Source organism: Ochrobactrum sp. AN78, assembly GCF_029909885.1.
GTDB lineage: Bacteria > Pseudomonadota > Alphaproteobacteria > Rhizobiales > Rhizobiaceae > Brucella > Brucella quorumnocens.
On record NZ_JASAMU010000009.1, the window covers coordinates 112,903 to 170,573 of the forward strand.

The window sequence follows — 57,671 nt, forward strand, 5'->3', positions numbered from 1 at the left end:
CAGTCGCTCATTAAGGAGATCGGCAATATCGAGTTCCGCATTGCGCGCCACTGCGGCCATGCCACACAAAATCATCTTGAGTTCATCCTGCGCCACATCGGGCAGATGCCCGAACCAGAACTGCAGGGTGAACCCGCCTTGCGAAAATTGTGCGGCCAGGGCCAGACGCAGCCGCGTCATGGCCTCAGAAAGTTCCACAGATCCCTTGATCGATCGACAGCCATCGAGGCGGAACACACTCAGCAACGACCCATCATCGCCGATTAACACAGCATCATCCTGTGCTGACATAATGCGGCAATAGGGGGCAAGGCTTTTACGCAGCAGTGAACCGGCGAGAAAACGCGCCAGACTATCCAAAGTGTCGCGGAGAAGGGCGTTCATTTGATCGACCGTAACGTGCCGTCGACAGAGGCCGTTTCCGCTCCCGAACCAAAGAAAGTCGCCACCCCGACGCCGAGATAGCTCGGAATACCGATCAGGCCGGCTGCAACCACAAAGGACATGATCGCTCTGCCAACGCTGTTATGCGGATCATGCGGATTGCGGCGGTTTTGAAACAGGGTCCACAGACCGAAAATAGCCGCCAACACCCCGCAGAGAAATGCTAGCGCCCCAATCAGATCGGCGATGGGCCCGATTGAATCCCGGCGCAGATTGGTGGCAATCTCGCCGATGCCGCCCTGGCTTTGCTGGGCAAAGGCCGCCCCGCACCAGATGACGGCAGAGACAAGAAATGAGAGCTTTTTGTGCCATGCAATGCTGGTCATCGCCCTGCCCTATTCTCCGAGAAGCAACATTTGGATGAGTTGAAGAAATGCCGGCATATTCATCGCGCATATGCCACCGGTCATATGCGTCAGACCTTTCGACAGCAGCCGCCGATAGGGAAACAGCGCCGAGAGGTTGGCGACATACAGGCCACGGATGAAGGCCAGTAATCCGATAAACTGCAGGATTCGGACAATCGACACCAAAAGGCGGCGTCCCATGTCACTTTGCGCCGGTTTAAGAAGCTGCGGCGCATAGGCAAAGACCTCGCTGGCTGCGTATGTTTGATCCATCCCGAACAGCGTCATCAGACAGGCTGATATCACCTGGGACAGCGAGACGAATGCGAGGGCGAGGATGAGGAGAAATGTCGGGCCCTGCCACCCCGCCTGCGACCAGCCCCGCGGCGCCAGGCGCTGATCATTGACGGCCGCAAAGCCGCGCAACGCGCTGATCGCACAAACAAGGCCGACGCAATAAACGATAGCCACCACAAGCGATTGCAGCGGGGGCATCAATGCAACCGCCCGATCTAAAATCCCAGCCAGTCCCTGCATCGTTCATCCTCCCCGGATCCTGGCCTTGATCGCCGCGCCGTCAACGCCCGCAGCGGCTGAGCGGCTGGAAAAGCGGTTCTGCTGCGCCTGTTGAGGTGCCGGTGTCACCACGGTCAGCACCGCCGGCTTTTCATCCTGGCGGCGAGAGCGGCTTTCGACAGACGGGCCATCCTCAGCCGAAGCCGTGCCAGCAAGGACGGGGAGGGTGCCAGCCTGCAGCGAGGCCAGATGTTGCGAGAGCGCTGCGTTCTCCACTCGGATCGTTTGCAGATGCGCGATCACGCGTCCGATAATCCCGTTCTCTGCGGTTAAGAGCGCGAAGTCATGCTGCAGCTTCGTGGTCACAAGCGTTGTTGTGTGCAGCCGGCTTTCAAGGGCGCTCAGCGCAGTTCTGATCGCCTTGCGCTCAAGCTGTTCCGCATGGTGCTGGGGTTCGCGGTGTTCGCGCAGCGCATAGAGAGTGCAGGCCATCGATACAAGACCTGATACACCTACAGTCATCAGCATCTGCTTTACAACAGAGGAACCCTGTTTCCTTTGCTCCCAAACTATTGTCATTTGTGCCTCGTAAACGGTGAAAAATTGCCAGTTTATATTTAGATAGTGCGGTTTCCTATTTGACATGTACTATTATGGATAGGAAAGCATTCTACTCCTCTATTTTATTTACTCATAGAGATAGAATAAAATGAACAAGAAATTGCTATTTACTTATTACTTGCTATTCCCTATCTTTGGCGGCGCCACTTGTCTTGCCCAGCCGAACGGTTGCTCTGGCGTCAGCAAAGCCTTGTCACCCTATGCCGAAAAACGGCTCCACGCCGACGGCACCCGGTCAAAACATCTGTTCACCCTGGATGGCCTTGATGTCTGGATGACCCAACCCGCTGATCAAAAAGCCATGCTGGTCTTCACCACCCCCAGCGGCCTTTTGGTTGAGGGCACTGTCTTTGGCCCCGACGGCCGGGACCTCACGGCTGCTGTTGGCCCAGATGCGCTTGCAGAAAACAACGCTGCTGTCAGTGTCAACGCCGGCCCCAAGGATGCGGAGCAGAGCGGCCAAACCCGGGCGCCAAAAGACAGGCGGACGCAGGCTGCGCAAACCACTGCCGATCAGCCGAAACCGACAACGCGCGTCGACAACGCCGACGCCGCCTTTCCGGCTTTCACAACGCTGAGCCAATTGCGCAGCCAGGCGGACCACTATCTGATGTGGATCGAGGCCAACCACTCCCTGCCCAACGCGCCCGTGCTTTACATGTTTGTTGATCCGCAATGCGCCTTCTGTTCAAACTCGCTGCTTGTTCTCAAACCCTATCTTGACCGCGGCGCTATCGAATTGCGGCTTGTCCCAACCCCAATTCTCTCGCCACTTTCCTTAGAGCTTGCGGTCAGCTTTGTGCAGGAACGCAATCCCGGCGAGGCCTTTATCCGGCATGCGGCTCGGGCAGGCGATGCAGTGCAACAACAAGCCGTCCTGCCGCGTGATAAAATGGACAAGGCCGTCATCGATGCGATGGCCCGCAATCTTGCATGGTTTCGCGGCAATGGATTGCAGGGCGTTCCCCTTTACCTTTACAGATCCGATGCGGGTGATCAGCTCTTCTACGGTCAGATTGATGACAGTCGGATCGACGAAATTCTGCGCGGCGATAGGAATCGTGAAGGAGATCGGCTTGAACAATGATTACGGTCGGATTGAATCGGTGCTGCTGCGCGCAGAAGCCTATCGTTTTGCTTATTACCGAATGAGCATCATTGCGCTGACGCTGGCCGCGATGACCGTCGTCAGCGTCGCTGCCACCGTGGTGCTGGCCACAAGCCGACCCTCCCCTGTTTATTTCGCGACCAATGGTGAAGGCGGCATCACCCGCCTCATCCCGCTCGAACAGCCTGCCCTGAGCCCTGCCGCGGTTGCCAATTTTGCCACCGAGGCCGCAACGCGGGCACTCACCTATTCCTTTTCCAATTACCGTGCTGAGTTTGAGGATATGAAGCCCTATTTTGCGATCCCAGAAGGTTGGAATTCCTTCGTCGACGCCCTAAACCGCAGCGGCCAGATCGATCTGGTCAAGAAACAACGCCTGAACACCACTGCCATCGCTCAGCGCGCCGTGATCCTGCGCGAAGGGCTTGATTCTGGCGGATCCTATCAGTGGATTGTCCAGCTGCCGTTGCGTGTCACGTATCAATCGGCAAGCCAGGTCACCGGACAGAATTTTATGGTCACCCTCACGCTTCGCCGCATGCCAACCCATTCCTATCCGCGCGGCGTTGCCGTCTTCAACTTCAATGCAGCCCCGGGAGCATGATCATGAGGAAGCAGTTCCTGCCCACGCTTCTGGTTTCAGCAATCCTGCTGCTACCAGCATTGGCGCAAACCGACCGAGCCATTCCCATGGCGACCTTGCCGCCGCAAGACCCACCAGAGGCCGCCGATGAAGCATCTGAGCGGGAGGTGAAACCGGACGCCGCCCGCTTTGGCCAGACAATTGCAGGCCAGACAAGCGCGGGCCAGACAGGCGCGGGCGAGGCAGGTGCGGGCGAGACAGGTGCGGGCGAGACAGGCGCAGATGATCCACAGAGCCAAGTACCAGGCCCGCTGCCGCCGATCATCGGCACAACCCAGCTCCTGCATTCCCTTGCGCAACTTGACCGCCCGCTCTCGCCAGAAGAAATCACTGCTTATGGCGCGGCCCTGCAATCGCTGATGCCCATGACCCCTCAGATGATCCGTGATTTCCGCAAGCGCCTTGATGAGAACCAGAAGGCAGCCTCCGAACCGCCCTCAGGCAAACAGCCACATCTGATCAGTGATGCGATCCGGCTGTCGCTGAAGCCTGGACAAGCCCTGTCGTCTATTGCCACCGCAGCCGACAGAGCCTCGGTCATCAGCTTCTACGATCGCACCGGACAAGCCTGGCCGGTCGCCTCCTTCGTGGTGGGACGGGCGGATATGTTTCAGGTCTACGCTTTGCAGGAGGGCTCCAACAAACTGGCCATCACTGCGCTGCAGCCACATGGCAGTTCAAACCTGATTGTATCGCTTGTGGAGGAGAGCCGTCCCATTGTCTTTCATCTGCAGACAGCGCAACCAACCGTTGTGGAGCGGCGGGATATCACGGTTGACGCCTATGGGCCCAACGCAGTCCGCAACCCGACGACAGTCGCTGTGCAGGCGGCGGCCAGCAATCCTATCATGCTGGCTTTTGTCGAAGGGGCCGCCCTGCCGCAAGGCGCGGTCAGACTGCCGAGCACCGATCCCGACATTGACGCATGGGCCTATGGCGGCGCTTATTATATTCGCAGTCCGCACACCTTGATCTCCCCGTCCTGGCTCTCGGTGCTCAGCGGTCCGGGTGATATCCATGCCTACCGCATCAACAAGACCCCTATTGTGTTGATGTCACGCAACGGCCAGATCGTCAGAGTGAGGGTGGGCAATTGACCGATCAAAGCGCAGAGCCTGACCAGGGCCAAAAATCTGAGCAGCCCGAGGGGGGGCTTCACGCGATGGTGATAAGGGGCCAACGACGAAGACGGCGCCGAACAATTCTTGCTTGTATCTGTGCCGTTGCAATGCTCAGCGCGATCGGTCTGACATTGTTCAAGTCGTGGCACAATGCACAATTGGAAACCTCGCATATATCGCGACCGCCCAGCCTCGATAGCACCCCGGCCGGCCCACAGCTTGTCGAGAGCCCGCGCTACAAGCAAAGTCTTGATATCGTCAACCAGCGCGATGCAAAAGCTGCGGCCAAACAAGGAAAGAGTTTCGTGGCAACGCCTGATGAGGCGTTGCGTGACATTGATGAACAACCCAAACCGCAACCCGCATTCCGCAAACCCATCGCGCCCGCCCCCGCAGCGCCGAACAATGAACCCGCACTGGATCCATTACCACAAATCCGACGGGAACCAGTCGCCACCCCCAGACCTGCAACAGCCGATTATGGCCGGATCCACCAACTGGCGAGCCTGATCGCCAACCAGGCGGCGCTTTATCAAAAAGGCCGGCAAGCCGCTGGATCCAGCAACATCATCATCCTGAAGGAAGAACTATATCACTCTCCCGCACAGCGCCGGCAACAACGCGCGAGCGAGCGGCAGCAGGTCACCAATGCTGCCCTTCGCGCTATTGCCGGCCAGACCGCGATCCATGCGGGTCAGGTGAGTTTTGCGCGGATCATCACCAGCACAGATTCCGACACAGCCGGGCCGGTCGTCGCTGAGATCACACAACAAGGTCCTTTGTATCGTGCACGACTGATCGGTCGTTTCAAAGAAAACGCAACACGCAGCGCATTGATCGTCGAATTTGATCGATTGGTCTTTGCCGATGGAACACAAACATCCGTCTCCGCTTATGCCGTTGACGCATCAAGCGGCGCTCTCGGCGTTAGATCGGATATCGACCATCGCTATTTCTTGCGCTATGCGCCTCTGCTTGCGGCCTCCTTCATCGAGGGGCTGGGATCAACCCTTTCCAACAGCGGTAATCGCGTGTTGTTCGGCCCGCAATATGCCATTGCGACACAGGATGCGCCGCAGTTGCAACAGGGTCTTTATGCCGGTGCGGGCAAGGCCGGTCAACGCATGGCGCAGGATATCGAAGGGCTCGTGCCCAAGGGACCACTTGTCAAACTGGAAGCCGGCAGTCTGATCGGCGTGTTGTTTCTTGAGACCGTGATGCGATCACAATCTGCGCAAGGATCGCAAGAGGAGGCGATGCCATGAACAGGGACGACGATCTTTATGGCCGCACCATCGCGTGGCGAGAAACCATGCGCAATCCCCGCTTTTTCCTGCTCGACGCGCATTGCGTTTTTGTCCTGCCGCTGTTCCTATTCCATATAAGGTGGTGGACATTCGCAGTGTTGCTCATCACATTTCTGTGTTTCGCCGCCATGCGAATGTTTCAATACCGCCCTTCAAGTGCGATGCGCGCACTCAGATCGGCCATTGCCGGTCCTCTACGCAAGCCCTTTGGCAACACCTTCTTGCGTCCTGTTGTGGATTACGGCTTTGAATACCGCATTGAAGGCGACACACAGCGCTTCAGGCATTAAGACGCCCTCGCTGCTTTGTTGCCAACCACCGCTCTGCAACGCTCCGCACCTGAAGCTGGTTGTTGAATGCACACAGCAAGGCAGGAACAAAAGCCATCTTTCGCGGTTGTTATCTTCGTGATCAGACGCCGGGCCAGGCACATGCCATGGGCTGTCAACGGTCAAGATCTCTCCATCTCGTCTCGCGGTAGGAAACGCTGCGGGTAAGGATTGAGCCGTCCGCCAGCGACCGCTCCATAGCGGACGTCTCGATGCGGCACTGAGCGTGATGAGGACAGACATGGCCCGTGATAAACTCGCAGTCTATAAAAAAAAGCGCGACTTTGAGAAGACGCAGGAACCAACAGGCGCAAAACGGCCAAATGCCTCCCAGCAGGCGCGCTTCGTTATTCAGAAACATGCCGCGACGCGACTGCATTACGATCTGCGCCTCGAACTTGACGGCGTCTTCAAGTCCTGGGCCGTGACCAAGGGCCCCTCTCTTAATCCCGGCGACAAGCGTCTGGCGGTCGAGGTGGAAGACCACCCGCTTGATTATGGGGATTTCGAGGGAACAATTCCCAAAGGTCAATATGGCGGCGGCACGGTGATGCTCTGGGATCGTGGTTACTGGACGCCGGAAGGGGAGTTAACTGCTCACGAGGCGCTTGCCAAAGGTGATCTGAAATTCACGCTCGAAGGCAAGCGACTTCATGGCAGTTTTGTGCTGGTGCGTATGAAAGCGGATCGAAACGGCTCCAAGCGCACCAACTGGTTGTTGATCAAGCACCATGATGCGTTTTCCGTGTCAGGCGACGGTGCTGCCGTTTTGGACGACAATCTCACTTCTGTCGCATCCGCTCGCTCCATGGAGATGATTGCAGCCGGCAAAGGCACAAAGCCGCGCCCGTTTATGGTCGCAACTGACGATATCACTGCAGATGCCGTTTGGGATAGCAGTCATGGCCTTGCTGCCAAAAAGCGAGAAAAGAACAAGGGGATGTCAGAAACCGCCAAGTCCAAGCCCGCCACCATGCCGGACTTTATCCCACCCCAATTATGCGAAACCCGCGACAGGCCGCCCGCTTCGAAAAATTGGATTCACGAAATCAAATTCGACGGCTACCGCATCCAGATGCACGTCAATTCTGGCACAGTCACCTTGAGAACCCGCAAGGGTCTCGACTGGACAGAAAAATTTCCGGCCATTGTCAAAAGCGCTGCAGCCCTCCCCGACGGCATCATCGATGGGGAAATCTGCGCGCTGGACGAAAGTGGCGCGCCCGATTTCGCAGCGCTGCAGGCTGCTTTGTCCGAGGGCAACACCGATGCGTTGGTTTATTTTGCGTTTGATCTGCTTTTCGAGGGCAGCAAGGACCTGCGGCAAATTCCGCTGACCGACCGCAAGCAACGGCTCGATCATGTGTTAGAAGGCGTGGCTCAGGATCCGCTGATACGCTATGTGACACATTTTGAAACTGGCGGGGAGGCTGTTCTGCGGTCCGCCTGTCGTCTTTCGCTTGAAGGCATCGTATCCAAACAGGCAGACGCCAGCTACGTCTCGGGGCGTTCCGACAGCTGGGTGAAGTCCAAATGCCGTGCAGGCCATGAAGTGGTGATTGGCGGCTACGCAACAACCAACGGCAAATTCCGTTCGTTGCTTGTCGGTGTCAATCGCGGCAGGCATTTCGTTTATGTTGGTCGTGTCGGCACTGGCTATGGCGCAAAAGTCGTTGCGGGCATTCTACCGAAACTTCGTGCGCTTGAGGCCAAAAAATCACCGTTTACAGGTATCGGTGCTCCCAAGGGCGGCACCGATGTCAAGTGGCTGAAACCGCAACTGGTTGCCGAGATACAATTCGCCGGCTGGACAGCAGACGGCCTCGTTCGCCAAGCGGCATTCAAAGGGTTGCGCGAGGACAAGCCAGCGAAAGAGGTGGTTGCCGAAAAGCCTGCATCGCCAAGCGACGTCGATGTCCCCCAGGACGACACCGCAAAGCCGGGCGATATCCTCACTTCTCAAGCAGGTGGCAAGCCCAATATCATGGGCGTATTGATTTCCAGCCCTGATAAGACACTGTGGCCGGATGCCGGGGATGGAAAGCCGGTCACAAAACTCGATCTCGCCCGCTATTATGAGGCGGTGGGATCTTGGATGATCAACCATGTCAAAGGCCGGCCCTGTTCGGTGGTTCGCGCCCCCGATGGTTTACAGGGCGAGCAGTTCTTCCAGCGTCACGCGATGCCAGGCACCTCGAACCTGATCGAACTCGTGCAGGTGTTTGGTGATAAGAAGCCCTATCTCCAGGTCGATCGGATTGAAGGGCTCGCGGCAGTCGCGCAAATGGGCGGCGTCGAACTACATCCGTGGAATTGTGCCCCGCATGAACCAGAAATCCCTGGTCGGCTGGTCTTTGATCTCGATCCGGGCCCTGACGTTGCCTTTTCGAGCGTTATCGCGGCGGCTCGGGAAATGCGCGATCGCCTGCATGAGCTTGGTCTGGTCAGCTTTTGTAAAACCACGGGTGGCAAGGGACTGCATGTGGTCACGCCGCTTGACGGCGGCAGAGGCAAAAAGCTCAGCTGGGCCGAGGCTAAGGGCTTTGCTCACGACGTCTGCCAGCAAATGGCCAGCGATCATCCCGATCGCTTCCTGATCAAAATGGCCAAAAGCCAGCGCAAGGGCCGTATTTTCCTCGACTATCTCCGCAATGATCGCATGGCAACGGCGGTCGCTCCCCTCTCACCCAGAATGCGCGAAGGCGCAACGGTGTCGATGCCGCTCAGCTGGACCCAGGTCAAAAGTGGCCTTGACCCCAAGCGATTTACAATCCGAACCGTTCCAGCACTGCTTGGAAAGACAAAGGCCTGGCAGGACTATTGCGACGAGCAACGCCCACTGCGAGAGGCGATCAAAAGGCTGGGAAAATCAATGCGCCAATCCGATTGAGACACCCAGAACGCTGTGCGCCCGCCCACGATCAGCACAGGGTTGCGATCCTCATGCTGTAGCCAATGCGTCTGTGACATCCGATTTCTGCGAGAGTTTGCCCCGTGTCTTGTCAAGCGCTGCCGGCCCTCAGCCTGTCCGCATTTTGCAGCCGCGAGGACCGCACTCGCTGATCGGTCGTCAATGACGAGCGTCCGAGATACTATGAAAACAGTCCCTCTGAACAATGCTTCGACAATCCAGAGCGCGGCGCTTGCAGATAGCGGTGAACGCCAAGCGTCGTGGCTATTGTTCATTTTGCCCGCAAGCTGCCCATCGCAACTGGTAGCGGTCCCTGTTAGCCTATTTGAAAAAGGTGGTCCCGGTGCGAACAGCGCCGGGACCAATACTGACCCACCATGACGGGGATGGGTCGGCACAGGGTGGCCTTGGTCTTATCGTTTGGAGTCAACCGACCAAGGCCGCTGATAGGAAGATGTCGCGGCTCCCTATCAGTTTAAGCAACACAGAAACCGTTATCTGTGATGCGTAGTTCATTTGCCTGGAGGGATAAGCCACTGGGTTGATAAGTTCAAACCTCTCTTTGTTGGTCCCAAGAAATAAGCGACCCTGTGCCGGGAGGGGTAGCGAGCCGTCACTGCCACCACTGACGGCTCGCCTCGCACCGGCATTAGGCCGATGCGTCCTGCCGACGTTTACGCGTCGGAAAACAGAACGACATTCACGTGCGGATGATTATTCTACCCATCTTTCCGACGTCACACATCGACCTTTTTGCTCGCAATAAAACCCGTGTTGCAGAATTCCATGTTCCAAGTAATACTGATCGGCTGAAGCAGAAATATTATTTCTATATTGGTTTATAGATATTTTTTACTGACAGAAAAAGGGGCGACATCCTCCCCTTTTTTCTAATCTTATAGCCCATAGTTTTTATAGGCCAATTTATAGGAGGTTTCTTGTATCGTGCACTCGTTGTGGAGGATCAGGATCTCATGCGTCTCGCCCTGATGGCTGAACTTGAAGCCAGTCGGGACGATTGCTGGGCGCTTGGCGCACAAACTTTTGAACTGGCTTGTGAGCTGCTGGCCTGTCAGCATTTCGATCTCATCGTAATCGATCCCGGACTTCCAGGCATCGACCCGACGTCCTCCGCCTCCCGCCTCACCGTTATACGCCAACTTATGGAACGCTCATCCCACGCTGCCCACATCATCATCACAGGTTCTGACAGCGCCTGGGAGGCCCAACAATGTGAAGCACTTGGTGCCGCTTCATATCTTGCAAAAACGGGACTTTGCAAGGGGATGCTTGCCAGCATACTGAGAGGTGACTGCACCTCATCGGACGCGTTCTGCTTCCGCCCGTCGCGACCAGGGATGACGTCCCCAGACTTTCGCTGCTCTCAGCTGACCGAACGCGAACAGGAAGTCATCAACCGCATGCTCGGGAGACAAACAGGCATGAAACGGAAACAGGTCTTCAGTGAAATGGCGGAACGGCACTGCATTGATACAGGCACAGCCGAAAAATACTACAAGCAGGCACGCAAGAAGCTGATCAAACACAACCAATTGCCAAGAGGATTATGACCAATGACAGTTCTGAGAGTCCATGGTGTCAAAGTTGGCATTGCACAACAGGAAGTATCCGATGTTATCTGGCAGGCTCTGCACCAAGGGTCCTATGAAGCCAAGGAAGCGAAATGGGTGTTCAAAGCCATTCGGCGAAATGACCGTGTCCTTGAACTTGGTGCCGGATTGGGGATAGTTTCTTCGCTCATCGCTTCTATTACGGGGGTAAGGCTCTGGGCTTTCGAGGCCAATCCCCATACCTGTCGGCTGGCAAGGCGCGTCATCGACGAAAACCACCACACCAATATCTTCTTAAATCAGGGGATTCTCTCCGCAGGTGATGCGCAGACATTCGATTTTTACGTCCGCGAAGACCTCTGGATGTCCTCCACCGATATCAATCAGGGTCCCTTCAATACGGTATTGCAGATCGTCTCTGCCGATATCGATGACTTCATTGTCACGCACAAGATCAATGTGCTTGTGATGGATATTGAAGGCGCCGAACGCGATCTGCTCGAAAATGCGCAACTTGCTGGTGTCGAACGCATCTTTCTCGAGTTTCATGATCATTTATATGGCCTCGACGGGATTCGCGCGATAACCCTGGCCCTTGCTGCGAAAGGCTTCGCCTATGATCCGCGCGGATCGTGCGGGGCATGCGTGCTATTCGCAAAGGATGATAGTCCGCGCGCTTATGAAGACGAGGATTTCGATGATCCCACGCAACTCTAGACACGCCATCCTGCTGACGCTCGTGATCTCGACTTTCACGGCCAGTTTCGCGCGTGCACAATACCCCGCCCTGGGACTGCTAAAGATAGAAACATCAACCGGAAAGACGCTTGCCACCTATTCGTCGAGGGAGCTGAATTCCGCTTTTCAGACTGAAAGCTATCAGACACTCACGCCTTGGACTGCAAACACAGAGAGAATTACATTTCGCGGACCGGCTTTGGGCGCAGTGCTCGCCCGACATGGACTCGCACAGCGTGCAGCAGTTCAGCTCATCGCTTATGACGATTTCATCACCGAGATCACTCAGGAGGAAATCAGGAAATATTCGCCCATCCTCGCAGTGGAACGCAACTGTACGAAGCAGGATGTCGAGCGCAAAACTTGCGCCCCTGGGCAGCAGTTTCGACCCCTAAGCATGGATGAGTTCGGGCCTGTTTACCTGGTCTGGCCCTTTGAGAAACTGCCCTATAACTATGTGCCAGGCCGGAACAGTATCTGGGTGTGGTTCGTCGTCGCCATTAGGTAAACCCGATGAAACAAAAACGTGACACCCGCACATGCCTTGTTTTTATCAGCATTCTGGTGGCGCTGGGTCTTTGTGGATGGTCTTTTCAACGCTCTGAACAATACCGTAACGAGTCAGCAACTCTCGCCAACCAGACCTATGAAATCCAATGGCGGTCGACCCAAATTCGCGAGAAGCTCATCCGGCTTGACGCTTATATTCGAACTGCTATTTCAGAAATCAAAGCTGATCCAGATCTTGCGCTATCAATCAAACTTGCGGAAATAAACGTCCGGCAAGTATTGGCGCTGAGCTACGTCAATGTTGTTCTGAGCGCAGCGGATGTCGCCTCCCTGAACAGAATCGGCGCCATACTTGAAAACCGCATTGCGCCGCTGATCAATTCAGGCCATGGCTATCAAGAGGCCTACAACTATCTTCAGGAGGCAGAGTATCTCAGCTATCAGGTCACGGGTGCTACGGTTGCGCACAGCGCCACGATCAACCAAGCTGCGCAGATCAATCTCGATGCGTCCCAAAACCGTCTGATTTTTGCGGTGAGCCTGGCTCTGCTGACAATCGGGTACATGGCTATCAAACAAAGCCATTCCTTCGCCTGCAAACGGGATAATCACCTAAGATCATTTTCGTCCCTCTTCGCCCATATGACGCACACCCGCATAGCTGCATTGCGGCTCTTTCTGCAGCAACAGAAGGTGAATGAACCGGTCGATGTTAGAATGCTTGAAGCGGCCAGAAACGCTTCGAGCGAACTCGAAGCGATAAACCGTTGTCTTTTGAATATCGCAGATGTCCGCCGGCAATATGTCACCAATACCGTGGAGCACAGTCTTCGTCACCTCAGGTCTCAGCGAAAAAGCTGCGTTTGCATTGCGATCGACCCAAAAGCTGCACTTCTTCCCGTTCCAGCTATCGAACTCCAGATGATACTCGACGAGCTGATACAAAACGCTGAAACCGCCGTTGAGGGACAGAGCAACGCCAAGATCACAGTCTCCGGGAAAGCCGAGAGAAGCTGGTTGATAGGTCGTGTAAAGCTGACTTTCGAAGTGATCGACAATGGCAAAGGTATGGATGATAAAGCTCTGAATAAAGCGATGTCTCCATTTTTCTCAACAAAGGCCGGCAGTTATCTTGGCCTGGGATTAACCAGTTGCGAGCAAATGATCAAGGCACTCGCAGGTTCGATATCACTCACATCACGGGAACAGAAAGGAACAACGGTGCGAATTTCTTTTCCCGTGCGAAGAACCGACCGCGTTCGACTGGCAATGGGCCGCTTTGGTTTGCGCCCATAAGCAGATTTCGCATACTCAGAGCATCTCGCAGTTTCTGACACGACCCTTGCCTTGGCTTCCGATACTTAAACCATTTGAACGCGCTTGACCTCTGGCCAATCGAGAAACCGAACTATCCCCTGCCATCATCTCCCCGGTTTATAGTCTCAGTTGGCTGGCAAGCCGGATAACCGGCGCAAGAACAAACTTGATCAAACCACGCTCAGGGGTGATCTGCTCCTTGAGAGCGTGGTTCTGCGGTGCAATGCGGGGTCTTCACCGCACCAAAATTAAGGTTATAATACGATTGCCCCACCGCACACCGATAAAACCGAAATAAAGAAAAATCACGCGATGAATTAAATATTAGGAATACACATATCTCAATAATAGTTATTCGAGATAGTCGCTCATCATATACAATTCAATATCAATTATTTTTGAGTGGTGAAGGGTTTTTACTTTATATATATAACGGTTTTATATTTTTAATGGATAGAAATATGTTTAACATATATATGGGCCGACCCTGGGATTCTTGTAATACAGACAATTTCGTTGATCTGGTTTATTACTATGGCGGCTCGTCGCTATTCCTGGTGGGAATCCTGGCGTCATTCGCTGCTGTTATATTTCTGATATTGTCTGTTATAGATTACGATATTCCGACGTTGAGTGAGAGCAGCAAAATCTATTTCTTGAAAGCAGTATTCTTCTCCGTCGTATGCTGGTCACTCTACAATCTCCTACCTTTTTGCTAGGTCTGGGACTCCCATTAGTCAAAGTGTATCAAGCAATGCACCCACCTGGCTTGGCCGTGGCCCGGCATAGCATAAATACATTCCGCAACACGCCTGGTTTATTGGGGGCAATGCGCATTAAAGCGACGTCATGCAAAATAGGATGGCTTTTCGTCATCGCGATCATTCGGCTTTTTGCGTGACCCATTGATGATTGCGCCATTCCGGTAAGTGATAGGGCCAGCCTAAAACGAAGGAGATCGCGCGAGAAGAGGCTGTCTAAGGATCTTCGATAGCTGGGTTGATATGTGTCGAATTGCCAAGACCAAATCTCGGTCGTCTGCTTCACTCCCAAGCTTAGCAACCACCAGGAATTTTCAACGCCAGCCGAAGGTGCAATTCGTAAAAGCCTGGTCAGTGTTGAACACACTCAGACCTTCCCTGCATCTGCACTCGCCCAGGTCCGCATATCCCACGCCAAACATCGTTTACCTTACCCTTGTGAATTTTTACCTGAAAGTTATTGATTTAACTGCTTTCGATTGCGTTTATTTTATTTTTAACAGAGACTGTAGAGTATAGAATCGCTGAAATTCAGAGCGAATAGCTTTTTAACATCGGGGCGAGGAGCAATTCGTTGAGCAATCAACTTTTGAGCGAGGGAGGTTATGCCTCGCGACGCGGTGTATGGGGCTGGATATTCTTCGACTGGGCGGCGCAGCCGTTTTTCACAGTGGTGATCACGTTCATTTTCGGTCCTTACTTCATTTCACGCATGGCCGAGACCGCTGAAGCCGGACAGATTGCCTGGGGTTACGGTTTTGCTGCCGCAGGCTTCGCAATCGCAATTTTGTCTCCCATTCTGGGTTCGATTGCCGATCAGACCGGGTCTCGCAAGCCGTGGATCGGGTTCTTTGCGGTTCTCAAGATCGTCAGTCTGATGACGCTCTGGCTGGCAGTGCCTGGTGCTAACCTGTTCTGGGTTTTGCTTGCCTTCAGCATTGCAATGGTTTCGGCAGAGTTTTCCATCGTCTTCAACGATTCAATGATGCCGCGTCTGGTGCCGCGCGAGGAGATTGGACGCGTCTCCAATCTGGCCTGGGGCCTTGGTTATCTCGGGGGCATGATCGTTTTGGTCTTTGTGGTCTTTTGTCTCGCGGCTTCACCGGAAACCGGCAAAACGATTATCGGTATGAAACCCTTGTTCGGACTGGATCCTCAGCAAGGAGAGGATGCCCGTATCACCGGGCCGATCTCTGCACTCTGGTATCTGATATTTATTCTGCCGATGTTTCTCTTTACGCCCGATCAGGCGCGCGGAAAGCCCTTGCGGCAGGCATTGGGCAAAGGTCTGTCCGAACTGAAAGCAACGTTAAGTGAGGTTCGTAAACGCCCTGGGATCGCCCGCTTTCTCATCGCGCGCATGGTCTATCAGGATGGTGTCACCGCGCTTGTTGCTTTGGGTGCAGGCTATGCAGCCTCCATGTTTCAGTGGTCGATCACCGAGATCGGCCTTTTTGGCATGATCATCAATGTCATGGCTATTTTCAGCTGCCTTGTTGCAAGCCGCATGGATAGACGCTTTGGCTCCAAGACACTCGTCATGATCTCGCTGGTATTGCTGCTTTTCTCCTCTTTTGGGATCATCTCAACCGGACGCGATTATCTGATGTTCGGCATGACGCCGCTTGAATATTCGCCGGCTCAAGGTCTGTTTGCCTCCTCGGCTGAGCATGCTTTTCTGGTTTATGGCATCATATTGGGTGCCGCTTTCGGCCCGGTTCAGGCCTCATCCCGGTCGTGGTTTGCTCGCAGTATCAGCCCTGAAGAATCTGGCCGCTATTTCGGTATCTATGCCTTGGCAGGACGGGCAACGAGCTTTGTCGGCCCTTTCCTCGTGGCAACAGTGACCGCGATCACGCATTCAGCCGCAATGGGTATGTCTGTGCTGGTACTCTTCTTTGCGATTGGCATTCTGCTTGCCGCCAGGACACCTTTTCCAGCGGATCGCTACGGGGCAAACCCAAATCTTTCATCGCCGCAACCGTCCTAGTCGCAACGCCTTGTGGACACTTGCAGGCTGACTTCCATGGCACAACCAGGCCCAAGCATTTCCTGGAAACCGCGCCGCAATACAGTCCCCATGGAGCTTGCCGGATTGCACTCTCGAACATCTGCAAGCGAGGGTTCGGGCGGTGACGGACTCATGCCTATGCGCTGCTGTGGGTTCTCTATTGCCGGCACATGATGGTGACTGGACAGTCCCCGCCTTCATTGCTGGCGTGTTCCAGCGTGCGTGATCTGGCTACTGGTATCAACCGGATCAAGCACAGCCATTCTCCTTGTTGGCGGTTGTCGATCGAAGGGACACTGGTATCGCCCAACCCGGCTGCAACCGGCAATGCGAGAGATTTCCCCCTGCGACAGGCGCATTCCTCGCGCAGCAAAATCTTCGCTTTGCCAGTCCTCCGCCTTCGCTTCGGCCCCAGGGTGCAACCATGGTTTCAGGCGACACCTTTTGGTGTCCGTCGACAACGCCAAAAAGGAGTAAAGGCAATGTACGATCTCGTTAACTTCATCCAGATCAATCCCGAGAACCAACGCATCACCGGCAATATAGCGACACTGTCCTTTGACATCGACGTCACCGGTGATTTGCTCTCAAGCAACAACCCGAAGGCACCCACTTTTCGTCTTTATGGCCTGACTCCGCGCATGCGTCGCATTGACATTGGTGGAATCTGGACAAGGCAGAACACTGAAGGCAAGGATTACTTCACGCTCAGCGTCTGCACCGGTCTGGGTCGGTTTAATGCAAATCTCGGGCGCTATCCAGGGCAGGATGACACAAATCTCTACGCCGTCATCGCCTGGGTATAGCAACAAAAGCTCCTTGCCCCGTTCAGACGGGGCAAGGACACGCTGTTTTAAAGCGGCGGGCATGAGCCGTGCTGATTGCAGTCAACCTGTCTCTGAAGCACGGCAACAATACCACGCTTTTCGAAAGCGAAATGCGTCCTGTTAACTGGAGCGCCAGCGACCGAGCACTGCGGCAAATGGCCGTTCGCCCGCAGCACGTCGTCTGGGTTCAACCGAAGCAATTGGCTGTCTTACTCTTGCCGGGACTGGCTCTGCCTTTGCCGGAGTTTCGAAATATAAGCCGCTATTTCCCGATCATTGTCGAGCGCGCCCTCGATCTTAAAATGCGTCGTCCAACTGGCCGGAACGCTGGCCGCTCTATGCTGCACCCAAACGCGCTTATCGTGTGGCACACAAACCTTGTAAAGGTGATGACCCAGCCCGCTGACAAGACAGCGGACACCTTCGCTGTCGGTTCCCAGCAATGTGCTGAATTCGGTCGATTTGTAAGGCGCTTCTTCATGTCGCTCATCAACCCATTGGTGCTCGCCCCGCGCGCCAAACGGCTTTCGCTTCCAGATGACATAGATGGTTTTCCCGAAATAGCGCTCGAGGGTCAGCGCCGTCTCGCCATGATTGACTTGAACAATCAATGTGGTGCCAACACTGGCCATCAGCGTTTTCAAGGCATCCTGGCCGTATTTCTGTGAAACCTGCGCCGCATCTTGAAGGCCGAGCACAACGCAGACACCCTTCGAGCGCCCGACGGTGATGAATGTCTGGAACTGTTGGATATGTGGCAGTTGCGCCCATTCATCCAGGAAAAACCAGATGCGACGTAATTCATCGTCGCCAAGCGATTTGCTGTCGGTGACGGTATTGATGGCAATGGCATAAAGCGCCGCAATCCATGCGTCGGATAGGGTGGAAAATTGCCCGTCATGGCGAATGATCACCGTCCCGAACCGCGTGGTGTCGCGCAACCAGCCCCGGATTGAAAACAACTGACGCCCTTCATAGCTTGGCCATGCGCTGGCCAACATATTCAGCATTCCCATCTGGGCTTCAAGCGTACCGCGCGTTGACATCATCTGCCGGAAATCAGCCTCCAGAAACAAATTGGTGCCGCGACTGAATTTTAAGGCCGTCGCCAACAACGTATCATTGTCCTGCCGGGTTTCCTGCAGCAGTTCCGCCCATGTCCATTGCTTGGGCTTGGTTGCCATCAGCTTGATAATACAAACCGACAAAACCGCGCGGGCACTGTCTGAGAAAAAGCGATTGGAGGATTCAACGACAAGCCGATTGGCAAGCTCAATGGCTTCCTGGGCCACCTCCAGATCGGCTGCGATATTCCAGACTGCCGAGCGACAATCCTGCGGCGCCAGCAAAAGAGGCTGATGTCGTTCACCTGCAACCAGATTGGGTGGAACGCATTTTGTATAGTCACCCTTCTGGTCAAAGATCAGAACCTTGTCATTGCGCTTTATCGCTGCGTGGATCATCCGGGTCATCAGGATGGTTTTGCCGCCACCAATGGCCCCAATAATGTTAAAATGGCGGGTCTCTCGCCCCAGCGAAAGCTTCCAACCATTGAACATATGCAGCCCGGAAACATTCGGGTATCGACTTTTTTTCTGCTCATAATCCGCAGCCAAAAGCAGATCCCGCATGCCCCCAATGCTAAGACCGCTCAGGATGATACAAGTCCGCCTGCGCAGCAGATGATACCACAATGCAAGGACACCAAGCGCGAGAAAGCCAATCATCGGCATCGCCATCAGCACCTGATAATGAAACATCCGCGCCGGCGGAACGCCACCATGCACAGCGATCAACACACGACACGCAGAGACAAGGAACGGCAGATAACATCGCACACTCTCAATGAAGGTTAGTCTCGCACCGGACTGCGACCAGTCGCGAAACCAGTAGCCGAAGACAAAGGCTACCCCCGCGCAGACGAGCAGAAAACAACCACTCAAAAGATAGGCTCGCCAAGGTGGGTGTGGCTCTTTCTCAATCATGATGAAACCTCCCTTATACAGAAGGGATAGAGGTGATTGTGTGTGGCAGCGCTTTTGATGTCTTGTGATCGGTGCAGATACGTAGGTGCTGCCTGCCCTTTACCGAGGCTGGAAATCGCCTTTTCTCAGCAAGGCAAGCCTGACTTTTTTGCGGATTAGACGATTTTTCAGCTGTGAAACTTTACCGATCGGTTTCAGCGCGAAAGCGCCGCGCCAGCTCATGGAAGGCCGCTTTGAAGTCCGCCAAGGGAAGATCGGCAAGCCCCGCATCCAATGCGAGCTGTCCGATCAATTGTGCCTGCGTCTTCATGCCCACGTCCAGTTCCGCGTTCAGATGCTGAATTTCCGCCTGGATCTCAGCGACAGTTTTACTTGCGCGAACCCGTGACATCCTCTTCCCCTTTTCCTCTTCCATCCATTGAATGGCGCTCATTGTAGACCGAAAGGATCAACGCCACATTCCCTACAAAGTGGAGAGATAACGGTGGGCTCATCGAAGGCGGTGACGCTGATGGGCTTAAAGGCGCACTTTGCAGTTTTGGCTGCTTCAGCCCCGCTTCATATTGGGAAACAATGCTTGCCGTTTCGCCGTTCCACGCCTGGGACTATCTTTTCACATGGCGATTTATCATCTGACGCTCAAAAATATCAGCGCAGGAAAAGGGCAAAGCGCGGTTGCCGCTATTGCCTATCGTCGTGGGGCTGTGATCGTCAATGAAGCAACCGGCGAGCGGAAGGATTTTTCGCGTAAACCCCACATCGCTCATACGGAATTTGTGATTCCTCCCAATGCGCCAGGCTGGGTCAAAGCACTGCGCGCTCTGCCCGATCACCTGCCCTCGCAAAAATTCTGGTCGCAGGTCGAACATGCCAATGGGCGCCTGAACGCGCATTATGCTGATGAAATCGAGATCGCGTTGCCACGTGAATTAGCCATCAAACACAATGTCGAACTGGTCCGTGCTTTTGTCGCAGAGCAACTGTCGACGCGTGGTCTTGTGGCCGACTGGGCCTATCACGACATTCCCGAAAATCCACATGTGCATATACTTGTCCAAACCAGACCTTTGACTGAGACCGGGTTTGGTCCGGTCGCCCAACCGAGCGGGCAGGACGACGGCAGTGTCCACCGAAAGGCTAAGGGCAAGATCGACTACAGACGGTTCGGGCTTGGCAAGTTCGATTTGATCCCGATCCGCGCGGGGTGGGCTACTGTGTTAAACCGCCATCTGGCTCTGCAGGGACTGGATATCCGTATGGATCACCGGTCGTTCAAGGATCAGGGGCTCCCCTTGCTGCCGTCGGATCATATCGGAGTTTCGGCAACGGCAATCGACAGGCTGGGCGGCATATCGGAACGGGTTGCGCGTAACAAGGCCATTGCCCTCATCAATGAACAACGGGTGCTCAACAATCCCGAGCTGATTTTGGAGAAACTGGGCCAACAGCAATCGGTGTTCAGCGACAGGGACATTGCCGGAGAAGTCTTTCGTTACACCGAAAGCCGGGAAGCCTATCAGCAGGTCAAGCTGAGGATTGGAGCCAGCGAGAAATTGATCGCGATCCGCGCACCAATTTATGATTGCGCAAGCAACAAGGAAATCCAACCCGCGCTTTATACCACGCAATCGGTGTTTGAAACGGAGTACAGGCTGCTCGACAGCGTCCGAAAGCTTGCCGGCAAAACCACATTCTATGTGCCCGAAAAACGGTTGCAGCAAGCCCAATCCGCCTTCGAGCGCCAGACGGGCTATTCGCTTTCAGAGCAACAAAAAGCTGTGCTGCGTTATGTGAGCGGAGCGCGCGCCATTGCAGCAGTCGTCGGATTTGCCGGGGCAGGAAAATCCTCCGTCATGCATGTCATCCGCCAAGCCTATCGGGCCAATGGCTGTCAGATTTTTGGGGCAGCACTCGCTGGTGTGGCGGTGGATGAGCTCAGACGGGCAAGCGGCATCGATAGCCGTACAGTGTGCTCATGGATCGTCAGTTGGGCAAAGGGCAAACGCCTGCTCAAACCCGGTGACGTATTTATACTCGATGAGGCGGGCATGGTGTCCAGTCAGCAAATGCTGGCCATTACCGAACAGGTGCGTCGGGCCGATGCAAAACTGATCCTGCTCGGCGACCACCGTCAATTGCAGCCCATCATGTCGGGTGCTGCGTTTCGCGGCATCGCAGAAGAGCTCGGCTATCGCGAACTGACCGGCATTCGCAGGCAACGCAGGAGGCAACATCGCAAGGCTTCTTTGCTGCTTGCCACAGGAAAGACCAACGCCGCCCTCGCGCTTTACCAAAGGCTCGGCAATTTCAGCTATGCCGCCACAAAAACGCTGTCCCAGGACGCTTTGATCCGGGACTGGACCGACTGTTTTCGGCATGGCGAAGACGTGCTGATCCTGTGTCATCGCAACAGCGATGTCGATCGTCTCAACGCAAAGGCACGAGAGGCCCTTAAGGCCCATGGCGCATTGCAGAACGCGTTTAACGTGATCACTGAAAAAGGCAGCAAATTCTTTGCGATCGGAGACAGGGTCGTCTGCCTCAGGAGTGACTGGAAAACCGGCCTGCGCAATGGAACAAATGCCACCATTACCGCATATCAGGCTGCGACGGGTTTGATGACAATCACAACGCAACAGGGATCAAGGGTTCAGTTCTCAGTCGGACGCTATAATGCCTTTGATCACGGTTATGCGCAGACCATCCATAAATCCCAAGGCAAGACGGTGCGTCACACTCTGGTGTATCTGTCGAAATCGATGGATGCCCAGCTGACCTATGTCGCACTTACCCGCCATCGCAGCGGCCTGCATCTTTATGCGGATCGGGAGGAATTTGTCGACAGGGCGGCGTTGCAACAGGCGCTGTCACGGGATCGCCGCAAAGCGGTTTCGTTCCAGCATTGTCATAGCCAGGATTATGGCGACGCCCTGCGCGGCTTCATGCAACGGCGCAATATTGGAACCGAAAATGACTGGCGACTTGCTCTGCAGAAAATCATCACGCACTGGAAAAACCGGCTGCATCTTGCGGGCATAAGGTTGAAGGGTGTGGAGGAAAAGCTACAGGCGTTCATCAGACGGCAGCAATCCTGTTCAACCGCCCAGATAGCGCTCGACAATCATCGACCAATCCAAAGAGAACGGCGTTCCTCCGACGCATCCGCCCCGTCGAGACAAGCCTATCTTCCGATGCCGGATCGGGTTCGTCAGGTTGCAGCACATATTAAACAAGCAATCGACCATGCCGATCGTGTCGATACAAAAACCGCCCAGTTAAGCCTTTGGCAAACATGCCGTCATGCCGTCTCAGACGGTCCACAGGCCCAAAAGGTCAGTTGCTATCTCGACGCATTGGGCGCGTTGTTGTTGCCCTCGGCGGCGGTGGCGAGCGGACCGTGTTTTGACAGATGCAGGTTGAAATCTCTTCTCTCCTGCTTTCACGAACGTGACCGGGCGCAAGTGGAAAGCGACTGGCCCGCCATCTATTATCTGTCGCGGGTTCGCCTGTTGGTCACGCAGGCGGAAATCGCGCATGTGCCGGTTTCTCAACGCGCCGAAAGGCCGCTGATTGAAGCCTGTGACGCAAGCACTGTCCAAAGCCATCAGGCCGAGAGGCCGCTGATTCCAGCGCTGATATTTGAAGAGAGCGTTCGCGACGTGGCATCGCGTCTGACGGTGCAGGATGCCGATCTTGGGGAGTTGGAACAGCTCGCTCGAAAGAACCTTGCGCAATGTTTCCGCAATCCGGTTGCAGTGGCAGATCTCCTCATCAACCACATTCGTGCGCGGGGAACCCTTGCACCGCATCAGCAAGCTTTGCAAAGGCGACCAGCCGATTTTGGCGATCATTTGGCAAGGACCGGAATCCTCGGATGGCCCAGCAGGCAAAGGATTGTCGCACAGGCCTCATTGCGCATCAGTGTCAGCGCCCTTGAAAACTATGCGCAGCGCTTCACGCAACTGATGCAGAGTTTCATGGCATCTGAACTGGAATTCCGTGAAAAAATGCGGCAGCCGATCGCCGATCTTTCGCCTCGCGCACGCGATCTTCTTGCGAGAGTTGAGGTTGAGAACCAGGATCTTTTAGCGCTTGTTATGACCACGAAAGGTGCTTGCGCGCACCGGGAAGCACAAGCGTTCCTCGCGCAGATCGGCGCGCGATTTGGAGCCTGTAACCCCGTTGACGGCGAACGCTTTCAACGGGTGGCGGCAATGCTTGAACCACAGGCGGCAGCAAGATTGGCGTTACGGGTAAAAACCGCGCAATCTCTCCACCATCTTGTTGCGTGGCAATCACGCGCCGAACGGTTGCACGAAGATCACTGCCAGCAAACAGACGCCTGCCAGACAATCGATCTTTGATCCCGTGTAAATGTTTCAGCACCGTCTGTCCGCACGAGCTGATCACGGGCCGCCCAGCGTGTCTTTTTGCCTCTCGCCCAAAACTGATGCTCAATTATCGGAGACCCTGGAAATCCATAGAAGAACGGCATTGGGACGCCTCAGGCAGACAGTCGTCTAACGCCACATACCGCGCATTCTCGCTCCAACATCAATCCTGACCTGCCGCGTGCTGCGCTCCGCGCCTGCGGCTGACAGTTTTGGCCAGCTGGTGAGCTCGAAGAGCGGCAGCAGGTTTTTGGGGATAAAGCGGGTTCTCGAGGCATAGACGTGCCGGTCCCCCTGCGTGTTCTGCCCATAGGTGAAGAAGCGTTGCGGTGTGATGAGGCTCAGGCTGTCGCGCGCGCGTGTCATCCCGACATAGAGCAGGCGCCGCTCCTCTTCGAGTTCGGCCGTCGTTCCGGCGCCGAGATCAGAGGGAATACAACCGTCCACTACATTGAGCATGAAAACCGAACGCCATTCTTGGCCCTTGGATGAATGAATGGTTGAAAGGATGAGGTAATCCTCGTCAAGCAGCGGTACGCCCGCCTGGTCACTGGTGGCATCGGGCGGGTCAAGCGTCAACTCGGTCAGGAACCGCTCCCGATTGGCATAGCCGCCGGCAATCTGCTCAAGCTGGAGAAGATCCGCCTTGCGGGTTTCAGCATCCTCATGAAGACGCTCAAGATGCGGTTCATACCACAGGCGCGCCTGACCAATTTCGCCGGGCCAACCGCTTTCAGCCTTGCGCAGGCCTGTAAGCATCAAGACAAAACCTGGCCAGTCTTCGCTGGCCTTGGGCGGTGGCGGAATTTCGGCGAGGGATAATAATGGCTCGGGGTCAGTGGCAATGGTGTCCAGTATTTTGCCGGCTGTCTGCGGACCGATCCCTGGGAGCATTTGGAGCAGGCGAAAGCCCGCCACACGATCGCGTGGATTCTGCGCAAAGCGGATCACCGCCAGTAAGTCCTTGACATGGGCGCTGTCGAGAAATTTCAATCCCCCGAATTTGACGAAGGGGATATTGCGTCGCGTCAGTTCGATTTCAAGCGCACCGCTATGGCTCGATGTCCTGAACAGCACAGCCTGTTGCTTGAGCGTGATGCCAATCTCGCGATTGGCCAATACCTGCTCAACAATATAGTGGGCTTGGTCACTTTCGTCCCTGACGGTAACGAGCATGGGACGCTGCTCCGACTGACGATCCGTCCATAGGTTCTTGGTGAAGCGCTCGCGTGCAAGGTCGATCACCCCATTGGCCGCAGCCAGGATGGGTTGTGTGGAGCGATAATTGCGATCGAGCGTGATGATGTCTGCCGGCTTTGGCGCGAATGCTTCGGGAAAATCAAGGATGTTGCGCACCGTCGCCGCGCGAAACGAATAAATCGATTGCGCGTCATCGCCGACAACAGTCAGGCCCTGTCCATCGGGCTTAAGTGACAGAAGAATGGAAGCCTGCAGCCGATTGGTATCCTGATACTCATCAACCAGGACATGATCGAAACGCCCGCCGAGATCCTGCGCGAGTTCGGGATCGGACATCATCTGCGCCCAATAAAGCAGGAGGTCGTCGTAATCGAGCACGTTCTGTACCTGCTTGGCATCGACATAGGCGGCAAATAATTGTTTGAGTTCTTCTTCCCAGCCAATTGCCCAGGGATAGGCTGATTTGAGAATCTGGCCGATGGTGCTTTCGGCATTGACTACCCGGGAATAGATGGCGAGGCAGGTCCCCTTGGTGGGAAAAAGGCTTTCGGTTTTTGACAGGCCCAATTCGTGCCGAACCAGATTCATCAGATCCGCACTGTCTTCGCGATCATGAATTGTAAAATCCACATTCAGGCCGATCTGTTCGGCATAAATCCGCAACAGTCGCGCCCCGATGCCGTGAAAGGTCCCGGCCCAGTGCAGCGCATCCCGCATGATGGCTGCGTTCTCACCCAGCACTTGACGACAAATACGCTCCACCCGTCGTCCCATTTCTGCAGCCGCCCGACGCGAAAAAGTCATCAGCAAGATCCGTCTTGGATCCGATCCTTTGACGATTAAATGGGCAACCCGATGCGCCAATGTATTGGTCTTGCCTGAACCGGCGCCGGCAATCACCAACAGTGGACCGCTGACACCAGCCTCCCCCACGCCATATTCAACTGCTTCCCGTTGCCGGTCGTTAAGCTTTTCCAGGTAAGCCGTCATCTGTCCCCGTCATAAACAAAAATTTCCTGCGGGTGGCTTCGCGGATATCCCCTTGAAACCCTTGTAGGATTCATATGAACACCGCGCAAAAGCGGTGATTTCACCCTAGCAGGCCCGATTGACTCGTCAACGCAATCGGAACAAATAGGGAACTTATCAGCTTTTACTGAAGCTGCAAACCCCTGCAAGGAACTGTATCGCAATGCCCGAACTCACCGCCAATCCCGTTATTGCAGAACTGCGGTCGCGCATTGAGCGGCTGGAGGGCGGGCCTGGGCGACAACGGCAGGTTTTGCCTTTCGGTTTGCCCGCGCTCGACGGCAAACTCCCGGGCGGCGGTCTGGCCCTAGGTTGCCTGCATGAAGTGGCAGGCGGTGGCAATGGTGCCGTGGATGGTGCTGCTGCCGCCCTGTTTACAGCAGGGATTGCCGCACGCACGCAAGGCAAGATCCTCTGGGTGGTCACGCGCCGTGATCTTTTCATGCCGGCCATCGCTCAGGCTGGTCTTCATCCCGACCGCATGCTGCATCTTGAGGCGGGGGATGAAAAGGCCGTTCTTGCTTGTTTTGAGGAAGGTTTGCGCCATGGCGGTCTGGGCGCTGTCGTTGCGGAAACGGCCCGCCTGTCCATGACAGCATCCCGGCGGCTGCAACTTGCGGCCGAGAATGGGGGAACGATCGGCATTGCTTTGCGGCGCTGGCGTCGACAGAGCGAAGCCGGTGACTTCGGTCAACCCACCGCCAGCGTAACGCGCTGGCGCGTGTCTCAAATGCCATCCGCACCGCTCCCCGTTCCAGGACTTGGCCGGGCCCGGTGGCTGGTCGAACTCATCCGTTGCCGCGCTGGTGACAGCGCAGATTTTGAAGTGGAAGCCTGCGATGACCAGGGTCGTATCGCTCTTCCTTCCGAGGTGGCCCACGGATCGCCTCAGAAGGAAATCGGGCGTCGGATCGCTTGATGGCGCAGCCCCGCTCGTGCTTGTCGGACGCGATGGCCGGCGGCGTGTCATCCTGGCGCTCGACGACAATGCAGAAGCGCTCGGGCTGCGCCTTTTCATGCCCGTGGCCAAGGCGCAGGCGCTGGCCCCTGATCTTCTCCTGGTGGATGCCAATCCCGCCGCCGACGCCGAGGGACTGCAGAAACTTGCCCACTGGGCTTTGCAGCGCATCTCTCCCATCGTCATGGCCGATCCACCCGATGGTCTTGTCATTGACACGACAGGCGCGGACCATCTTCACGGTGGCGAAGCCGCGATGCTCGGCTCAATCCTGCAACGTTTCGCATCCTCCGGCGTCAATGCGCGAATAGCGGTCGCTCCAAGTTGGGGGGCGGCGCATGCTGCCGCCCGCTTTGGCGATAACAGAATTGAGATCATACCAGACAACAAAACCGCATCTTTCCTGGCAGCACTGCCGATTGCCGCGCTGCGTCTGCAGAAAGACATGATCGTCGAATTGCGCCGGCTGGGTTTTGAAACCATCGGTGATGTGATGAACCAGCCGCGCGCGCCGCTGACCTTGCGTTTTGGTCCACAGATTGCCCGTCGGCTCGATCAGGCCTTCGGACGATTACCCGAACCCATTACCCCCTGCCGCGTCCCCGAAATCATAGAGGCAAGGACGGTGTTTGGTGAACCGATCGGCGCATCAGAAACCATCCTCCGCGCAATCGGCAAACTTGTTTCCCAGCTCTGCCTGGAACTCGAAGCAAAGGGAATGGGCACACGGCGGCTGGATTTGCTGATCCATCGCGTTGACAACAGCCGGCAGGCTATCCGCGTTGGTGCCGCGCAGCCCGTCCGCGATCCCCACCGTCTGTCGCGGCTGCTCCATGAAAAACTCGCCAGCATCGACCCCGGTTTTGGCATCGAAATCATGGAGCTTGCAGCGGTGATTGTCGAACCGCTGCGTGAAAGACAGAACATTGTCACACTCGTCGACGCAGCAAGCCCCGATATTTCCGACCTGGTTGATATTCTGGCTAACCGTATTGGCGAAAGCCGGCTGTGTCGCTTTACACCGCTCGAGAGCGACGTCCCCGAACGCTCGGTGGCGATGATCGCACCGCTGTCGCCCGAAACCGGCGCAACATGGAACAGCAAATGGCCAAGGCCGACCCGACTGTTAGCACACCCCGAACCAATCGAAACCATGGCCCTTCTACCCGATAGTCCCCCAGTCTGGTTTACCTGGCGCGGTGCGAGAAGACGGGTGCGGCAGGCTGATGGCCCCGAACGTATTCGCGGCGAATGGTGGAAGCGCGATGCCGAAATGGCAACGGTGCGCGATTATTTCCAGGTTGAGGACGATGCCGGTGAACGTTACTGGATTTTCCGTTCAGGCGACGGGGAGCATAGCGAAAGTGGCAGCCAGCGCTGGTTCCTGCATGGAGTCTTCGGATGATAGAAACACCCTATGCCGAGCTGCAGGTCACCAGCCATTTTTCTTTTCTGCGCGGCGCCAGCAGTTGTGAGGAACTGTTTACCGAAGCGGCGCGATTGGGCATTCAAGCGCTGGCGATCGTCGATCGCAATTCGCTGGCGGGTCTTGTGCGGGCGCATCAGGCCGCCCGCGACAGCGGTGTGCGCTTGATTGTCGGTTGCAGGCTGGACCTTTGCGATGGCATGTCTGTTCTCACCTATCCCACAGACCGGGAAGCCTACGCCCGGCTATGCCGGCTGCTCTCTTTGGGAAAAATGCGCGCTGGCAAGGCAAAATGTCTTCTCGAATGGGCAGATCTTGCAAGCTATAGTGAGGGATTGATCGCCGTGCTTTTGCCCGATGAGGCCGACGCAGTCAGCGCCAGCCATCTTCGCAAACTCCGTGCCGTATTTTCTGACCGCGCTTATATGGCACTGACATTGCGCCGCAGACCCAATGATCAGCTTCGCCTGTGGCAACTCTCCCAAATGGCCGCAGCAGCGAAGATCCGCACCGTGGTCACCAATGATGTGCTGTTTCATGAACCGGCGCGGCAGATTCTACAGGATGTGGTGACGGCAATTCGCCACAATGTGACGATTGACGAACTCGGTCATCGACGTGAACTTTTCTGCGACCGCTATCTCAAAAAACCTGCAGAAATGCATCGGCTGTTTGCCCGCTATCCGGAAGCGCTTGTCAGAACAAGCGAGATCGTGGATCGCTGCAGATTTCAGCTTGATGAATTGACCTACCAATATCCCGAGGAAAAGCTTTTCCCTCAACTCTCGACCCAGCAGGCCCTGGAAAAACTGACATGGGCGGGTGCTCTTGAACATTACCCGGAAGGATTGCCCGATAAAGTCCGACGCGCGCTCCAGCACGAATTGCAACTGATCGCCAAGCTCGACTACGCTCCCTATTTTCTCACGGTGAATGCGATCGTTCGCTTTGCCCGTTCCCGTGGCATTCTGTGTCAGGGCCGCGGTTCGGCTGCCAACAGTTCCGTCTGCTATGTGCTGGGCATTACCAGCATTGATCCCGACCGCAATGATTTGCTGTTCGAACGTTTCGTGTCGGAAGAACGCCGCGAACCGCCGGATATCGATGTCGATTTCGAGCATGAACGCCGCGAAGAGGTAATTCAGTGGATCTATGAAACCTATGGGCGGGAGCGGGCAGCCTTGTGCGCCACGGTTGTTCGCTACCGTGCCAAGGGCGCCTTGCGCGATGTCGGAAAGGCCCTTGGCTTGCCCGAAGATCTCACCAAAACCCTGTCCGCGCAGGTTTGGGGGTGGTCAGAAGGCGTTGAAGCCAAACATGCCGAAGGTCTCAATCTCAACCTGCAGGATCGGCGTCTGCGTTTGGCGCTCGAACTTGCCCATCAGCTTGTGGGTACACCGCGACATCTTTCCCAGCATCCGGGTGGCTTTGTCCTGACGCGCGACCGCCTTGACGAACTGGTCCCTATTGAGCCCGCCGCAATGGCGGAACGGGCGATCATCGAATGGGACAAGGATGACATTGATATATTGAAGTTCATGAAGGTCGACATTTTGGCACTGGGCATGCTGTCCTGCATGCGCAGAGCTTTCGATTTTCTGGCACAGCATAAAGACATCCAGCTCAATCTTGCCTCCATTCCCTCTGAGGATCCCCGGACCTATGCAATGATCAGACGAGCCGATACTCTTGGCACGTTTCAGATTGAATCGCGTGCACAGATGGCGATGTTGCCGCGCATGAAACCCCGGACTTTCTATGATCTGGTCATCGAAGTGGCGATCGTCAGACCCGGACCGATCCAGGGTGATATGGTCCACCCCTATCTCAAGCGGCGCGCAGGCAGAGAGGACGTCATCTATCCCAGCCAGCAACTTGAAGCCGTCCTCGGCAAGACATTGGGGGTTCCGCTGTTTCAGGAACAGGCGATGCGGGTGGCCATTGAATGCGCCGGTTTTTCTGCGGGCGAAGCCGATCAGTTGCGCCGTGCCATGGCGACCTTCAAACACACTGGCGGGGTTTCCAAATTCGGTGAAAAGCTGATCGAAGGCATGGTGGCCAATGGCTATCCACGCGAATTTGCAATGCAAACTTTCAAACAGCTTGAGGGTTTCGGCTCCTATGGCTTTCCGGAAAGTCATGCGGCGAGTTTCGCGCTCATCGCCTATGCAAGCAGTTGGATGAAATGCTGGCATCCCGATGTCTTTTGCGCCGCGCTGCTGAACGCTCAACCGATGGGGTTTTACGCCCCGGCCCAGATTGTTCGGGACGCGCAAGCCCACAATGTCGAGGTTCGTCCAGTCTGCATAAATGCTTCACGCTGGGATTGTACCTTGGAGGCGCGCGATGCCGATGATGGACGATTGGCCGTTCGGTTGGGCCTGCGCATGGTGAAGGGATTGGGCAATGCCGATGCCGCCCGCCTGATTTTAGCACGGGGCGATCAACCCTTTGTTTCGGTTGACGATCTCTGGCATCGCGCAGCGGTTGGTACACCAACGCTGAATGAACTGGCCAGGGCCGATGCTTTCAACCCCTCGCTCGGTTTGCAAAGACGGGAAGTCTTCTGGGCGATGAAGGCGCTCCGGGATGAGCCGTTGCCGTTATTCTCTGCTCTGAGAAACCGGGAGCAGGCAACGTCGGAACAGACATTCGGGCAACAGGGCGGGTTCAAAGAACAAAGCGAGCCGCAGGTCAGGCTGTCTCCCATGACAGCGGGCAGTGAGGTGGTGGCGGATTACGGCCATACCGGGCTCAGTTTGCGCCAGCACCCGTTAAGTTTTTTGCGCTCCGACCTTGCGCATCGCGGCGTGGTGAGTTGCGCCAAAGCGTCCGCCATGCGCGATCGCCACTGGGTCGACATTGCTGGACTTGTGCTGGTGCGGCAGCGACCGGGATCCGCGAAAGGGGTGATGTTCGTGACAATTGAGGATGAAACCGCTGTCGCCAATCCTCGCGGCCTGCCCAAGCCACGCAATATGCCGGATCCTTACCTGCATCTTGACGAGATCACCATGAAGCCAAGGAATTTCCGCTAAATATCGCACTGCGAAGATCGCTGCAAAACTCTCCAGGTTTGTGATGCGCTGTCATGATCACGCCGAGAATAATGATGCAAAAGCCAGCCCTTCCCATAGTGGGAACGGCTGCTGGACTTCCATGATTTGCGCCACTCATCACGATTTGTCCGATACCGTACCAACGCCCACGCGACCGTTGCGCCAGACTGTTTTTTACAGCAAGAACCGCTGCGATCTGCACCATCAGACGTGCTGAAAACCGTTTTCGCGCTTTCGCTTAACAATGTCTGGTGATGAAGGCTGAAACCTGTATGCACCCCCTCTTGTTTAGCGCTCACTTTCGTGCTTTCTGGTTGTCGGGTTCCGGCAATTGCAACCGGCCTGTCACAGACAGAGCTTTTGGATGCTGCGCTGGGTTGGGCATGTCTCGGGAGAGGCATTTTCGCATGATGAGGGTCATGCGAAGAAAAATTTGGGGCTGGGATGAAAACTTCTGTTTATTGGATGCGTCGCAGCCTTGCGGCGCGAAGCGCGACACTTCTTGCAACAACCGCGCTGACTGCCATTCTCGCAATGAACACATTACCGGCTTCAGCCCAGCTTGCCTGGGACGGTACCAACACCACTTCCGGCGCTGACGGCGGCGGCGGGACCTGGTCTGCGGGTTCGGCAACCAACTGGGTCGATGCCAATGGCAATAATGTCGCCTGGATCAACGGCAGTCAGGCGATGTTCGGCGATTTCTCGAGTGCTTCCGGCGCAGTGCAGGTCGTGGGCACCGTGGAGGCAAGTTCTCTGAACTTCAACCGCACGACCTTTCCCAACTACAGTATTTATGGTGGGACCGTGCTGGGCGTGGGTGTCGCCGGCACAGAGCTGTTCGCAAACGGATCGCTCGACGTCTCGACAAATCTTGCGGGCGGCGACTGGAGAAAGACCGGTACCGGCGTTATCCGCTTTCTTTCTGCCAACAGCTATACTGGCACGACCTATATCAACCAGGGTGCCATCGCGATTAGCAATGCCAACGCGCTGGGAAGCGCTGCGAACGGCACCATTGTCGCCTCCGGCGCGGCGCTGATCTTCAATGGGAATTTCACCGTCGCCAATGAAGCCTTGACCCTTTCGGGCACCGGTCTGGGAAGCGGGGCGCTGACAAACAATGTCTCAAAATCGGTCTGGGGCGGGTCGGTCACCCTGGCGGCTGACACGATGATCGGTGCCTCGGGCGCAAACCAGAGCCTGTCGCTGACGGGTGCGGTCGACAGTGGCGTCCATGCACTGACCTTCGATGTTGGAGCCAATGCCAACGGATTGATCTCCGGCATCATGTCGGGCACAGGCGCTCTGACCAAAACCGGCACCGGGACATTGACACTGAGCGGCGCCAACAGCTTTACAGGTGCCACGACAATTGTCGGCGGCTCGCTGGTCATGGGCGCGCAAGATGCCCTGACAGCATCATCGACGGTGCGGTTCTTGAACGGCACCTGGGATCTCAACGGTTTCAATCAAACAGTCAACGGGTTATCCAGCAGCAGCAGCGCAGCCAGTGTGGCCCTGGGTTCGGCTGCCCTGACGGTCAACAATGCCGGTAATTTAACCTATTATGGCGGCATTTCCGGAACGGGAAGCCTCACCAAATCGGGCGCGGGCATTTTGACATTGGGCGGTGTGACCAGTTACACCGGCTCAACCGCAATCAATGGCGGTATCTTGCGAACCGGCGTCGCAGATGCCCTGACCCAGTCGGCAGGCATCGCGCTCAATGGCGGCGTCTTCGATTTGTCCGGCTACAATCAGACCGTCGGCGCCCTGAATGGCAGTACCGGAACCAGCGTGACTTTGGGATCTGCCACGCTGACAGTTGACAACACCACAAATGACAGTTTTTGGGGCAGCATTTCCGGTGGGGGCGGGCTGACAAAAACCGGTTCCGGCCTGTTGGATCTGCGTTCTGTGAACAGCTATTCGGGCGCAACCGCCATTACCGGCGGCACGCTAAGAGTAGCTCCGGGCGCTTCCATCGTTAATTCCTCGGCCATCTCGATTAGCAATGGCGGCCGGCTTAATTTGAGTGCGGCCAATGCTCTGTCCTCAATCGCTGCCGTCAGCCTGACCGGGACCGGATCCCAGATTGGACTCGCCGCTAATCAGCAGATCGGTTCGCTGGCCGGCACGGCGGCCACGTCGATTTATGTTGATCAGGGGGTGACCCTGACGACCGGAACCAGCAATACCAGCTCGGTCTTTGCCGGCAATATCGGCAGCAATGGCGAGGGAAATCTCGTCAAGATCGGCAGCGGCAGCCTGACCTTGTCGGCGACCAACAACTATAGCGGCACCACTATTGTCCAAGCGGGCTCACTGATCGTCAATGGCTCCACTGCCGCTTCCTCCCTCACCACCGTCGAAACCGGTGCCACCTTGGCCGGCGGTGGCCGGGTGGGAGCAACCACGATAAAAGATGGCGGCACACTCGCTGCAGGCGCACCGGTCGGCACATTGCACATCGATGGGAACCTGACACTCGAGCAGGGGAGCCAGATCGCCTATGAAGCGGGTGCGCCGGGCGCAGACTATGTGACACCCGGAACCTCCGATAGCCTTTCGGTTAACGGAGATCTCGCATTGAACGGCGCCAAGCTCAATGTCACAGACGCCGGTGGCTTTGGCGCCGGTCTTTATCGCATCTTCGACTACACCGGCACGCTCACAATGGCCAATGGCGGTCTGTCAATCGACCAGGCACCGACCGGAGCGCCCCTCGTCATCCAATATCTGTCCGCCGACAAGCAGATCAATCTCATCAATGTCGGCAATCAGACGCTTGGGTTCTGGAATGCCAACGGCGCGGCAAGCCCCAGCCAATTGGGCGGTGGAAGCGGAACCTGGTCGGTGGTCTCCCCGGTCTGGAGCGATGAAAACGGCACTCTGACCGCTCCCATGCAGCCACAGCCAGGCTTTGCGATATTCGGCGGCAATGCCGGTACTGTGACGATTAACAATAGCGCGGGGCCTGTCCAGGCGACGGGGATGCAGTTCGCCGCCGATGGATACCGGATGAACGGCGATGCCTTGACGCTCATCGCTGATGCAGACCATCCGGCCCCCGTTGAAATAAGAGTGGGCGACGGCAGTGCGGCAAGCGGATCCTATGTCACAAGCATCGACAATGTGATTACCGGCAGCGACGGGCTCAACAAGACCGGCGCCGGGACGCTTGTATTGAACGGAGCCAATGTCTATTCCGGCGGCACGACATTGTCGGCAGGCAGGCTTTCAGTATCCTCCGACGAAAATCTCGGCGCAGTCAATGGCGGCCTGACCTTCACGGGAGGCGTCCTCCAACTCGGTTCCTCGTTCGATCTTGCGACCGCACGGTCCGTGCAATTGGCGGCAGCGGGTGGAACAATCGACACCAATGGTTTCAATTCCACCCTGCGTCGCGAAATCACCGGCAATGGCGGCCTGATCAAAGCCGGCACCGGCACCCTGACGCTGGAGGGCATGAACAGCTTCACCGGCAAAACCCGGATTGATGCCGGGGGAACGCTTGCTTTGGCGGGCCAGGGCCGGATCAATGCCTCCAGCGGCGTCGAAGTCAATGGTACGCTCGACATCTCAGCCGCCGCAGCCGCGCAGATCAGGACATTGTCTGGCAGCGGATCGGTAGTTCTGGGCTCTAATTATCTGGGCATAGCACAGGCCGCAGGTGTCTTTTCGGGCGCAATTACCGGCGCAGGCGGCGTCATGGTGACCGGCGGCAACCAGGTTTTGACTGGCAGCAGCACGTTTTCGGGCTCATTGGGGATCTCCGAAGGCGCACAGGTTCGCATCGGCGATGGCGGAAGCGCGGGAGCAATCACCGGTGACATAAACAATTGGGGCACATTGGTGTTCGACCGCTCCGACGCTCTGACCTATGGCGGGACGATCACGGGTGCCAAAGGCACGCTCGGGATCACCGGCGGCGGGACAGTGACGCTGACAGGCGCCAATAGTTACAATGGTGACACCATCATCGATCAGGCGACATTGATGATCGGCAATGGTGGCACAGGCGGACGGCTGGGCTACGGCAATACGATTTTTGCTGGTAACAGCGCCCTGGTGTTCAATCGCAGCAACAGCTACTCCTATGGGGGTGCCCTTATTGGCGGCGGTACGCTCCGGCAGATCGGCAGCGGCACGACCATCCTTGCGGGCGATCTGACGCGATTCACTGGAAACACCGAAGTTTCAGGCGGCACATTGCAGCTCAGAAGCCTTCCAAGCGGTGACATGGAGGTTGCAAGCGCGGCAACAATCGATTTCGCTTTGCTTAAGGATGCAGCTTATCAAGGTGCAATGACTGGCAACGGCCAGCTGCTTAAGTCGACGAATTCCGTGTTGACACTGTCAGGCAACAATACCGGTTTCACGGGCCGGACCCAGGTCGATGCCGGCACGCTTGTCATCACCGGATCATTTGGCGGCGATTACAATGTCGGAAACGGCGCTGTCCTGATTGCTGACGGGATTATGAAGGGCGGCCTGACCGTCCAATCCGGCGGTGTACTGGGCGGAACCGGTGTTCTGGGTGATCTGACCATCGAAAAGGGCGGCGTGCATGCGCCGGGTCATTCGCCTGGTACCCAGACCATCGAGGGAGACTATATCAATCATGGCACTTTGCTGGTGGATGTGACACCTGATGTTTCCGACAGGCTCGTTGTGACCGGCGCGGTCGATATTTCAGGTGCGACACTCAGCCTGTTGCTGTCGCCGGCCACAGCCGAGAACTGGAACCCGCTTAACGGCCCTTACACGCTCATCGCAAATCAGGGCAGCGACGCTGTTTTGGGGAGATTTGCCGCGGTCAGCAAAAACCTGCTCTTCCTCAACGAGACCCTCGATTATGCGGGCGGCGATGGCAATGATGTGACCTTGCAGCTCAAGCGCAATGATGTCGGTTTCGACGATGTCGCCGCGACACGCAACCAGCGCAACACGGCGCGCGCCATCGCATCGCTGCCATCTGGAAACGCTGTTTGGAACGCCATCGCATTACAGCCTGACGATCAATCGGCACGGGCGGCCTTTGACGCGCTTTCGGGCGAAATCCATGCCTCGGCGAAATCCGGACTGATCAATGACAGTCATTTCCTGCGCGATGCAATCAATGATCGATTGCGCGCGGCTTTTGCCGGCGCTGAGGTAAAATCCCAATCCGGGTCGACCGCCAATCTCGCTGCATGGGGCCAGGCGCTCGGCTCCTGGGGGCGTTTCAAAGGCGATGACAACACTGCCGCCTTCGACACCTCTACCGGCGGCTTCGTGACCGGCTTTGACACACAGCTTGGCGACACATCCCGCCTCGGACTGGTCGCCGGATACAGCCATCTGAGCATGCATGCGAAAGACCGCAGCTCTTCGGCCTCCGCACAGAACTTGCATCTTGGCGTTTATGGCGGCAGTCAGTTTGATGCGATCAGCCTGCGTGCCGGAGCAGCCTACAGCTTCAGTGCGCTTGAGACGAGCCGCTATGTCGGTATTCCAGGTCTCACCGACGTCCATGATGCCGATTACAATGCATCAACCTTGCAGCTGTTCGGCGAACTGGGCTACCGCATCAACACCAGCTTCGCCGTGTTCGAACCTTTCGCCAATCTCGCCTATGTCAACCTTCATACCGATGGTTTCAGCGAGACCGGCGGGGCCGCGGCGCTGAAAGCAGACAGCAATTCAACCCACACCACCTTCACGACGATCGGCTTACGTAGCTCGAGCGACTTCACGCTCAATCATGTCACCGGCATTGTGAACGGCATGGTCGGCTGGCGTCACGCCTATGGCGATCTCGACCCGGCCACCCGCCTTTCTTTTGAAGGATCCGATGGTTTCCAAATGACAGGCGTCGCGATCGGCAAGAACGCGGCTGTCATTGAACTGGGGATCGACTTTAACCTCGCCCCCAATACAACATTGGGTGCTGCCTATCGGGGCCAGTTCCTGGAAGGCGCAATCGAGAACGGCTTCAACACCAAACTCGCTGTTAAATTCTAGAGCGCATCCCGAAAAGTGTGAAACGGTTTTCGGACAAAGATGCGCGTTAAAACAGATAATGAGAGTGCCGATCTGATCCAATCAGATCGAAAAGCGCTCTCGTGAGTTGATGACCAGGCGGCGATGATCCGCGGGCCAGGTGATCGCTTGAGCAACTTTCCACAGCAAGCCCTGCGCTGGACACAGTCTTCGACCTTGCGAACCGGTCCGAGACTATTTGCCTTTTCAAACGATGCGCAGCGTTTCATTGGTCAGCGGGTTCAACAAACCACGCTAAAATTTTAGCTATAATTTGCCGGCTTTATATTTCTCCGCAAGAATTGGAATACCCTGCAGATTGATGCTCTGTATTGTAAGTACAACCACTGATTTCAGGAAGTAGATTAGAGCCATGCGATCGACACTTTCTCTCGATGATTATGATTTGACACTTCGAGACATCAACGCCATCTGCCGGGAGGCTTTGAATCGGGACAGCGTCAATTTTGACAGCGATTTCTTTGCGCTCGGTGCAGATTCCCTGACCTTGGTTGAAATCCAGCTGCTGATCGAGGACAAATTCGGCATATCGGTCGATTGGAGCGACATATTGCGATGCCGCAGCGTCTCTTCACTGGCTTATTTTCTCTGCGCGCAGAATTATCAGGATGCTCAACCGCATAAACAGGCGGCATTGGACGGTGTGTCATTCTGCTACCGCATCATCGGCTCGCCCAACGCGAACAGCGTCCCCAAGCTGATCATCGGCGGCGGCTTTCAGGACATGTATTCCCTCCCCCATCTCGAAAGCCTGCTTGCTGGAGACGGACCGCTCATTTTCGTTGATGTGCCAGGGACAGGTGCTGCCGACGACATTCCAGAGGATGCCGGCTTTCCCTTCCTTGCCGCCTGCATCCAGAAAATTATCGAAATCGAGAAGCTCGAGAAAATCAATTTGATCGGTATTTCCTACGGCGGATTGATCGCGCTTGAATTTTCATACCAGTGGCCACAAACTATTGCCCATATGATCTTGGTGGGGGTTGCGGAAACCCACCCTCCGGCGACCAGAAAGAAACTCGATCACGCGCTTAGCCTGCTGCGATCGGGCGCCCGGGAACAGGCAGTCGTCGAAATCGTCGAAAGCCTGATTTGCATGGACGAAACAAAGCAGGTGCAACTGCGGGACGACCTCTACAAATTGCTCAAAACCGCTTTGATGTCCTATGCTGAAACACAGCAGTCACGCTTCGAGGCGCTGCGCAAACGGATGACGGAGCGAAAGCCAAGGACCACTCCCGTCAAGCTGGCTGCGCCGACGCTGTTTGTGACCGGCGAACATGACACCATCACTTTGGCGGCCGATATCGCGGCCTGCGCGGCGCTTTTTGAAACCGCCTCATTCTACACGATTACCGAAGCCGACCATCTCGTTTTCTTCGAGCGACCAACCGAACTGGCCGAAGTGATCATTCGCTTCGTCCATGACATGGACCTCTCCCAAGCCTCCCATCTAAGGCGTTTCCATCTGCTCCCTGAAACCGCGCTTGCCTGATCGACAAACCGATCGAGCCCCGCAAAGCTGAAAGCCGCAGCAAGGCGCTCATGCAGCGCCTTGCTCTCTGCCATTTTCAAGCCCCCTTCCGACCGCGGCGGCGTCTTCGCGGGGCCGATGAACGCCCCCACTCTCGTGATAAAGATCGAGGATGTCGGGTCGGAAATCTTCATCGAACAGGTGCGCCCTGGCCGGTGCGCCTTGGGTGTGAGCACGCTTTCAGGCGAGGATACCAATATCGACAGCCAGACGGCGCTGCGCGACCAACTGATGATCTTCGTGTCGCCGCTTCATGATTTTGCCGGCTTTGATCATGTGATCTGGTCGCAACTCGATGATCAGCCGCTGATCCCACACCGCAAAAAAAGCAATATCCGCCTGTTAACCGAAATGGGGTTCGAACAGGCGGGCCTGTCGCTCAGGGCCGGATAGGCAAGTCAAACAGATCCATAGCGTCCCGTCACTGGTCGAAGTCAATGCCGGTATTACCGTGCTGCCTGCCGATGCGTTCACGGCGCGGGCGTGGCATCGGGGCACGCTCGCTGACGCAACCGGCAATCATACGCGACGTGCGCCTTATCACCCCGCGTGAGCGCGAACAATCGGCTGCGTCTGAACCGGCGCGACCTGTGGCGGCAGATGATCCCCGAACTGCCAGAAAGCGGAACAAGCAACGGCGGGAGGGCCATTTGCACTTGCCTCCTTTGCCATAGCAGGATCAAATAATAACTTCGTTGTTTAGAATCAGCTGAAAAGGCGATTGCAACAACACACCACAGGACGCCGATCGCCACGGCAGCAAGGGAATGCAGCCTCATGAAAACATATCAAAATCTATTGTCCGCCGCCCTGATTGCGGTTGCGCTCAACAGCACGGCGATCAGCCAGGTCTTTGCCAAGACGCTGATCTATTGTTCAGAGGCTTCCCCCGAAATGTTCGACGCCGCACAGACGACGTCCGGCGCTGTTTACGACGCTTCGGCGCGCAATCTTTCCAATGGGCTTGTCAAGATCACGCGCGGCTCCACCGAACTCGAACCCGGTCTCGCGGAAAGCTGGGAGGTGTCCGCAGACGGCAAGGAATATAGTTTTCATCTGCGAAAGGGCGTGAAGTTTCACACCACCAGTTATTTCACGCCAAGCCGCGATTTCAACGCCGACGATGTCATCTTCACCTTTGACCGCCAGGGCAATAAGGACAGTCCCTATTACAATCAGGGGACCTGGCCGCAATTTGGCGCCTATTCTTTTCCCTCGCTGATCGACAAGATTGAGCGGGTCGACGATTACACCGTCAAATTTGTGCTCACCCGGCCCGAAGCCACATTCATTCCCAGCCTGTCGCTGACATTCGCTGTCATTCAGTCCAAGGAATATGCCGACAAGCTGGTTGCGGAAAACCGCCTCGCTGAATTGAGCCAGCAACCCATCGGAACCGGGCCCTACCAATTTGTTGCCTATCAGAAGGATAGTGCCATTCGCTATCAAGCCAATCCCGATTACTGGGCCGGCAAACAGAAGATCGACAATCTCATTTTCGCGATCACCCCGGACGCAGCCGTTCGCCATCAGAAGCTCAGTTCGGGTGAATGCCATGTCATCGCCGCGCCCAATCCCGCCGATATTGCGGCGATGAAGAACGATCCTGCGATCGAAATGCAGAACAAGGAAGGGCTGAACCTCTCCTTCCTGGCCTATAATACCCAGCAAAAGCCATTTGACGACGTTCGCGTGCGAAAGGCGCTCAACATGGCAGTGAACAAGTCGGCAATTATCGACGCGGTCTATCTCGGCTCGGCGATCGTCTCCGTCAATGCGCTGCCGCCGAGCGTCTGGGGCTATAACAAGGCGGTGAAGGACGACGCTTACGATCCCGAACAGGCGCGCAAATTGCTTGCGGAAGCCAGTGTCAAGGATCTCAAGATGAAGATCTGGGCAATGCCTGTGCAGCGGCCTTATATGCCCAATGCACGCCGGGCGGCTGAACTTATTCAGGCCGATTTTGCCAAGGTCGGAGTCACTGCCGAAATCGTCAGCTATGACTGGGGTGAATATCTCAAGCGCTCGCTCGACAAAGACCGCGATGGTGCGGTCATGCTGGGCTGGACCGGCGGCATTGCCGATCCTGACAATTTTCTTGCGGCCCTGTTGAGCTGCCAGGCCGTTGGCAGCGCCAATCGCGCCAACTGGTGCGACCAGGATTTTGAAAAACTCATCCAGGCCGCCAAACTGACAACCGACCAGACGGAGCGCAGCAAGCTTTATGAACAGGCCCAGCTGGTGTTCAAGCAACAGGCGCCATGGCTGACGATCGCCCATCAGATCGTCGAGCAGCCAGTTAGCAAAAAGGTCAAGAACTTCCGGATCGACCCCTTCGGGGGCTATCTTTTCGAGGATGTCGACATCGAGGAATAGGCTGACTGCTCAGCGCGCCACGCAAATTGCTGACAAGCGGTCACACCACCCCGCTTGTTTTCGAGCGCCCCGCCGCAGCTTGGGGGCAATGACTGACAAATACCGAGATTTGAAAAATGGATATCGTCGAACGCTTTCTAGCCTATACCCGCATTAACACCACGGCGGTGCCAAATGCGGACACGCTCCCCTCAAGCCAAGGGCAGCATATCCTTGCCCGCCTTCTCGCCGACCAGATGCGGGCGTTTGGCATGGAGGTCGAGGAGCGCGAGCACGCGATCGTTGTTGGTACATTGCCTGCCAATGTTGACCATACCCAACTTGCGCAGTTTCCCACCATTGCCTGGGTTGCGCATCTTGATACCTCCGCCGAATATTCAGCCGACACGCACGCGCATGTCGTCGATTATGCGGGCGGGGATATCCTGCTCAACAAAACGACCGGCTCAGTCATGCGGCTTGAGGCGTTTCCCGAACTTCAGCACTATATTGGGGACAGGATCATCGTCACCGATGGCAGCAGTCTGCTGGGCGCAGACAACAAGTCGGCGATTGCCGAAATCATGCACGCCATGCAAGTCCTGACGTCGCATCCCGAAATCGAACACGGCACCGTCAAAGTGGTGTTCGTCCCCGATGAGGAAATTGGCCTGCTCGGTGCCAAGGCTCTTGACGTGTCTTCCCTGAATGCCGATTTCGCCTATACGCTTGATTGCTGCGCGCGCGGGGAAATCGTCTATGAAAACTGGAACGCCGGTGAGTTTCACCTGACGTTCAAAGGCCAGCCCGCGCATCCGATGTCAGCCAAGGGCAAGCTGCGCAATGCCATTCTCTATGCCCAGCAATTTATTGCGATGATGCCGGCCGGTGAGCGACCCGAATATACCGAGGGCACAGAAGGCTATTACTGGGTCAAGGCGGTCCAGGGGACGGTTGCCGAGACGAAACTCACCGTCGATATTCGCGATTTTACAACGGACGGCTACGAAACGCGCCGCGCATTCATCGAGAATCTGGCGGAAAGTTTCAACCGGCTGCATGGCGAAGGCAACGTTAAGGTCCAGTATAAGCCCGTCTACAGAAATGTTGCCGAAACGCTGCGCGGCAAAAACCATTATCCTGTGCTGATCGCGCTTGAGGCCATGAAAACGCTTGGTATCGAGCCACGTCCTGTCCCGATGCGCGGTGGCTATGATGGCGCGGTCTTGTCAGAAAAAGGCCTGCCATGTCCCAATCTGTTCTGCGGCGCACATAATTTTCATTCCATCTATGAATTTCTTCCGGTTTCTTCTCTGCAAAAAGCTTCGGAAATGGTTGTCGAGATCATCAGGACAGCACGAAAGGCCAGTGGCTCTGCCTGACCCGACAGGGCAGCGACGATCGGCGGCTTGAATTCAAATCAGCAACGACGCTGCAGACAATGTCCGCGCAAAACCCCGAACCGCCCCATTAACCGCTTGCAGGCATGGCCCGGAAGAGCGTTGTCGCATGAATGCGCCTGCGGACAGAACCCTGTCTTTGGTGCTTGTTTATGGGGTTTCAGCTTTCGCACGGACGGATTTTGCGCGAGAAGCATTCGATTGAGAATGCCACATTCAAGTTCGATTTCGGTTTTCTGATCAACCAATTTGCGAGAACACAATCTCGATCCGATGATGGTCTTATCGGGACCATCAAGCGTCCGTCTGGCGCAAAGGCGGATTGATTACGCTGCCACATATCAGCGTCGTTTCAATCGCCAGATCACAATAATGACGTTGTCCGCCACGTGTCTTGCGTCGTGGGGCGCTCAAGCCAGCAATTGCTGCTTCGCTATTCCCCAGAGTGATCCTCCACGCTGGCGCAAGCCTGCCTAATATTCTGCTCAATGCATAACCATGAACTTCTGCTTGGGTATCCGGCGACACCGAGCAGAGTTGTGCTTGAAAGGCATGAGCAAACTCCAGATTCAAGAACAAGCCCATAGTTTACAATCCAATTCTATACGCTTGCTGAAACCGAAAAGGAATTTTTGCACCAACGCCGCGCTGAAGTCAGCGCCGTCAAGCTCAATGGGGTTGCTCGTCGTGGCAATTACCGCTGCCCGAGCGCATAATGCAATTTTTTTCGAAATAATGAGAAAATGAGGGATCGTTTCCCCGCCATGGGTGTTGTTATCCGCAATCCATCGTGAGGACTTTCAATGACCGACAACAAAACACCCTACGCGCTCGTGGCTGATGATGACGTCATTATCCGGATGGACGCTGTCGACATTCTGGAGACGGCCGGCTTTCGGGTTAAGGAGGCGAGCAATGTTGAGGAGGCATTGGAGTTACTTGAGACCGACGCCGACCGGTTCCAGTTGCTGTTCACCGATGTGCAGATGCCTCCCAGTGAACTGACCGGCTTCGATCTCGCACGCCGTTGCTCTCAAGACTGGCCGCATATCGGAATACTCATTGCCTCAGGCATGGTCCAGCCGGACGGCGTTGATCTTCCAAACGGCGCGGTCTTTGTGCGCAAACCTTTCAGCGCAACCGTTGTCTATGAGCATCTTCAGAAAATTTTGCCCGACGGCAAGAAACCGGAACCGCTCAAGACGATGGCGCTATAGTGACAGTCTAGCAGCCGCCCTTCTCAAGCTTACAAGTTGGCGGCGCTGAATTCACAGATTGCGTGCATCACCCGATCTTGAGATATTTGCACACAAAATCAAACGGCGTCGCGACGGGCGAGGGGACGAGTTCGATCGAATAGCCTCTCGCCTCTACATTCTTGCTCACATTGACGGCCTTCTCGACTTCAAACGCCTTATCCTTGTGCGGTTGCGACCAATGCTGGATCTCTGACAGCGCGCGCGCTTTGGCTGTTCGGGCATCCGGCGAAACCAGCAACACATTCCGATGCAACTCACCAAATTCGGTCGGGTCATATCCACCCAGATTGATGAAGAAAAGCTTGTTCTTGTCTGAAGTCTTGCGCTGCGGCACAATCTGGATGTCGTGACCGTCGACATGACGGACCTCTCCCCAACAGTCCACATGCAGGCTTTTCGGGTTTCCCCACCATTGCGCACGCAAATCATCATAGCAATCCGAAGCAAGCCTCCCCACGGAGAAACGGATGTCGTGCAACTCAACATTCGAACCACCGCAATCACCACCAATCTGGAACATGAACAATTTCATCGCGCAACCTTTCATCAGGCCAGGGATCGCCTTCTGGTCAATCTAACGCAGACAGCGATGTAAGCAAAGAAAACACCGATTATCTTCATAGGCTTAGCGATATCAGCGGAATTCCGCTGACGCAGATTGCTTTAACTGTTCCAGATGATCTAATATAGCGCTCCGTAACGCGGCAACTGATCATCGTTCTCTTGCTTGCCAGACATGAAAGAGACCTTGATGAACAAGGATCTTGCGTTTTTGAACGCAGATGGACAATCTGCGGACGAAATACGCCGCTTTGATTGGGACAACAGCACTCTGGGCGCCTCATCGCAATGGCCTCAAGCGCTTAAAACAGCATTACAGATGATGCTGGCATCGCATTTTCCCAAGGCGATTGTCTGGGGACCGCATTATATCACATTCTTCAATGATGCTTTCCGTCCGATCCTTGGAGCCAAACAAAACTGCATCGGCAAGTCCTTCAGAGATATTTGGGCGGAAGCATGGCCTGAAATTCAGCCAATCGTCGAGAAGGCCTATCAGGGGGAAGCAACCTTCATCGAGGACTTTCCGTTGGTGATTAATCGCCACGGATATCCTGAAGAATGCTATTTCACGTTCTGCTATAGCCCCATCCGTCTGGAGAGTGGTAAAGTCGAAGGAATGATCGACACCGTTGTCGAAACCACCGGAAAGGTTGAGGCCGAAAAGCGCGCCTTGATCTTTAATTCGGAACTCGCCCACCGCATCAAGAATACCTTCAGCATCGTCAATTCGATTGCCAATCAGACATTTGTCGATGCCGACACCGACCAGCGCAGCAAATTCACCGAAAGGCTGAATGCCTTAAGCCAGGCGCACGAGATCCTGCGTCTGCACAGCAGCGCACAGAGTTCCCTTTCGCACTTGGTGAACAATATTGCCTCTGCTCTGGGCGTTTCAGAGCGAATGGATATTGACGGCCCCGAGATTGCGATTGGTTCGAAGGGGGTGGCCTCGATATCGCTTCTCATCCACGAGTTGACAACAAATGCCATCAAATATGGCGCGCTTTCAAAAGATGGCGGTCAGGTAAAGATCAAGATCGAGATATCCAGACAAGAGGGCACCGAGACGCTTACGCTCCACTGGAAAGAAATCGGCGGCCCCCAGATCTCAGAACCGACTCGAAAGGGATTCGGAACAAAGCTGATCCGGACCGGTTTGCTGGGGACTGGAGATGTCGATCTCCGTTACGAGCCTTCGGGCCTGGAAGCGGAAATGACTGCTCCTCTGTTTAAACTCCGCGTTGACACCGAAAAATCGTGATCCCTACGACCTCTTCAGCGTCAGCCGGAACCAATGACCCTGTCGGGGATTATCATCTGGCGCACGGGCAGGCTTGTTAGAACGGAACGACCAGATTGGCGAATGAAGAGGTAAGTTGCGCCCATTTAATGGGTCAGCTTTACAGTTTGCGCAACGCCTTTGGAAGGATCATTGCGCTGCTGGATGCGGATGCGAAAAAAGCAGCTATCACCAGCGTTTCCGAGGAGAAACTCATCCTCCAACAGCAACTTGAGGGGTGGAATGACGAAAAAACGAGCGCCTTTGTGACAGGAGCTCTGGAGGAATACCGGCGAATTGGCCTGTTGATGAAGTGATGCCACAAAGCCAAGAAATCACGGGTTTGCCCGTGGTCTCTTGTTTTTTGCATCAGACGAGCGAGGCACAAAAAAAGCAATCGACCCGGCTTTAGTGCTGGGCGGTGGCAACCATCAACTGTGAAACCGGTGAATATGCTGGATTGCGATTATAAATTCTGCTCTTGCATCCTCTGGACAGATACCATCGTCAAGCACAGCGATCAGTTTCTCAAGCGGTTTAAGCATCGTTGCCGTCATCTCGGTGGGCCAACGATCCAGAATGAAAGCGGCCGCTTCCTCGGCGCTCCTGATCTGATTGGTCACGCCATTGATTCCGGCCACCTCAATCGGCTTATCCCAAAATCTGTTCATTGGCTTTCCCTTCCCATGTAAAACGAGAATGGCTGCGCTTTGTTCCGCACTCTTTGGCCAGTATCAACGCGAACCCGACCAATTATGGCTGACATTCCATTCCGTCGCAGAACGGGCATCGGCTCCACTCTTGCATACCACGCTGCGCCATGTACTGATTGCTCTGAAAAGAATGCATGCCGGACAGGTGGCGCTCCAAGCTCGCCATCCGATACAAATTCTACAAAAACAGCCCATATGAGTTAATGGATATTTTGAGATGTTTCGTTTTTTGACTTTTCCCAAGGTCGCTCTTGCGACAATCTGGCTGCGGCCCCACCTATATCGCTCGATGACCTTCGCTAACGTTATCAATCAGCGCAGCAGATGGTGCCGATGGTGCCGCCACCAGGTGACCCAGGCTGGTCAGACAATCCCGCAGAAGAGGCGCGGATCTTTGCAACGACGGCAACCGGGTTAAGAAATCCTGAGATGTCGTCAGACCGTTTTCCTGCGTTTTGTTGGCATTACCAGCGGCCGGAAAGACCTTGACCGATGAGATCGGAATGCTTCACATGTGGTCAGATCGACCCCAGCGACCGGTGGGTTTCCCATGCGGTTAAAACAAAGGTTCATAAACACACTCATGCATGAAATCATCTGTCCCCATTGCAACAAGGCCTTCAAGATTGATGAGGCCGGACATGCAGATATCTTAAAACAGGTGAGAGATGATGATTTCGAGAAGCAGTTGCATGAGCGCTTGGAACTGGCGGAACGGGACAAGCGCAACGCTGTTGAACTTGCGCAGGCCAAGGTCACACATGAATTGCAGAAGGCAACCTCTGCCAAGGATTCTGAAATCCAGCATTTGCGGGCGAAGCTTGAAGCCGGCGAAGTTGCAGGAAAACTTGCTGTCGCCGAGGCATTGAGTGCTGTTGAAAAGCAGCGCGACGCGCTGCTCAACGATCTTGATAATGCCCGACGCGATCAGGACGCGTTGTCGAAACTCGCCGAGGCGAAACTCGTATCAGAATTGCAGAAAGCTGCGTCAAGCAAGGACGCCGAGATCCAGAGCCTGAAAGCCCGGCTCGATGCGAGTGCGCTTACACAGAAACTCGCTGTGACCGAAGCCGTCAGTATCGTTGAGAAGGAGCGCGAGGCGCTGAAGAATGGGCTTTCCCGGGTTGAGCTGGAAAAGCAACTGGCCGAAACAGCTCTTCGCGACAAATATGAAACACAACTCAGAGATCGCGACGACGCCATCGAACGTTTGCGCGACATGAAACTGAAGCTGTCGACCAAGATGGTCGGTGAGACGCTCGAACACCACTGCGCCACCGAGTTCGACCGCATTCGGGCCACCGCATTCCCGCGCGCATATTTTGAAAAGGACAATGATGCGCGCGCTGGCAGCAAGGGTGACTTTGTCTTCCGCGATATAGACGACACAGGCGCGGAAATCGTTTCGATCATGTTCGAAATGAAGAATGAGAATGATGAGACGGCGACAAAGAAGAGGAATGAGGATTTTTTCAAAGAGCTCGACAAGGATCGCAGCGCCAAGGGCTGTGAATATGCGGTGCTGGTTTCACTGCTGGAGCCTGAGAGTGAACTTTATAATACCGGTATCTTGGACGTGTCGCACCGCTACCCAAAAATGTATGTTGTCCGGCCACAATTCTTTATTCCGATAATCACGCTTTTGCGCAATGCGGCAATGAGTTCTCTCAAATACAAGACTGAACTGGCGCTGGTGAGAGCGCAGCATGTCGATATCACGCAATTTGAATCGCAGCTTGATGATTTCAAAGCAGCTTTCGGACGAAACTGGCGGCTGGCCTCAGATGGCTTCGAAGAGGCGGTCAAGCGCATCGATGAAGCCATCAAGGATTTGGAAAAAACAAAAGAAGCCCTGCACAAATCAGCAAACAACCTTCGACTTGCAAACGACAAGGCGGAGGATCTGACGGTCAAGCGGCTGACCCGGGGCAATCCGACAATGGCCGCCAAATTTGCCGAACTCAAACCCACCGACTGAACGAGACCTCAATGCTGAATTCAGTGCTTTGCGCGTTAACTATGGGCAATCCGACATGCTTGCCGCCCGCAAATGGTTGGTGAAGATCAAACTCTGCCACCCAAACGAATTGTCTGTCACAGACCCCCTTCAGTCCGCTATGGCCCTTGCCTGTGGCCACCATGTTGCTTATTCCCACCATCAATGGAAACGGCATTAAGAGGATGAGAGAGAATGGAAGATGCAATCATTCGTGTCACCGATCTGTCCGTCCTTTTTGACAATGTTTCTGCGTTAGCGGCAGTCAGCGTTTCCATTGCGCCAGGAAAAATCACCGTGATCTGCGGTGCAAATGGTTCTGGGAAGAGCACCTTGTTGCGGAGCATGGCGCGACTGCAAGCACCCTCGCAAGGGACCGTGCTGTTTGAAGGGACGGATATCAGTCAGCTGCGGCGAATTGATCTGGCCCGGAAGATAGCGGTGCTTGGCCAGATGCCAGAAGTGCCAGCTGGACTGAGCGTCGAGGAACTGGTTGAAAATGGTCGACATCCGCACCGGCGTTTGTTTGCAAGGCTGGGACCGGAAGATCAAAGATTCATTGACGGTGCAATTGCCCAGGTTGGTCTGGAACACTTGCGTCACAGGCATGTTTCATCGCTCTCCGGTGGTGAGCGGCAACGGGCCTGGGTTGCGCTCGCCCTTGCGCAAAATCCCTCTGTTCTCTTTCTCGACGAGCCGACAAATTTTCTCGACATTCGTCACCAATCTGAACTGTTGACGCTGTTGAAAAAGCTCAACCGAGAACGCGCGCTGACCATCGTTGCCGTCCTCCATGATCTCAACCAGGTGATTGAACTCGCAGATCATGTGATCCTGATGCGCAAAGGGCGGGTGATGGCAACAGGCGAGCCTGCAACGGTATTCACAAAGCCGCACCTCAAACAGGCGTTTGATTTCGAAATCGATATTACCCAGCATCCGGCTTTACCGATCCCATTCTGTCTGCCGCGCTGGGTGAATCCTCGCGAACGGCCATGACAGAATGACCATGAACGCTGCAACCACGATGCGATCGCGCGCTTTCGGACTGGCTGGACGCCTGATCATCCTCGGAATTGTGCTGCTGGTCCTTCTGTTCGTCGCAGACCTGATTGCGGGCAGTGGCAAGGTAACGATGCGGGATCTGTTGCTGGCCCCCTCAAGACCGCGATCGGTTGCACAGATTATCATCGAAACGATCCGGCTCCCACGGGTATTTGCAGCCATCCTTGTCGGCGCGTCCCTCGCCGCCGCCGGTACCATCATGCAGACGATCCTGCGCAATCCCCTCGCCGCGCCTGATATTCTGGCTGTGACGAGCGGCGCACAACTTGCTCTCGTCATATCGAGCCTATTGTTGCCGTTTGCTTTTCCTGGTTTCGCGGCGACCATTCTCGGCGGTGCGATCGGCGGCTTGGTTTGCTTGTCGGTGGGCGGTGGATTGCGCGCGCAACCGGTCAGGCTGGCCCTGGCGGGCGTCGCCGTCAGTCTGGCGTTTTCAGCACTCACCTCGGCAATCATTCTGACCGCGGACGACCGTGCATCCGGAATCATTCTCTGGTCTTCCGGCATTCTGGATCAGACCGGTTGGGACAAGATTGTATCGCTCGCTCCCCTGGTATTCGCCGGCATCGTGCTGCTGACTATGCTGGGCAGACAATTTGATATCATGAATTTGGGCAACGATATCGCATCAAGCCTGGGCTTGGGAAAAACCACAGCCATCATTGGGCTTTTGGTGTCCGTCTTGCTGGCTGGAGCAGCTGTCTCCATCGCTGGGCCGATCGGTTTTATCGGCCTAGCCGTCCCTAATTTCTTGCGGGCAATAGGTTTAATCAAACATCGTGTTTTGTTGCCGGCTGCGTGCCTTTGGGGTGCAGTCGCCTTGTTGGGCGCCGACGTTATCGCGCAAGTGTTGAGTAAAGAAGGCCGGGTCATTCCGACCGGAATTCTCGCGGCTTGTCTGGCTGCGCCTGTTTTGATCATGATCCTTCGCAAGGTGAGAACGCAGGCAAGCTCCCGCGCCAATGTCTTGCGGGCGAGCGTGCTGTTTGCGCGAAAGCCCGCGCTTTATATGACCCTTTTATTGATATTGTCCGCAGCAGTCTTCGCAGGGCTCACATTTGGCGACGGTACCGTCGGCGGGCAAATCGATTGGAGCATCGTCTATGCCCTGCGCATGCCGCGGGTGGTGATAGCGGGTGGTGCCGGCGCATTATTGGCCGTCGCAGGTTTGTTGCTTCAGGCCGTTACCAAAAACCCGTTATCGGGGCCCGAAACCCTTGGGCTTGCGCAAGGAGCCGCGCTCGCCAGTCTGCTTGCACTCCTGATAGGCTTTGTTCCAGGAAGCCCGCTCTTTGCTTTGTTCGCAGCGTTGGGTGCCGGTAGCGTCGTTATCTTGATATCGGTACTCGGACGCCGTTTGCAGCCAGCCAGCATTGCCTTGACCGGATTGGCGATTGCGGCAAGCCTGTCAGCCTTGAGCACCCTTGCGGTGATTGAGGCCAAACTGCAGGTTGCGGAAGCGCTTTCCTGGCTTGCGGGATCAACGCATGCGCGCAGTTGGCAGGATGTTGAAGCACTCGCGCCTTGGCTTATCCTTCCGCTGCTGGCATTGGCGCTTGCAAAGCGGCTCGATATACTCGCGCTCGGGCAAGACGGTGCCCAATCCCTTGGGGTTGATCCCGTCTCAACCAGGATATGGGCGATGGCGCTCGCCGCCTTTTCGGTTGCAGGCGCCGTGGCTGCGGTCGGCGCGATCGGCTTTGTGGGGTTGATTGCACCGCATGCGGCGCGTTTATGCTGCGGCGCACGCTATCAGCATCTCGTTCCGGTCACGGGACTGATCGGCGCGATCCTGACTGTTTTGGCAGATATGCTGGGACGCTCCATCATCGCGCCGCATGAAATCCCGGCAGGCATAGTGACTGCCTTCATTGGGACACCGTTGTTTATTGTCTTGATGCGCAAACAATCGCGCTAGGGCAACCGATATCATTGGACGATCTCTGTTCAGATTGCGAGCGCGCTGGTCGCTTTCTCAACGAGGCGCGCCATTGATCGGGTGGATCCGAATGGCCAGATATCACCACCGATCGCATAGACCTGTTTGGCAGCAACCACCGGCAGAACAGGCCAGATGGCGCTTTGGATCAGCTCATTGGGCACCGCTTCACCGAGCATCAGCAGTTTCGTGTCGACGCTCAACGTGGCCAGTTCTTCAAGCCCAATTGTCGTAAAGCCAAAGGGTTGAGTGCCAAAGTCGCCACCGATAGAAAATCCGGCTTTCGCAAGCGTCTTCATGATCAGAGAATTGGAGGTGAAAATACGCAATCGCGCAACCCCGGGTAACGGCTGCGCAACAATCAGCTTGACGGAATCGCGGTTTCTTTTTCGAACAGCAACCAACCGCTCCTCAAACGACCGCCATTCGGCCTTCCCGATCGCCGCGCGATCAGTGGCTGTTGCAACAGTTGAAAGATCGCTTTTTGTGGCTTCATAGAAATCTGCTTCATTGGCACCTGCATCCAGGAGAAGCGTCGGTGCGATCGCTCTCAATCGCGCCGCAATCGTCGCATGACGCAATGCAGAGGTCACGATCAGATCCGGTTTGAGGCGCATTAGCGCTTCAAGGCTCGGTTGCTGGCGTCCACCCACGTCAAGAGTGCCAATAAGCGCTTCATTGTCGATACCCACCCATTGCCGGTAGCCAGCCAGATCAGCCACTCCCGAGGGAATAAGCCCCAATGACAGAACCATTTCTGTCTCTGCCCATTCGAGGGTGACGATTTTACCGGGCATCTGCGCGGCACTGACGCGCGGGAGGACGGTCAAAGCCGCGCCCACCAGAAAGCCGCGACGGGATAAGGCAGCTACCATCGAACACTCGTCGTGGCCACAACGGAGCGGCCTTGGCCAAAATAGCACTGGCTCGTGGAATTACACCCTGCCACATATTTCTTATCACCAAGATTATAGGCGTTGACCTGCAAGCGATAGTTACCAAGATCGTAACGCAGAAACGCGTCAACAAGTGTATAGGATGGCACGTAGAAGGTGTTGAGCGTGTCACCCGCCGTCTTGCCGATACGACGCACCCCGCCACCAATAACCAGCGTGCCATCGATGCTGTTTGGCAAGGGCATGTCATAACTGACAAAAAGTGACTGCTGGTTCTTTGGAACCGTATAAGGCAGTTTGCCGATCTGAGCCGGATTCTGGCTTGCGCTGACTTCCGGATCCTGGAAGCTCAGCGCACCCGTGAGGTTCAACCGGTTCCCCAAGCGTGCTGTTCCTTCAAGTTCAACACCACGAACACGCACTTCATCGGTTTGATAATATATGCCGGAGATACGATTGACGACATTTTGCTGTTCGGCTTCAAATGCCGAGAGTGTTAGCGAATAGTCCTCGCCTTCGGGCGCGTATTTCAGACCGACTTCCTTCAATGTACCAGTTGTCGGCTTTAATGGCGTGTCCGCGAGGGTAAGCGTCGGCAAAAACGACGTCGAATAGAGCGCATAGGGGACAAAGCCTGAATCGAAAATATACGCCACACCGACGCGCCCGGTGAATTTATCGGGGTTCTGATCATAATCCACGCTGCGGTTCGTGGACAGGGTCGTCTGCGCGGAATCGATGCGGGCAAAATCCTTGCGTCCGCCGAGCGTAACGCGCAGATTACCCGCTTCGATCTGATCCTGCACATAGATCCCGGTCTGATACTGCTTTTGCAACAGACGTGTCGTGGGCGAAAGCTTGGCGATGGATTTGTCGTAAGTCGGGTTGAACAGGTCTTGAGAAGGACCACTCGCAGACGCCGTGTAATTGTCCAACCGCTGCCACTGCTGATCGACACCAAACAGCAAGGTATGTGACAATGGGCCGGTATCGAAACGGGATTCTAGCTGCGTGTCAAAGGCGATTGCGTCCAGTTCCGGCTGCGCGAGGTAATTGGTGCGCGGAATCGTGTGGCCATTCCAGCCACTCGATGGCAAGACGCCGGTGAACAGGTTTTGGTAGTCGGTTTTCATGTGCGAGTAGCGGAAATTCTGACGCAGCGTGAAGGTATCATTGAAGCGATGTTCAAATGCATATCCGACGTAGCCGATCTCCTTTTTATACACGGCGTTGCGTGGGTCTCCGTCGGAGAAATCGCGTGCTATGCTTTGCCCTGACGGACTTGGAAGGACACTGCCATAAGCCGGAATGATAACACCGGCCTGGCCCATATCGTCTTTGAGATAGCCGCCCGATACGATCAGGCTCGTCTCCGCATCTGGACGCCATGCGACGCTTGGATTGATCGCGAAGCGATTGTTCTTGCCATAATCATAAGAAGTATCGCTGTAGCGGAACATGCCATTGAGGCGATAGGTCAAACGCGGATCATTATTGATCGATCCGGTGGTGTCGAAGCCCACTTCTTTGCGCCCGAAGCTGCCACCGCGCAGATAGACCTCGTGCGCTGCGTCAGCCTGCGGCTGTTTGCTGACCATATTGACGATGCCGCCAACGTTACTCTGCCCGAACAAGGCCGAACTTGGCCCACGCAGGATTTCTACACTCTCCAGCGAATAGGGTTCGACGACAAAGCCAGAGTAACCGCCCGACTGGCTCGCGATCTGGGGAATGCGCAAACCGTCGAGATAAAGATCCGCAGGGAAACCGCGGACGGTAAAATAATCCGATCGAACATCGGCACCGTACCGCTGGGCGTTCACATTGGCACTGTAAAGCATCGCCTCACTCACCGACTGAACGGCTCTGTCATCCATATTATCGCGGGTGATCACTGAGATTGACTGCGGGACTTCACGAAGAGCGATATCACTCTTGGTGGCGGCGCGGCTATAGTCAGAGATGTATCCCTTCACCGGCGTGCGCGGGCCGGTGCCACCGCTGGTCTGAACCTCAATCGTATTGAGCTGGATAACACCAGCTTCCTGAGCCATCGCTGGATTGGCCAGGGCCAGCGCTGCCACCCCCGACAGCAGCATCGCCTTGAAAAACGCATGTCCAGAGAAACAATCCGCGTTGTGATTTGGATGTCGTGCGTGGGCAGCGATGCCACTCGTATTCAATTCGGCTCTCCTGGTCGTTCATCAAGCGAACGAGATATGTCCCGCTGGCGATTACGACCGCAGGCTTTGGCTGTCATATTTGCTGTTGCGCAATCGTAGAATTCAGAATAATTCTAAATTACACACGCATATCAATGCGTTGCGCGTCAGAATATATTCTTCATCACCTGTTGAGTCAGGCCAATCTCGGTTGCAATCGGGTCAAAATTCTGCAATTTCCGTCAAATATGACTTTTTTAGTCAAATTGGGCCTAATGGAAAATTGAATGCGACCGAAGCATGCCATTGATTATCAGGACATCGACCGACCGCTGGCTGTGATGCGGCGTGCATACACGGCGAGTACAAACTTCGGTTGGCATAGCCATCGACGCGGGCAGCTTCTGTTGGCAAACAGCGGCTATATGACGGCGATGACGGAAGAAGGTGCGTTCATGCTGCCCAGCGGCTACGCAATTCTCATTGCTCCCGACCTCCCGCATGCCGTTCAAACATTCGGAGAAACCAGAATGCACTCTGTCTATCTGGAGGAAAGCGTTTTGCGGGGCTTCTGGGGTCCAACAAGAATTATGAAAGTTTCAGCGCTGCTTGATGCGAGCATACAGGCGCTTGCAAATGAACCGATGCTCTACGATGAAACCGGCAGAGGGCACCATCTTTCGGCGCTTATTCTTGATGAAATTCGCAATGCCGGTCCACAGCCCTATACGGTTCCGCTACCTTCCGAAAAACAGTTGCGCAAACTCTGCCGGGATCTGCTCGATAATCCAAGTAACAATCTCACCATCGACGACTGGGCTGATAAAGTCGGTATGAGCCGTCGGACGATGACGCGAAAATTTCGCTCTGAAACAGGCATGAGTTTCATCGAATGGCGACAGCGATTGCGGGTCTCGCATGTCATGCGTCGTTGCGCCGAGGGTGTACCGCTCGCCGTCGCAGGATTAGAAGCGGGCTATCAGAGCCTCTCGACATTGCGCAAGGTACTGAAGACATGGGCCTCTTGATGCCGGTTCATCCGGCGGCGAAAACAGCGACGCCAAAGTTCGACTGCGTGCCGCGCGGCTATGGCTTGCGGGATACCGCTGCCCCCAGAATTCGGAAACCAGGCAATGGCCATCCCCAACAGCCCATGAAGCCAAGCGGCGTGATCAAGAGCGGCAGCTGAGCCACACTTGTTCGAGGCTGCGGCGACCAGGATTGGCAGTAGCGTCGCCATGTCGGATTGACATGGATGCATAATTAGGTTGATATCAATCTATATTAAGACAGCATGGCGAGAGTTTCGCAACGGTCGGATCGCGTTCGGCGCGACAGCGCAGTCAACGCAAAGATGAACCCGTCACAAGATCCCCCGCGGAGGCCGGGCGACCAGAGCCAGTGCGGATGGTTCGAATGCACGTCAGATTTCAATGGGAGAGAAATTATGAAGATCGTCACCAGCCTGAGCTTTCAGGGCCAATGCCGTGAAGCCTTCGAATTCTATGCCAGGGTTCTGGGCGGAAAGATCACTGCGGCGATGCCCTATGGCGACGGCCCGCCGGATATGCCGCTGAGCGATGAAAACTACAAAAACTGGCTGATGCATTGCTGGCTTGAAGTCGGCGACCAGGCCTTGATGGGTGCAGACATGGATGTGCAATGGGCACGCAATGTCGACAAGCCAAAAAACGGCTTCGACGTCACCTTGCACACGTCGGACAAGGCGGAAGGCCAGCGCTGGTTCGAGCAGCTTTGTGAAGGTGGCAAAGCAGTGATGCCGTTCGGCGAAACATTCTGGTCACCGGGCTTCGGCTCCCTTGTCGACCGGTTCGGCATTCCCTGGATGGTTAACACCATTCCAGCATCCGACTGGAAACCGTCGCAGGGCTGATCGACAAGCGGGCACCGAAAACGCGGTCAGCTGCCCATCGCAACGCTATCGGCGCGCGTTGGGAACAATTCTTCTCAGACTGCCAAGGATGCCGAAACCAGGTATCGGGGAACAGCATGCGCATTTCCTACCGTTGGATCATCGTCGCGGCAGGCGGCCTTCTGGGATGTGTCGCCGCCGGAGCCATGTTCTCGTTACCCGTTCTGCTGCGGCCAATCGCCCAGGAGACGGGCTGGTCGATCACCGGAATATCCTCGGCGATGACGTTCGGCTTTCTTGCGATGGCAGCCGCAAGCATCCTATGGGGCAGCCTTTCCGATCGATTTGGCCCTCGCCCGATCGTGCTGGCAGGCTCGACCATGCTTGCGTTGAGCCTCGCGCTCGCCAGCCGGGCTGAAACACTTGGCGAATTCCAACTGGTCTTCGGTTTGCTGGTGGGGACAGCGACTGCCGCCGTCTTCGCACCGATGATGGCCTGCGTAACCGGTTGGTTCGAAACCAGGCGCGGCCTGGCCGTATCGCTTGTCTCCGCCGGCATGGGCATGGCTCCGTTGACCATGGCACCACTGACGGCACGGCTTGTGACAATGCACGATTGGCGGAGCGCGATGTTGATTATTGCCGGCGTCGCCGCCTGTGTGATGATCCCTGCAGCTTGCCTGGTGCGTCGCCCTCCCGCGATGCATAACGGTTCGGGAGAAATGCTGGCAGATGCGCTGAACGCGGATATGACAGTGCCAAAGGCGGTACGATCGCCACAATTCATCACCCTGATGTTGGCAAATTTCTTTTGCTGCGCAACGCATTCCGGTCCGATCTTCCACACCGTGAGCTATGCCGTCACCTGCGGCATCCCGATGATTGCAGCGGTTTCGATCTACAGCGTGGAGGGACTGGCTGGCATGTTTGGTCGTATCGGTTTCGGGCTCGCCGGGGACCGTTTCGGCGCCCAGCGGGTGTTGGGGATAGGACTTTTCGCCCAGGCCTTTGGCGTGCTCGCCTATGTGTTTGTCTCGACGCTTGCACCCTTCTATGCGATCGCTGCACTGGTGGGTTTCATCTATGCCGGTACAATGCCGCTTTACGCCGTGATCATAAGAGAGAATTTTCCATTGAAGATGATGGGCACGATCATCGGGGGCACAGCCATGGCTGGCAGCCTTGGCATGTCGACAGGACCACTATTGGGCGGGCTGGTCTATGATCGCTTCAATTCCTATGTGTTGATGTATGTCGGCGCATGGGGCATGGGACTGGCGGCCGTGCTGATCCTGATAACGTTTCGCCCATTTCCTAAACGCCAAACCGCAATGGCGCCAATTTAAAGAACCGCCTGCCCGGGCTTTCGCCCAACTGTCGATCGCCATCCAATCTATGGACCGTCGTTCATTGAAGACGCCGGGAGACGGACCCTGTCCCCGCTTTATGCAGATTATA

Annotated in this window: 42 protein-coding genes and 1 pseudogene (1 of these 43 running past the window's edge); 31 read left to right on the top strand and 12 right to left on the bottom strand. The window is 55.7% G+C overall.

Annotated elements, in window-relative coordinates; translation table 11 throughout:
* The 4 genes in view from QBD00_RS16865 to QBD00_RS16880 are tightly spaced (at most 9 nt apart) and all read right to left on the bottom strand, a layout consistent with a single transcriptional unit that may run on beyond the window.
* Positions 1–384 carry the 5' end (the start) of a hypothetical protein gene (locus tag QBD00_RS16865; RefSeq protein WP_318580079.1) on the bottom strand. Its footprint begins 2,655 nt before the window's first position, so 384 of the gene's 3,039 nt are visible here — the first part of the coding sequence; it begins with the start codon at positions 382–384; the stop codon falls past the left edge of the window.
* A complete protein-coding gene (locus QBD00_RS16870) occupies positions 381–770 on the bottom strand; it encodes a hypothetical protein (RefSeq protein WP_318580080.1) in 390 nt (129 codons plus the stop codon). Before QBD00_RS16870 ends, QBD00_RS16865 begins: the two co-directional genes overlap by 4 nt.
* A gap of 9 nt (positions 771–779) precedes the next feature.
* On the bottom strand, positions 780–1,328 hold the full coding sequence (locus QBD00_RS16875) for a hypothetical protein (protein ID WP_151093434.1): 549 nt from the start codon (positions 1,326–1,328) through the stop codon (positions 780–782).
* Positions 1,329–1,331: 3 nt separating this feature from the next.
* Positions 1,332–1,829, bottom strand: coding sequence for a hypothetical protein (locus QBD00_RS16880; protein WP_151093436.1), 498 nt, complete (start codon positions 1,827–1,829; stop codon positions 1,332–1,334).
* A gap of 187 nt (positions 1,830–2,016) precedes the next feature.
* Here QBD00_RS16880 and QBD00_RS16885 point away from each other — a divergent pair, with 187 nt between their 5' ends.
* From QBD00_RS16885 to QBD00_RS16940, 12 genes are all read left to right on the top strand, one after another.
* A complete protein-coding gene (locus QBD00_RS16885; RefSeq protein WP_191793488.1) occupies positions 2,017–3,015 on the top strand; it encodes a hypothetical protein in 999 nt (332 codons plus the stop codon).
* Positions 3,005–3,640 (top strand): type IVB secretion system apparatus protein IcmL/DotI, encoded by a 636-nt coding sequence (locus tag QBD00_RS16890; protein WP_235901831.1) that lies wholly within the window; start codon positions 3,005–3,007, stop codon positions 3,638–3,640. Before QBD00_RS16885 ends, QBD00_RS16890 begins: the two co-directional genes overlap by 11 nt.
* 2 nt (positions 3,641–3,642) lie before the next feature.
* Positions 3,643–4,776, top strand: a complete 1,134-nt coding sequence (locus QBD00_RS16895; protein WP_318580081.1) for a DotH/IcmK family type IV secretion protein — start codon at positions 3,643–3,645, stop codon at positions 4,774–4,776.
* A gap of 131 nt (positions 4,777–4,907) precedes the next feature.
* The gene (locus QBD00_RS16900; RefSeq protein ID WP_191793486.1) at positions 4,908–6,065 is read left to right on the top strand and encodes a DotG/IcmE/VirB10 family protein; all 1,158 of its coding nucleotides are present in this window, start codon (positions 4,908–4,910) and stop codon (positions 6,063–6,065) included.
* Positions 6,062–6,397 carry an IcmT/TraK family protein gene (icmT, locus tag QBD00_RS16905; RefSeq protein ID WP_151093446.1) on the top strand — a complete coding sequence of 112 codons (336 nt, stop codon included), beginning with the start codon at positions 6,062–6,064 and terminating at the stop codon, positions 6,395–6,397. Before QBD00_RS16900 ends, icmT begins: the two co-directional genes overlap by 4 nt.
* A 280-nt stretch (positions 6,398–6,677) precedes the next feature.
* Positions 6,678–9,326: a DNA ligase D gene (gene ligD / locus QBD00_RS16910; protein ID WP_318580082.1), complete on the top strand. Its 2,649-nt coding sequence runs from the start codon at positions 6,678–6,680 to the stop codon at positions 9,324–9,326.
* A 959-nt stretch (positions 9,327–10,285) separates the two neighbouring features.
* Positions 10,286–10,918 carry a response regulator transcription factor gene (locus QBD00_RS16915; RefSeq protein ID WP_191793484.1) on the top strand — a complete coding sequence of 211 codons (633 nt, stop codon included), beginning with the start codon at positions 10,286–10,288 and terminating at the stop codon, positions 10,916–10,918.
* Between the two features lie 3 nt (positions 10,919–10,921).
* Positions 10,922–11,635: an FkbM family methyltransferase gene (locus QBD00_RS16920; RefSeq protein WP_151093452.1), complete on the top strand. Its 714-nt coding sequence runs from the start codon at positions 10,922–10,924 to the stop codon at positions 11,633–11,635.
* Positions 11,616–12,164: a hypothetical protein gene (locus tag QBD00_RS16925; RefSeq protein ID WP_191793482.1), complete on the top strand. Its 549-nt coding sequence runs from the start codon at positions 11,616–11,618 to the stop codon at positions 12,162–12,164. Before QBD00_RS16920 ends, QBD00_RS16925 begins: the two co-directional genes overlap by 20 nt.
* A gap of 5 nt (positions 12,165–12,169) precedes the next feature.
* Positions 12,170–13,462, top strand: coding sequence for a sensor histidine kinase (locus QBD00_RS16930; protein WP_318580083.1), 1,293 nt, complete (start codon positions 12,170–12,172; stop codon positions 13,460–13,462).
* Positions 13,463–14,818: 1,356 nt separating this feature from the next.
* Positions 14,819–16,234, top strand: a complete 1,416-nt coding sequence (locus tag QBD00_RS16935) for an MFS transporter (protein ID WP_151093460.1) — start codon at positions 14,819–14,821, stop codon at positions 16,232–16,234.
* Between the two features lie 503 nt (positions 16,235–16,737).
* The gene (locus QBD00_RS16940) at positions 16,738–17,061 is read left to right on the top strand and encodes a DUF736 family protein (RefSeq protein WP_151093462.1); all 324 of its coding nucleotides are present in this window, start codon (positions 16,738–16,740) and stop codon (positions 17,059–17,061) included.
* Positions 17,062–17,291: 230 nt separating this feature from the next.
* On the opposite strand, the gene QBD00_RS16945 is transcribed toward QBD00_RS16940, so the two are convergent.
* Together QBD00_RS16945 and QBD00_RS16950 are read right to left on the bottom strand one after the other, a co-directional pair.
* The gene (locus QBD00_RS16945; protein WP_318580084.1) at positions 17,292–19,067 is read right to left on the bottom strand and encodes a type IV secretion system DNA-binding domain-containing protein; all 1,776 of its coding nucleotides are present in this window, start codon (positions 19,065–19,067) and stop codon (positions 17,292–17,294) included.
* Positions 19,068–19,248: 181 nt separating this feature from the next.
* Positions 19,249–19,500, bottom strand: a complete 252-nt coding sequence (locus tag QBD00_RS16950; RefSeq protein ID WP_318580085.1) for a TraC family protein — start codon at positions 19,498–19,500, stop codon at positions 19,249–19,251.
* A gap of 184 nt (positions 19,501–19,684) precedes the next feature.
* Between QBD00_RS16950 and traA the strand changes: the two genes are divergently transcribed.
* On the top strand, positions 19,685–23,431 hold the full coding sequence (gene traA, locus QBD00_RS16955; RefSeq protein WP_318580086.1) for a Ti-type conjugative transfer relaxase TraA: 3,747 nt from the start codon (positions 19,685–19,687) through the stop codon (positions 23,429–23,431).
* 156 nt (positions 23,432–23,587) lie between these two features.
* Here the strand turns inward: traA and QBD00_RS16960 are convergent, their stop codons facing one another.
* The gene (locus QBD00_RS16960; RefSeq protein WP_318580087.1) at positions 23,588–25,648 is read right to left on the bottom strand and encodes an ATP-dependent helicase; all 2,061 of its coding nucleotides are present in this window, start codon (positions 25,646–25,648) and stop codon (positions 23,588–23,590) included.
* Between the two features lie 202 nt (positions 25,649–25,850).
* On the opposite strand from QBD00_RS16960, the gene QBD00_RS16965 reads away from it, so the two are divergent.
* From QBD00_RS16965 to QBD00_RS17005, 9 genes are all read left to right on the top strand, one after another.
* The gene (locus QBD00_RS16965) at positions 25,851–26,606 is read left to right on the top strand and encodes an ImuA family protein (protein ID WP_151093472.1); all 756 of its coding nucleotides are present in this window, start codon (positions 25,851–25,853) and stop codon (positions 26,604–26,606) included.
* A complete protein-coding gene (locus QBD00_RS16970) occupies positions 26,527–28,050 on the top strand; it encodes a DUF6504 family protein (RefSeq protein ID WP_318580088.1) in 1,524 nt (507 codons plus the stop codon). Before QBD00_RS16965 ends, QBD00_RS16970 begins: the two co-directional genes overlap by 80 nt.
* On the top strand, positions 28,047–31,109 hold the full coding sequence (locus QBD00_RS16975) for an error-prone DNA polymerase (protein ID WP_318580089.1): 3,063 nt from the start codon (positions 28,047–28,049) through the stop codon (positions 31,107–31,109). The genes QBD00_RS16970 and QBD00_RS16975 overlap by 4 nt, the downstream gene beginning before the upstream one ends.
* Before the next feature lie 465 nt (positions 31,110–31,574).
* Positions 31,575–37,139 (top strand): autotransporter domain-containing protein, encoded by a 5,565-nt coding sequence (locus tag QBD00_RS16980; RefSeq protein ID WP_318580090.1) that lies wholly within the window; start codon positions 31,575–31,577, stop codon positions 37,137–37,139.
* A 391-nt stretch (positions 37,140–37,530) separates the two neighbouring features.
* Positions 37,531–38,673 (top strand): alpha/beta fold hydrolase, encoded by a 1,143-nt coding sequence (locus QBD00_RS16985; RefSeq protein WP_151093480.1) that lies wholly within the window; start codon positions 37,531–37,533, stop codon positions 38,671–38,673.
* A 60-nt stretch (positions 38,674–38,733) separates the two neighbouring features.
* Complete coding sequence (locus QBD00_RS16990; protein ID WP_235901833.1) at positions 38,734–39,105, top strand: LysR substrate-binding domain-containing protein; 372 nt, start codon at positions 38,734–38,736, stop codon at positions 39,103–39,105.
* Between the two features lie 384 nt (positions 39,106–39,489).
* A complete protein-coding gene (locus tag QBD00_RS16995) occupies positions 39,490–41,088 on the top strand; it encodes an ABC transporter substrate-binding protein (protein ID WP_318580091.1) in 1,599 nt (532 codons plus the stop codon).
* A 116-nt stretch (positions 41,089–41,204) separates the two neighbouring features.
* Positions 41,205–42,449, top strand: a complete 1,245-nt coding sequence (gene pepT / locus QBD00_RS17000) for a peptidase T (protein WP_151093484.1) — start codon at positions 41,205–41,207, stop codon at positions 42,447–42,449.
* Between the two features lie 170 nt (positions 42,450–42,619).
* Positions 42,620–42,793, top strand: coding sequence for a hypothetical protein (locus QBD00_RS17005; RefSeq protein ID WP_191907281.1), 174 nt, complete (start codon positions 42,620–42,622; stop codon positions 42,791–42,793).
* On the opposite strand, the pseudogene QBD00_RS17010 reads toward QBD00_RS17005, so the two are convergent.
* Positions 42,768–43,021, bottom strand: a pseudogene (locus QBD00_RS17010) (IS5/IS1182 family transposase); the annotation flags it as partial. The gene QBD00_RS17005 and the pseudogene QBD00_RS17010 overlap by 26 nt on opposite strands.
* Positions 43,022–43,270: 249 nt before the next feature.
* Between QBD00_RS17010 and QBD00_RS17015 the strand changes: the two are divergent.
* Complete coding sequence (locus QBD00_RS17015; RefSeq protein WP_151093486.1) at positions 43,271–43,684, top strand: response regulator; 414 nt, start codon at positions 43,271–43,273, stop codon at positions 43,682–43,684.
* 67 nt (positions 43,685–43,751) lie between these two features.
* Here QBD00_RS17015 and QBD00_RS17020 read toward each other — a convergent pair whose 3' ends face one another.
* The gene (locus QBD00_RS17020; RefSeq protein WP_235901837.1) at positions 43,752–44,258 is read right to left on the bottom strand and encodes a DUF1543 domain-containing protein; all 507 of its coding nucleotides are present in this window, start codon (positions 44,256–44,258) and stop codon (positions 43,752–43,754) included.
* A gap of 219 nt (positions 44,259–44,477) precedes the next feature.
* Between QBD00_RS17020 and QBD00_RS17025 the strand changes: the two genes are divergently transcribed.
* Both QBD00_RS17025 and QBD00_RS17030 read left to right on the top strand, forming a co-directional pair.
* Positions 44,478–45,551, top strand: coding sequence for a PAS domain-containing sensor histidine kinase (locus QBD00_RS17025; RefSeq protein ID WP_318580092.1), 1,074 nt, complete (start codon positions 44,478–44,480; stop codon positions 45,549–45,551).
* A gap of 95 nt (positions 45,552–45,646) precedes the next feature.
* Positions 45,647–45,886 (top strand): hypothetical protein, encoded by a 240-nt coding sequence (locus QBD00_RS17030; RefSeq protein WP_191793470.1) that lies wholly within the window; start codon positions 45,647–45,649, stop codon positions 45,884–45,886.
* Between the two features lie 114 nt (positions 45,887–46,000).
* Here QBD00_RS17030 and QBD00_RS17035 read toward each other — a convergent pair whose 3' ends face one another.
* Positions 46,001–46,240, bottom strand: coding sequence for a DUF982 domain-containing protein (locus tag QBD00_RS17035; protein ID WP_191793469.1), 240 nt, complete (start codon positions 46,238–46,240; stop codon positions 46,001–46,003).
* A gap of 625 nt (positions 46,241–46,865) precedes the next feature.
* On the opposite strand from QBD00_RS17035, the gene QBD00_RS17040 reads away from it, so the two are divergent.
* The 3 genes from QBD00_RS17040 to QBD00_RS17050 all read left to right on the top strand — a co-directional run bounded on the left by QBD00_RS17040 (position 46,866) and on the right by QBD00_RS17050 (position 51,261).
* Positions 46,866–48,260 carry a DUF2130 domain-containing protein gene (locus QBD00_RS17040; RefSeq protein WP_318580093.1) on the top strand — a complete coding sequence of 465 codons (1,395 nt, stop codon included), beginning with the start codon at positions 46,866–46,868 and terminating at the stop codon, positions 48,258–48,260.
* A 213-nt stretch (positions 48,261–48,473) separates the two neighbouring features.
* Complete coding sequence (locus QBD00_RS17045; RefSeq protein ID WP_318580094.1) at positions 48,474–49,277, top strand: ABC transporter ATP-binding protein; 804 nt, start codon at positions 48,474–48,476, stop codon at positions 49,275–49,277.
* Between the two features lie 4 nt (positions 49,278–49,281).
* On the top strand, positions 49,282–51,261 hold the full coding sequence (locus QBD00_RS17050) for an iron ABC transporter permease (RefSeq protein WP_318580095.1): 1,980 nt from the start codon (positions 49,282–49,284) through the stop codon (positions 51,259–51,261).
* A 29-nt stretch (positions 51,262–51,290) separates the two neighbouring features.
* On the opposite strand, the gene QBD00_RS17055 is transcribed toward QBD00_RS17050, so the two are convergent.
* Both QBD00_RS17055 and QBD00_RS17060 read right to left on the bottom strand, forming a co-directional pair.
* Positions 51,291–52,157, bottom strand: a complete 867-nt coding sequence (locus QBD00_RS17055; RefSeq protein WP_318580096.1) for an iron-siderophore ABC transporter substrate-binding protein — start codon at positions 52,155–52,157, stop codon at positions 51,291–51,293.
* Positions 52,151–54,361: a TonB-dependent siderophore receptor gene (locus QBD00_RS17060; RefSeq protein ID WP_191793466.1), complete on the bottom strand. Its 2,211-nt coding sequence runs from the start codon at positions 54,359–54,361 to the stop codon at positions 52,151–52,153. The genes QBD00_RS17055 and QBD00_RS17060 overlap by 7 nt, the downstream gene beginning before the upstream one ends.
* A gap of 266 nt (positions 54,362–54,627) precedes the next feature.
* On the opposite strand from QBD00_RS17060, the gene QBD00_RS17065 reads away from it, so the two are divergent.
* From QBD00_RS17065 to QBD00_RS17075, 3 genes are all read left to right on the top strand, one after another.
* Positions 54,628–55,368, top strand: a complete 741-nt coding sequence (locus tag QBD00_RS17065) for a helix-turn-helix transcriptional regulator (protein WP_318580097.1) — start codon at positions 54,628–54,630, stop codon at positions 55,366–55,368.
* A 419-nt stretch (positions 55,369–55,787) separates the two neighbouring features.
* Positions 55,788–56,234: a VOC family protein gene (locus tag QBD00_RS17070; RefSeq protein WP_151093508.1), complete on the top strand. Its 447-nt coding sequence runs from the start codon at positions 55,788–55,790 to the stop codon at positions 56,232–56,234.
* Between the two features lie 116 nt (positions 56,235–56,350).
* The gene (locus QBD00_RS17075; protein WP_151093510.1) at positions 56,351–57,559 is read left to right on the top strand and encodes an MFS transporter; all 1,209 of its coding nucleotides are present in this window, start codon (positions 56,351–56,353) and stop codon (positions 57,557–57,559) included.
* Positions 57,560–57,671 lie beyond the last annotated feature (112 nt).

Coding starts and splice junctions, on each gene's coding strand:
- QBD00_RS16870 (WP_318580080.1), bottom strand. CDS start 770: ATGACCAGCATTGCATGGCACAAAAAGCTCTCATTTCTTGTCTCTGCC.
- QBD00_RS16875 (WP_151093434.1), bottom strand. CDS start 1,328: ATGCAGGGACTGGCTGGGATTTTAGATCGGGCGGTTGCATTGATGCCC.
- QBD00_RS16880 (WP_151093436.1), bottom strand. CDS start 1,829: ATGACTGTAGGTGTATCAGGTCTTGTATCGATGGCCTGCACTCTCTAT.
- QBD00_RS16885 (WP_191793488.1), top strand. CDS start 2,017: ATGAACAAGAAATTGCTATTTACTTATTACTTGCTATTCCCTATCTTT.
- QBD00_RS16895 (WP_318580081.1), top strand. CDS start 3,643: ATGAGGAAGCAGTTCCTGCCCACGCTTCTGGTTTCAGCAATCCTGCTG.
- QBD00_RS16900 (WP_191793486.1), top strand. CDS start 4,908: ATGCTCAGCGCGATCGGTCTGACATTGTTCAAGTCGTGGCACAATGCA.
- icmT (WP_151093446.1), top strand. CDS start 6,062: ATGAACAGGGACGACGATCTTTATGGCCGCACCATCGCGTGGCGAGAA.
- ligD (WP_318580082.1), top strand. CDS start 6,678: ATGGCCCGTGATAAACTCGCAGTCTATAAAAAAAAGCGCGACTTTGAG.
- QBD00_RS16920 (WP_151093452.1), top strand. CDS start 10,922: ATGACAGTTCTGAGAGTCCATGGTGTCAAAGTTGGCATTGCACAACAG.
- QBD00_RS16925 (WP_191793482.1), top strand. CDS start 11,616: ATGATCCCACGCAACTCTAGACACGCCATCCTGCTGACGCTCGTGATC.
- QBD00_RS16930 (WP_318580083.1), top strand. CDS start 12,170: ATGAAACAAAAACGTGACACCCGCACATGCCTTGTTTTTATCAGCATT.
- QBD00_RS16940 (WP_151093462.1), top strand. CDS start 16,738: ATGTACGATCTCGTTAACTTCATCCAGATCAATCCCGAGAACCAACGC.
- QBD00_RS16945 (WP_318580084.1), bottom strand. CDS start 19,067: ATGATTGAGAAAGAGCCACACCCACCTTGGCGAGCCTATCTTTTGAGT.
- QBD00_RS16950 (WP_318580085.1), bottom strand. CDS start 19,500: ATGAGCGCCATTCAATGGATGGAAGAGGAAAAGGGGAAGAGGATGTCA.
- traA (WP_318580086.1), top strand. CDS start 19,685: ATGGCGATTTATCATCTGACGCTCAAAAATATCAGCGCAGGAAAAGGG.
- QBD00_RS16960 (WP_318580087.1), bottom strand. CDS start 25,648: ATGACGGCTTACCTGGAAAAGCTTAACGACCGGCAACGGGAAGCAGTT.
- QBD00_RS16965 (WP_151093472.1), top strand. CDS start 25,851: ATGCCCGAACTCACCGCCAATCCCGTTATTGCAGAACTGCGGTCGCGC.
- QBD00_RS16970 (WP_318580088.1), top strand. CDS start 26,527: ATGACCAGGGTCGTATCGCTCTTCCTTCCGAGGTGGCCCACGGATCGC.
- QBD00_RS16975 (WP_318580089.1), top strand. CDS start 28,047: ATGATAGAAACACCCTATGCCGAGCTGCAGGTCACCAGCCATTTTTCT.
- QBD00_RS16980 (WP_318580090.1), top strand. CDS start 31,575: ATGAAAACTTCTGTTTATTGGATGCGTCGCAGCCTTGCGGCGCGAAGC.
- QBD00_RS16985 (WP_151093480.1), top strand. CDS start 37,531: ATGCGATCGACACTTTCTCTCGATGATTATGATTTGACACTTCGAGAC.
- QBD00_RS16995 (WP_318580091.1), top strand. CDS start 39,490: ATGAAAACATATCAAAATCTATTGTCCGCCGCCCTGATTGCGGTTGCG.
- pepT (WP_151093484.1), top strand. CDS start 41,205: ATGGATATCGTCGAACGCTTTCTAGCCTATACCCGCATTAACACCACG.
- QBD00_RS17005 (WP_191907281.1), top strand. CDS start 42,620: ATGGGGTTTCAGCTTTCGCACGGACGGATTTTGCGCGAGAAGCATTCG.
- QBD00_RS17015 (WP_151093486.1), top strand. CDS start 43,271: ATGACCGACAACAAAACACCCTACGCGCTCGTGGCTGATGATGACGTC.
- QBD00_RS17020 (WP_235901837.1), bottom strand. CDS start 44,258: ATGAAATTGTTCATGTTCCAGATTGGTGGTGATTGCGGTGGTTCGAAT.
- QBD00_RS17025 (WP_318580092.1), top strand. CDS start 44,478: ATGAACAAGGATCTTGCGTTTTTGAACGCAGATGGACAATCTGCGGAC.
- QBD00_RS17035 (WP_191793469.1), bottom strand. CDS start 46,240: ATGAACAGATTTTGGGATAAGCCGATTGAGGTGGCCGGAATCAATGGC.
- QBD00_RS17040 (WP_318580093.1), top strand. CDS start 46,866: ATGCATGAAATCATCTGTCCCCATTGCAACAAGGCCTTCAAGATTGAT.
- QBD00_RS17045 (WP_318580094.1), top strand. CDS start 48,474: ATGGAAGATGCAATCATTCGTGTCACCGATCTGTCCGTCCTTTTTGAC.
- QBD00_RS17050 (WP_318580095.1), top strand. CDS start 49,282: ATGACCATGAACGCTGCAACCACGATGCGATCGCGCGCTTTCGGACTG.
- QBD00_RS17055 (WP_318580096.1), bottom strand. CDS start 52,157: ATGGTAGCTGCCTTATCCCGTCGCGGCTTTCTGGTGGGCGCGGCTTTG.
- QBD00_RS17065 (WP_318580097.1), top strand. CDS start 54,628: ATGCGACCGAAGCATGCCATTGATTATCAGGACATCGACCGACCGCTG.
- QBD00_RS17070 (WP_151093508.1), top strand. CDS start 55,788: ATGAAGATCGTCACCAGCCTGAGCTTTCAGGGCCAATGCCGTGAAGCC.
- QBD00_RS17075 (WP_151093510.1), top strand. CDS start 56,351: ATGCGCATTTCCTACCGTTGGATCATCGTCGCGGCAGGCGGCCTTCTG.